The organism is Aquimarina aquimarini (assembly GCF_900299535.1).
Taxonomy (GTDB): domain Bacteria; phylum Bacteroidota; class Bacteroidia; order Flavobacteriales; family Flavobacteriaceae; genus Aquimarina; species Aquimarina aquimarini.
On the sequence record NZ_OMKE01000010.1, the window covers coordinates 57,672 to 115,342 of the forward strand.

A 57,671-nucleotide genomic window follows, 5' to 3' on the forward strand; every position below is an offset into this window, starting at 1 on the left:
TGAAGGTACTGTTGTAACTGGTGGAAAATCAAAATTTTATAAAAATGGAGAACGGTTGAGAGAAAATATACATATAGATCTTGTAGAGAAAGATAAAATGCAATCCTTTTCTAAAGGTTCTGATAAAATTGAAGGGATTTATAATATGGGTGGTTTTGAAATGGCAGGTTCCATTGTTTTTTTAGATACGCATCAGTTTTTCTATTCTTTGAGCGTTGGAAGCCTAGATTTAATTACTTATGGCGCATACCATTTAAAAAATGGGAAACTAAAATTTAAAGTCCCTGAAGAGCAAAAGCAGGCTTATGTAATTTATGGAAGAAAGGATTTAAACATAAAAGATTCTATACAAATTAGTTACTATAATTATAATGCTAGAAGTAAACCATTCATACAATTAAATAAGAAGTGGTATAGTATTGGAACTCTAGAAGAACAGCAAGGAAGGGTAAGACAACGTCATGGGGTTGACCTTTTTAAAATAGATATAGATAAACTATCATCTATGAAAATTGGAATTAAGAAAGCGTTTAATAAAGATTCTAATATTGTTTTACAAAGTGTAATGAAAATGGAGAATGTAAATGATTTTAATGATTTTATTATAGCCTATAATGTAACAAATAGAGAAATTTCTGAATTTGAGAAAAGCACTTTAACTATTAATGGGGAAAACATAATTAATGGTAATAAGAAAAAAACAATCACAGAGGAAGAAAAAGAAAATGTCTTAGATTATATTATAGAAAATAAATCTTTTCCATATTATATTAGGAGCAATACATTTCAAAAAATAAAGCTTCATTCAGAAGAAAGTAATCAAAAAATCCATACATATTTCCCGCTAACCAAGAAGTAAAGAATAAATTATACCAATTATATGAGTTGTGCTTTATAAGCATCGATATCTATAAGTTTAGAGATATATCGCAGCCTTGCTAATTCCAGAGTTACCTCCTGTGATTAATACTTTAGCATTTTTAATAGCCATGATACTGTGCAATTTTATTGCGGTAAATTCAAAGTGTAAATGGTATTACTTCGAAATTAATGGTTCGTTTTAAACAAATACTTATGCTTGTCCCGAGATAGTGTATCAAAAATACACTATCAATTCTAAAATTTTTGTTAAGCAGGTCGATATTTTTTAGGGTATAGGGAGGTATGAAAAATCTTTGACCTCTGTCATTACAAAAGAGCTCTGTACTTTAGAAATATTTTCTAATGAAGCCAATTTGTTGGATAAAAAATCCTGATACTGTTCCATATTTTCTGCATAGATCTTGATCAAATAATCAAACATACCTGCAACATGATAGCATTCTACAACTTCTGGAAATTGTTGAATGTCTTTTTCAAATTTTTTCAAATAATCTGTTTGATGTAAGTTTAATGTAACATTACAAAACACCATTAATTGTAAGCCTACTTTTTTGCGATCAAGGATGGCTTTATAAGATTTTATATACCCTTCTCGCTCTAGTTTTTTTACTCGTTCAAAAATCGGAGTAGTCGTAAGATTTAAACGTTCAGCAATCTCTTTGATGGTAATTTTGCCATCTTTTTGTAGTAAAACAATGATTGATCTATCAATTTTATCCAAAATATTTTTCTTTAATAAGGCATGTATGATATCAAATATAGAATAAAATTCTTTTTGATTGTTGTTGTGGTAATATAAATTCTGTATTTGAGTATATAAATGGTTTTTAATTCTTTATTGAGTAGCTTTATAAAAGATATAACTGATATCGCTATCAATGTGTTGATAAGGAGGTTGTTATTCTCAATTAGGTGATGTATTAATAAATAAAACTATAGATGAAAAAGCACGATTTGAATCCAGAGAGTTTAATGATGACGTATGGTTATAAACCAGAATTGTCTGAGGGAGCTATTAAATGTCCAATTTTTCAAACATCAACTTTTGTTTTTAAAACGGCAGAAGAGGGGAAAACTTTTTTTGAATTAGCATATGGTTTAAGAGAGAAATCACCAAAAGAAGAATTAGGGTTAATCTATAGTAGGATTAATAATCCTAATCTTGAGATTCTAGAAAACCGTCTTTGCTTATGGGATAAAGCAGAGGATTGCGCCGTTTTTGAGAGCGGTATGTCTGCAATAAGTACAGTGCTTTTAGAATTTCTCACTCCTGGAGATGTATTAGTGTACAGTAATCCATTATACGGAGGGACAGATCATTTTATTAAGCATTTTCTTACTAAAATAGGAGTACATACTGTTGGAGTAATGCCAGGGCAAAGTGTAGATGAGGTAATCAAAATGATTGAAGATTCTGGCAAAGCAGATCGATTGGCAATGATCTATCTAGAGACACCTGCAAATCCTACCAATACAATTGTAGATATAGAAAAATATAGTCTGATAGCAAAAAAGTACAGTACCGAGCAAAGAAAAACACTACTTGCTGTTGATAATACATATATGGGGCCATTATGGCAACACCCTTTACAATGTGGTGCTGATTTGGTATTGTATTCTGCTACAAAATATATAGGGGGGCATAGTGATTTGATTGCAGGAGCAGTTTTAGGAAATGCAGAGTTAATGGTACGAGTAAAAACATTACGTACCTTTTTAGGGAACATGATAAGTCCACATACTGCGTGGCTATTACTCAGAAGTTTAGAAACTCTAAAGGTGCGTATGGATCAACAAACGCAAAATGCTCAGGTAATTGTAGATTTCCTGAATAATCACCCAAAGATTAAAAAAGTATATTATCTAGGATTGTTAAAAGAAGGAACAGAAACTTATGAAACCTATAAAAAACAATGTTCTGCCCCTGGAGCAATGGTATCTTTTGATATTATAGGAGGAGAAAAAGAAGCTTTTATGTTTCTTAATAATTTACAATTAATAAAATTAGCGGTAAGCCTGGGGAGTACAGAGAGTCTGGCGGAGCATCCAAAAACAATGACACATGCAGGGGTAGAAGAGCAACAAAGGCAACAAATGAATATTACAGATCAATTGGTTAGGATATCAATAGGAGTAGAGCACTCTAAGGATTTGATACTGGATTTAGAACAGGCTTTAGAAAAAGTAAATATTGCTGTTACTATGGAGCGATAACTATTAGGAATCGATGCTTTGTTTTTTGTATGAGTTAAAATTTAATGGGTAACTCTAGTGGCTTTAAATGTTTTAAATAAAAAACTTTTATAGGCTCTGATGTAGCATATGTCTTTATCGTCGCTGTTAATCCATACTTTTACATCATAAATTTTACCACTATCTGCATTATAAATAGTTCCATCTGATAAAACACCGTCATTATATTGTAATTGGTCTAAAATAATCATACCCAATAAAGGTCTTTTTTGGAGTTCTTTGTTTGGGTTTTTATTATCTAAACCATTGAGATTACATAAAGGATTGTCTGCTCTTTTATCAATTTTACCAAAAAAAGTATCTCCTTCCTTGTAGATTTCGATAATGGAACCTCCTTCAATTTTCCATTTCCCAATGTAAGTCTCAGGACTTACAGTAGAAGAAGATATAATAAAACAGGAAATTAATAAGATTGTAATAAATTTCATTGTTGTAAACATACTGATTAAATTGGATTAATTCCTAAGATTATGAGTAAATGATTTATCTTTTTGATAGTAAGTTTCAGATGTTCAGGAATTTAGTTTGTGTTAATTTTTTAATAAAATAATTTTTGTGTTGAATATATAAAAAAATGATAGTTACAGACATAAAGAAGAGAGCTATATACAATGGTTCTTTATTCGTTTTTTAGAATATTGTAAAATTGCAACACGTATTTATTAACTATTTTAAAACACAAATCCGATGAAAAAAATTAAACAAATAACTGTATGTGTTGCAATTATTTTTTTTACAACATTTACTGTAAAAGGGCAATCTAATCCATTACCCGAAGGGTTACCTGATTCAAGAATTTCTTTAACAATAAATAATCAACAGGTGTATATTCCGTATTGGAGAAATCTTAAGCTGGGAACCAGAAGAACTAATATTACAAATGCAATTATAGCTTTTCATGGTATCAATCAATATGGTAAATCAATGTATGACAATCTTAAATCTGCTGCAAAATCTGAAGGACAATTATCAAACACGATTATTATTGCCCCTATAATGATGGAGCTGGATCATATAAATTATCATAAGTTGGATAAGAGGACATATGCTTATTGGACATCTAGATGGAAATTTGGAGACCTTTCTCAAAACAGTAATAGGGTTAGTTCGTTTACAGTGATAGATGAGATTATTAAGATTTTGGTAAGAAGTAATCCTAATTTGAAAACACTTACAGTAACTGGGTTTTCTGCTGGTGGACAAATGATTAATAGATATGCAGGAGGAGGAAGAGCTCAGTATACAATATCTAGCGGAACAAAAGTGCAATATGTTTCTTATGCACCTTCAATATACTTATACCCGGGACGTTATCGTAGGGTTTCAGGATCAGAAACTCAATTTGCTTTACCAAATACAAATTGCAGTAACTACAATGATTATGAATTTGGAGTTGCAGGAAACTTAAATTCATATATGAGAGCCACTGGAGCTTCAAGTATTAAATCAAATATGAGAAACAGAACAGTATATCAAATGGTTGGTTCTAAGGATACAGGAACAAGATTTTTGGATGTGCGTTGTGGAGCTAATTTGCAAGGAAAGAATAGATACCATAGAGCAAGAATTTATACAAACTATGTTAGAAAGTACTATATGGAAAATGATAATAAAAAGCTATTAGTTGCAAGAGGGTATGGCCATAGTGCAAGTGCTTATAAAGCAGGCAATGTAAGAAAAGTGTTTTTTCCAAGCCGAAACAAGCAGCTTAATAGTGATATTATAGTAAGTAATCAATTTGAAGATCTCAAACTATTTCCAAATCCTGTAGAAAACTTTTTACATATTAAATCATTTAAAGAAGATTCTGATTTAAAATATTCTATTATGAATACAACTGGAGAGTTAGTGAAAGAAGGAAAATATTCTTCTGAACCTATACCATTACATGATTTAAAATCGGGAATGTACTTTATGCAAGTACGTAATGATGATAAGCAGGTAAGAAAAGCTAAGTTTATCAAACAATAATATTCTTATACCAGTTATACTTTGAATTTACTGTAAAAAAGAAAATCAGCTATTTTTTGTTTATGTAAAGAAGAAAAAATCAGCATAGCCATAGCTACGATTAATTTTTATTCTGAAGCATAGGCGAAAAAGAGAATTTTATTGCGGTAAATTCAAAGTGTAAATGGTATTATTATTTCTATTTAATAGGATTATTTCAGGTATATGTAAAAAAACCGTTATTATATAATAACGGTTTTTTTGATACTAATTTATGGTTCTTTAGTTTGAGTAACTAAAGAAAGAAATATTTTTAAGACTATTTTAAAACCCCTACCATATCTTCTGGTTTTACCCATTCGTCAAATTCTTGTTCTGTAACATATCCTAATGCGACAGCTTCATGTTTGAGAGTAGTTCCGTTTTGATGTGCAGTATTGGCAATCTCTGCCGCTTTATAATACCCTATTTTTGTATTTAGAGCAGTAACCAGCATCAACGAGTTATTTAATAGTTCAGTAATTCTTTTTTGATTAGGCTCAATTCCCTGAGCGCAATGTTCATCAAAAGAAACACAAGCATCACCAATCAATTGTGCACTTTGAAGCAAATTAGAAGCCATTACAGGTTTGAATACATTTAATTCAAAATGTCCTTGCATACCCCCCACATTAATCGCTACATCATTACCTAGTATTTGTGCACATACCATAGTCAATGCTTCACATTGAGTAGGGTTTACTTTACCTGGCATGATTGAACTACCTGGTTCATTTGCAGGAATAATTAATTCACCAATTCCACTTCTTGGTCCAGAAGCCAGCATACGGATATCGTTTCCTATTTTGTTTAAGGCAACAGCTATTTGTTTTAAAGCACCGTGGCTTTCTACAAAAGCATCATGTGCAGCAAGTGCTTCAAATTTATTTTCTGCAGTAATAAAAGGTAAGCTAGTAAACTGAGCGATAAACTCTGATACACGCTTGGCATATCCTTTTGGAGTATTAAGCCCTGTTCCTACAGCAGTTCCTCCTAATGCTAGTTCTGCCATATGAGGTAACGTATTTTCTAAGGCTTTGAGCCCATGATCTAATTGAGATACATATCCTGATAATTCTTGACCAATAGTAAGAGGAGTAGCATCCATAAAATGAGTACGTCCTATTTTTACAACATTTTTAAACTCTTCAGATTTTTTCTTTAGAGTATCTCGTAGTTGAGTAATTCCTGGAATAGTAACTTCTACTATTTTTTTATAAGCTGCAATATGCATTCCTGTAGGGAATGTATCATTAGAAGATTGAGATTTATTGACATCATCATTTGGTTGTAATGTTTTATCGCCTTCTCCAATTGTCTTACCAGCTATTTGATGTGCTCTATTGGCAATCACCTCATTCACATTCATATTACTTTGTGTACCAGAACCTGTTTGCCATATTACCAAAGGAAATTGATCATCGTGTTTTCCTTCTAGTATTTCCTCACATACCTGTGCAATAAGGTCTCTTTTCTCAATAGGTAAAACACCTAATTCACAATTTGTATACGCAGCCGCTTTTTTTAGATAAGCAAAACCATATACGATTTCTAATGGCATAGATCCTGCTGCCCCAATTTTAAAATTATTTCTAGAACGCTCTGTTTGTGCTCCCCAAAGCTTATCAGCAGGTACTTTTACCTCGCCCATCGTATCCTTCTCTATTCTATATTCCATTTGGTAAGATGATTTGTTTTTTAAGAGTGCAAATTTAAAACATTTACCGCACTATTTCTGAATAAAGACGCGACTTTTTGTCTATATAAACCACCAGAGTAAGAGTTTTAAAAATAAATTATATTTCTGCTATGACATATACATAAGAGTTGTTATCTTTGTCGAAATTTGAAAATTAGAATATCGTTATGTTTGAATTCGATCAGTATCTTGGTTTTTTAGCATTCTTAACAATCCTTACCATTGGATTTTGGTTAATGATTTTTTTGTTAACTTTTGTAATTCCTTACTGGATTATAGGAGCTAATCTTGAAAACTTTAAATTAAGAAGAGAAGCAAAACGCAAAGAAAAAGAATTGGTATAACGCCTAGATATAAAACAAAAAAAAAGGAAGTCATTTGACTTCCTTTTTTTTTGTTTTATAATTTTCTTTTCTATCCTTCAAATTCATTATTCCCATTAAACTCTCTTTGAGAACGTTGCCTTTTCTTTTTCTGATTAAACCTATACGTAAATGACAGGTTAAAACTACGTTCTCTCCACTGAAATTCATTTTCTGAAATAAAAGTAGGAGTAGTAGAAGTGCTCATTCGTTTTCTAGAGTTAAATACATCACTGATATTAAATGTAAGTGATGCTTTTTCTTTGAAAAAATCCTTGCTAAAAGCCAGATTTGTGCTAAAAACAGCTTTGCTTTCATTTTGAGCAGTTTTATTAGGACCTACATACATCATATTGGTCTGCCAATTTATTTTGGCGGGTAGTGTTATCTTATTACTTAATCGGGCAAACCAACTGAAGTTTTCTGCATCGAGATTCTCTCCGTTATGTTCTCCTTGTACACTGTTGTGAAAAGCATTGAAATTACCATTGATTCTCCACTTTCTATTAGGATTATAGGTCAACGTAAATTCAAAACCATATCGATCAGAACTACTTAAATTGATAGGATTTCTTTTGATAACAGGGACTTCTGTTCCAGGATTGTTTTCATCTGCTCCTATGATTGCGGTTTCTCCTGTGTCCTCGGCAACAAAAGTGAATACTTGAGTAGCATGATTATAATAAATAGAAGTATTCAAAGTTACTTTTCCTATTTTATTAAGGTAACCTAAATCAAAGGCATTAGAATAGCTAGGGTCGAGATCAGAGTTTCCTTGAAACAAGTTGGTGACGCTAGATCTTGATGGAAAAGGGTTGATAAATCTAGATCTTGGTCTGCGTAATCTGCGATTATAACCAAAAGTGATACTTTGTTTTTGTGAAATCTCATATCCTAAATTAATTGTAGGAAATAGGTCGGTATAGTTTTTTTTATTCAGATCATTACTTGTTTTTTGATCGATTGTGATTTGGGTATTTTCCATTCTAAGCCCTAAGAGATATGAAAATTGCCCCCATTTACTTCCCCATTGGGAATACACAGCATTTATATGTTCTTTATAAGCTAGCGCATTTGACAAGTCAGTATTTGTAGTTATAGTATTGTTGTCTTCTAATTGAACGAGGTAATCAGTATCTATTTTATTAAAATTACCTCTATATCCTAGTTCAAATTGACTTTCTTTTCCGATAGGAAGTGTGTAATCTGCTTGTAAGAGAATACGATTTTGCTCTTCAAGTGTGTTAACAATTTCAATAGCAGTTATATTTTCTTGTGTAATTCTGGATCGCTCATCTTCATTGGTGTTTTCTATCTGAAAATCAAATGTTAGTTTTTGTCCACTATCATCAAAATCTTTTGTGTAGTTAAGTACGTATTGTTTGGTAATGTCATCCTCAATTTCAGGATCAAAACGAGCGTTCCTACTTAGAGTTTCCCCATTCATATCTAATTCTGTAATACTATTGCTAGTATTACTAGTATTATCGCCTGAATTGTATAGGAAAGATGTTGTGATAGAAGAAGTATCATTAATATACCATTCTACACCTATATTAGAGTTTATACTTTTTCTGATTCTATCAAATTCTCTTTCTTCGTCGATAAAAGTATCAGGATTATCTAGTCCGTTTGAGTCAATGTTTAGGTATCGTGTTTGAGATAATGAGTTCCCTGGCACTTCTCTATAATTATACCCAGAAGTAGTAAAGAAGTTGAAATCTCCTGTTCGATAATTAAGGTTACCAGAAACACCAGCTGTCCAAGGATAGCCACTATTTACAGTAATTGCCCCGTTCATACCTTGTAGTTTGCTTCGTCTTAAGATGATATTTAAGATACCAGCTGTTCCTTCTGCATCATATCGTGCAGAAGGAGAGGTGATCACTTCAACTCTTTCTATAGATTCTGCGGGTAGTTGTCTCAATGCATCAGTACTATTTAAACCAACCAAACCAGACGGTTTACCATTGATCAAGATTCTTACATTGTCATTACCTCTCAGCGCTACATTACCTTCTACATCTACAGAGACAGAAGGTACATTATCTAATGCATCGCTTACAGTACCACCACTTACAGTAAGGTCCTTTCCTACATTGTAAATCTTTTTGTCTAATTTGATTTCTACCGTTGTTTTTTCTGCAATAACAACAACATCATCTAGAGTTTCTGTATCTAATCCTAGTTTGATGGTTCCGAGATTTGTGTTTTTGAATAATTTTTGTTTATGAATAGTTTTCTTTTTGAAAGAAATAAATTCGATACTTACATCATAGACCCCTGCATTGATTTCTATAGTGAATTTTCCATTTTTATCAGTAATTCCTCCTGTAATAATTTTTTGTAATCTAGGACTGTAGAATGCTATGGTCGCATATTCTAAAGGCGTGTTTGTGTCCTGATCTAGTACCAAACCAGATACTTGTATAGGTTTGTTTGGAAAGCCTCTGTCTTGAGAAAAGACAATAAATGTAGAAGAAAGAAATAGGAGAAATAAAAGTTTATTCATGTTTTAGTCATTGAATTGGTGCTAAAAATATCGAAGCAGATACTAGAAAGCGGTTAATGATTTGTTAAATGTAACTAAGCTACAATAGTATAAATTCTATTGTAGCTTAGTTAGTACATATTTTACTAAGACAAGAAAAAACCAAAAAGGTTTAATGAGAAAAGAAATATTTTCTGGAAAAGAAGAAATTCTATAAAATATCCAGCACTTTTTCAGGAGGTCTTCCAATAACAGCTTTATTGCCTTTTACAACAATTGGTCGCTCAATAAGTTTTGGATTATTGCTAAGTATAGCAATCAACTCAGTATCCGTAAAGTCTTTGCCTTTATAGTTTTCTTTCCAGATAGCTTCATTTTTTCTTACCAATTCTATAGGAGATATTCCAAGGAGTTTGATAATCTCAGTCAATTCTTCTATAGAAGGAGGGGTTTGAAGATAATTAACAATGTTGATTTCTTCCTTTTGTTCCTGAACTATAGCAAGGCATCCTCTTGACTTACTACATCTTGAATTATGATAAATTGTAATCATCTTTATTATATGTTTTAATCGTCATTTTTTTGTCCCATCATCATAAGAAATGCTTTTAGGAACTGGTCTATATTTCCATCCATTACCGCATCTACATTTCCTGTTTCTTCTGCGGTTCTTACATCTTTTACTAATTTGTAAGGGTGCATTACATAGTTACGTATTTGTGAGCCCCATTCGATCTTCATTTTAGAAGCTTCAATTTCATCTCGTTGCGCACGTTGTTTTTGAAGTTCAATCTCGAATAATTGTGATTTAAGCATTTGTAATGCTTTTAACCTGTTTTCTTGTTGTGATCGAGTGTCTGAGCATGAAATCTGTATACCTGTAGGAAAGTGTGTAAGTTGCACTTTGGTCTCTACTTTATTTACATTTTGTCCTCCAGCTCCACTAGATCTAGAAGTGATAATTTCATAATCGGCAGGGTTGATATCTATCTCAATGCTATCATCTGCAAGTGGGTATACATATATAGAGGCAAATGAAGTATGTCGTTTGGCATTGCTATCAAATGGCGAAATACGAACTAGTCTATGTACTCCATTTTCTCCTTTTAGCCAACCAAAGGCATATTCTCCTTCTATTTCAAGAGTTACCGTTTTTATACCAGCAACATCACCACCTTGGTAGTTTAGTTCTCTTATTTTGTACCCTTGCTTTTCTGCCCACATTAGATACATACGCATGAGCATGCTTGCCCAATCACAGCTTTCTGTACCACCAGCACCTGCTGTAATTTGTAAAACAGCACTCATACTATCACCCTCATCACTAAGCATATTCTTAAATTCTAAATCCTCTATAGATGATTTGGTTTCTTGATAGCGTTCGGTAACTTCAACTTCTGTAGCATCTCCTTCTTTATAAAATTCATAAAGAACTTCAAGGTCATCTACTAGGGTAACTCCTTTTTCGTAATCAGAAACCCATTTTTTTTCAGCATTTAAGGTACGCATTAACTTTTCGGCTTCTTGAGCGTTATCCCAAAAATTCGGAGCGTATGTTTTTTCTTCCTGATTTGTTATCTCTATAAGCTTGGCATCAATGTCAAAGATACCTCCTTAACGCAACCAGGCGCTCTCTAAGATCTTGTAAAGTCTCAGTATTAATCATAATTTATTTAAATTTTGACAAAAATAAGATTTAACAATTCAGTAAGAAGTAATTTTTACATTATTTTATAGATTTAGGGATTTTATAAACTCTTCTGTATAAATCACTCACACTATGCGACTATATTTTTTATGCTTATTCTTTGCGATGGGCCATATTTCTTCTGCTCAATTTTTAGAAAAACAAAAAGAACTTACTTCTTTTGATGGTTATTTTAAATTTCATTACAATCAGGCTAAAGATGAAATCTATTTAGAAGTAGATAAGCTAGATACCGAGTTTTTGTATGTACATTCATTGGCTACAGGAGTAGGATCAAATGATATAGGCTTAGATCGAGGGCAGATAGGAAAAGGAGTTGTGGTAAAATTTGAAAAAGCGGGAAATAAACTATTATTGATTCAACTTAATCAACGATACCGAGCAGTAACCGATAATACATTAGAAAAAAGGAGTGTAGCACAAGCCTTTGCTAAATCCGTTTTATACGGGTTTCCGATCCTAGAGAATAAACAAGGTACCTATGTCATCAATTTTACTTCTTTTCTATTACAAGATACTCATGGCATAATTGATAAGTTAAAACAACAGAAAGAAGGAAATTATACCCTAGATAAAACAAAAAGTAGTTTGAGTTTAGAAAGAACAAAAGCGTTTCCAAAAAATGTAGAGTTTGAGTCTTTGATTACTTATAAAGGGGGTGTTACTGGCAAAAATATAGCATCAGTAGTACCCAATGCAAAGCTAATTAGTGTTATTCAGCATCATTCATTTGTAGAATTACCTGATGATGGGTATAAAAAGCGAGTTTTTGACCCTAGAAGTGGGGCATTATCTATTTCTTATTTAGATTATGCAACTCCCGTACAAGAAGCCATAAAGAAACGTTACATCATAAGGCATCGATTAGAAAAAAAGAATCCAGAGCAAGAAATTAGTGAAGCAAAAGAACCTATTATATATTATTTAGATCCAGGTACTCCCGAGCCGATTCGATCTGCATTATTAGATGGAGCAAAGTGGTGGAATCAAGCGTATGAAGCTATTGGGTTTAAAGATGCTTTTCAGGTCAAGATGTTGCCAGAAGATGCAGATCCTATGGATTTAAGGTATAATGTAATACAGTGGGTGCATCGCTCTACAAGAGGATGGAGTTATGGGGCGAGTGTTATAGATCCTAGAACGGGAGAAATTCTTAAAGGGCATGTAAGCTTAGGAAGTTTGAGAATACGACAGGATTTTTTGATAGCGCAAGCTTTGATGAATCAGCCCTATGCAATGAGTGATGAGAACTATCAGCCTATGTTGGATATGGCTTTGGCTCGTATTCGTCAATTATCTGCTCATGAGATAGGACATACAATTGGATTTGCACATAATTTTGCGGCAAGTACTCATGGTAGAGCTTCTGTAATGGATTACCCGCATCCTACAATAACACTTACAGATGGTAAGATAGATTTATCTAATGCGTATGATACTAAAATAGGTGTGTGGGATAAGGTAACGGTAGCATATAGTTACTCTGAATTTGCAAAAGAAGCCAATGAAAAAAAAGAACTTACTTCAATTCTTGATAAAGCATATCAATCAGGACTTCGTTTTATTTCTGATAGTGATGCACGACCTCTGGGAGGAGCGCATGAATTAGCACACCTATGGGATAATGGTAGAAGTGCTACAGAAGAATTAGAAGCTATGTTAAAGATAAGAAAGATCGCGATTCGTAATTTTTCTGTTGATAATATAAAAAGTAATGAACCTTATTCTGTTTTAGAAGATGTTTTTGTTCCATTGTATTTTTTTCATAGATATCAGACAGAAGCTACCTCAAAACTTATAGGAGGACTGAACTATAATTATGCAGTAAAAGGGGATCAGCAAACTGTTGTAGAGGTGGTGGATTCCAAAAAACAAAGAAAAGCACTAGAAAAGGTATTAGAAACATTGTCTCCTGAGATTTTAGCAATCCCAAAAGATAAATTAAAACTATTTCCTCCCAGAGCATATGGATATCAAAGAACAAGAGAATCTTTTAATGGGAAAACAGGAGTTGGTTTTGATGCTTTAAGTGCCGTTTCAACAGCAAGTGATATGAGCTTGAGACTATTACTACACCCAGAAAGAACATCTAGACTAGTACAACAAAAAAGTTTGGATAAAAATCAATTGGGGCTCTCAGAAATGTTAGATCAATTGATTACATCTGTTTTTGAGATTGATGTAGAAAACAGATATCATAGTGAGATTCAACATATGGTAAAAAGTAACTTACTAAAACATATGATGAACCTGTGTATTACCAAAAAGGCATATTCGCAAGTGAATGCTATTGCCTATGCCAAAATAAATAAGCTGATACCAATACTGAAAAGTAAAACATCAAACCCTATTGATGCTATGTATAATAAATATTATCTTGATCAGATTCATGGGTTTATAGAAAGACCAGAAAAGTTTGAAGTATTACCTTCTCCAAAAATTCCTGATGGCTCCCCCATAGGAAGTTTAAGCTGTGGGCTTTTTTAATAGATTAAATAAAAAATGTGTTAAATACTAACAGATATATTAAAGGTTGTAGCCAATAAATAAAAAAAAGTGAAGAAGATAAATGCATTAATATATTCATTTGAAATAAATAAAATTGATACTGTTTATTTGATTGGAAAAAATGATGATTATTACAAACTCTATTTAAAAGAGAATTTTAATTATTTTTTAAAAATAGATTTAAAAAGAGAGGTTCAAGATAATTTTATTGAATTAGAATTAGAAAATGTTCCAAACGGAAATTTAACCCAAAAAGTTTCTCCAAAACTGGCATTAGAACTGTTAAACAAATGTAAGTGGCCTACCAGTTATGAACCTTATGAAGAGACTCTTTTATTAACTAAACAATTACTGAATATTGTTAATTTTAAAATAATTAAGAAAAAAATAGATTTAAATCAGCCATTCTTTTTTTGGGTAAAAAAACAAGTAAATAGAGATGATTTAATAGGAGACCTTGCATATGACATATGTGGTGATAGAGATATTGGTTTGTTCAAAACTTACAAAGGCCTAGAGTCATATATTAAATTTAAGCAAGATGGTTTTTGGGAAATAGAATCATTTAAAGATTATAAAAAAGAAGGAAGTATAAGCCCTTTATTGTGTTTGAAGTTGGCAAAAATGGAATACGATGTTAATTTAAAAAAAGAAAAATTAAAAAAATTCAGAATACTTAATACAAAAGGATTTGTCTATTTCTTAAAACCAGAAAACAAATTAAAGCCGATAAAAATAGGAGGAACAAAAAATATTAAACAAAGAGTTAAACAACTTCAAACGTCTCTCCCTTATGATTTGGAAATAATAGGTTATATCGAAACGTCAGACTACATAGGTCTTGAAAGAAAAATACATATGAAGTATAATAAGAAAAGAATAAAAAGGGAATGGTTTGATCTTACAATAGTTGAGGTTCAAAAAATAATTTCTGATTATAATACATTAATAAAAAATAAAAGGATGTAATATTATATTTCAAATAAGGCAGTTGATGTTTAGCCGAAATGCAAAACTACCAAATCTTTTGATTTACAGCTATATTTTGATTTTACACTTTGAGTAGTTGTGATATTTTGGTAGATTTTAGAGTGAAAAAACGAACAAACAATAATACTTTTATGAACCCAATACTTAATTATGATGAATGTTATGCCTTAGATATTTCTTCCAAGGCTTCCCTGTTGGCTGCTTCAGGTAATGACAAAAAGCTTAAACTCATCAATACTAATTCTAATCAGGAACTTAAACAATTAAATATAGGTTCAAAAGGTCGAGTACTGAATTTTTCTCCTTGCGGAAAAATGATTATTTCAGGTTATATGACTTTAGTGTTATGGGATTTAAATTCTTTTAAGCGTTTATTTTCCCTAAAGGGGCATAAACATATGGTAAATGGAGTACAGTTTTCTCCAGACAGTAAAATGATAGCTTCTGTTTCGGGGGCTAGTTACACACCACATGATTATACACTTAGAGTTTGGAATTCAAATGATGGTAAGTTAATACACAAATTAAAGTTTGATAGACCTCTTACGGGTATTTTTTGGACAAAAGAAAAAAATATTTTGATATCCTCAGAAAACTCAGTAATAAAAGTAGATTTAACCAATTTAAAAACGGAGATTATTTATGAAGGACTTCCTTATTTTAATTTTGGTTTTTGTTATGAAAAAAATCAAATTCTAATCTCTGATCCACAAGGATTTAAATCAGGGGTAAAAGGGGTGAACGTGATTAGTCTTGAGGGAACTCTATTACATAGACTAACACCTGATATTAAGCAAGACGTTACAAAATCAGTTTTTAATGTATTAGTTAAAGGAATAGACGGTGGATATATAGCTGGATTTGGAATAGAAGACTATATACCATCACCTACTAATAAATATTTCATCGTTGTAAAATGGGACAGTAACGGAAAAGAGGTAAACAGAATAGAAGAGTTTAGTGACTCCTTATTACAAGCTTTTACTTTTAACCAAGAAACAGAAATTCTTTATACTTGTGATTCTAAAGGATTAATTAAGAAATGGGGTTTTGAATAGATTAATAAAACACACACAATTTGTATAAAACATATTTACCTTTTGTGATGCAAAGCTACTGTATTAGATAAGTAATGTTATGAATTATTGAGAAAAAGAGTAGTCTTATCAAAATTACAAAAGAAGAACAGAGCAAAAAAACATAAAGCCAGACATAATGTGATCTACAATTTAAGTTTATGACATTTACTATTATCGAATTATTAAGCATTCTTACAGTCTTTCTGTTCTCCTTTTTTGTGATGTATTTAGTTATTGCAGAAACGAGTAAAAAATTGAGTAATTTAATATTCGCCACCTATTTAATGATTATTATTTTAGATTTTTCTGCATATTTCTATCCTAAATTTATAACATTAACATATACGGTTGAAATGCTCCGTATGGAGGTATTAGCAGGTTTAAAAGCCCCTGTGCTCTATTTATATGTACTTTCGGTACTATATGATGATTTCAAGATAAAAATTAAATACCTACTTTTTTTTGTGCCTCTTTCTATTACTCTAGTAGTATTAATTCCTGATTTTTTCAATGTTAGTGCAAGAAAGCAAGCACTGTTTTTTCAAAATTTTTATGACCAACCAGAAGCTGTATTTATTACTTTTTTTGCCTATATAGTGGGGTATGTTTTTTTATTCGCAGGATTATATCAAATAAAACGCTATCAAAAAATTGTAAAACAAAATTATTCAAACCTAAATGCTCTTGTAAACTGTGTTTGGCTAAAACAATTTTTAATTATAATAATTATTGGAACAACAATAACATTAATAAAAAATATGTATCAATTAAGCTATGATGATATTGAGATTACTAATAATTTGCGCATTTTATTTTTACTTTTTGCGATCGTATTTGCCTCTTGGTTATTTAGTAAAGCATTATTAGCTCCAAAAACATTTCAAGGTATAAATGCTAGTTTACTTCCTATTAAAGGAAAAGCTAATAAAATTGAAGATGAAAATGTTAAACGTATAGAGTTATTTATGAAAGAAAAAGAATCATATCTAGATCCATCATTAACGCTTCGAAAACTAGGAGTTCAATTAAATATTCCACCAAGGGAATTATCCATTTTGATAAACCAACATATTGGCAAGCATTTTTTTGATTTTGTGAATGAATATCGAGTAAAAAAAGCAATGGAAACGTTAAGAAATACTTCATTGCAAAAGAAAACAATTCAAGAAATAATGTATGATGTAGGCTTTAATTCTAAAAATTCCTTTAATACAGCTTTTAAAAAGCATACAAACTTAACACCAACTCAGTATAAGAAAAATGCTGGTAGCCAGTTGTTTGAGTGAAATAGGACTTGTTTGTACTAAAGTAGTACCATATTTTTTTGGTTATAAAATACTTTTGGAATTCGAAATTCAACAAAATTAAGATTACATGAAAAAATATTTTATTATCGTATTAGTTTTTTCCGCGACATTATCATTTGGACAATCTGATAATGACATTGCAGAAAAAACATTAAATCAAAAACTAGATTATTTTTTGAAGCTGGCCGATTCCTTAAGAGTTATGACAAATACATCTGGTGTTGGAATAGCAATCGTTTATAAAGATAGTATCATTTACAAAGGAGGATTGGGTTACCGTGATGTTTCTTATAAAAAACCTGTAACAGACAATACTTTGTTTCCAATAGGTTCTAATACCAAACCAATAACAGGAGTTGTTGCTTCAAAACTGGTAGAAAAAGAGTTATTAGATTGGAATATGCCTGTAAAAAAGTATTACCCTGAATTTGAAGTAGCAGATGAATATGTAACTCAAAACGCTACTGTAAAAGATTTATTTACTCATATGACAGGAGTAGGAAGATATGATTTGCTGTATTATCATAATTCATCAATTACCAGAGATGAAATAGTATCAAAACTTCCTTTGTTTCAATCAAAGTTTCCATTAAGACAACAGCGGGCTTATAATAATTTTATGTACTTAGTTGCAGGAATGGTTGAAGAGAAAGTAAGCGGAAAAACTTGGGGTAATTTAGTTAATGAAGAAGTTTTTATACCATTAAAAATGAATAATTCATTCACTTCATTTCAACAATGTTTGGATTATAAAGAAAGATCAAAAGGGTATAAGTTAGATGGAAAAACAGAGGTGGATTATCAGAATATTGATGTTATTGCACCTGCTGGATCAATATCTTCAACGCCACATGATATGGCATTATGGGTTCAAATGTTAACAAACAGAGGTATGGCCGGTAACAAAACCTTTCTCACACAAAATCAATTGAATTACTTAACAGGACCTCAAGCTCCTTTTAATCCCAACCGTTCGGTAAGTACTGCTATTGGGTGGATTACATTGCCTTATAACGGAACGAAGTATTTTCAAAAAGAAGGGGCAATAGACGGTTTCAGATCAAAAGTGACTATTATTGAAAACAAATTTGGAATTGCAATAATGACAAACACTTGGTCTGATTATATTTCTTTGATTACAGATTATGCCACAAATATTTTTGTAGATGATAACTATGAAAGAGATTATGAATGGGAAAAATTATTAGCATATAAAAAACCAAAAAAAGACAATAATCAAGCTAGAAAAGCAATCCCATTATTACATAACTTAAATGAGTATATTGGTTCTTATGAAGATGAAATATATGGAATCATTGAAATTACTGAAAAAAATAAAGAGCTTTATTTTAAGTTTCATGATTTTAAAAGTAATATGGAACATACTGGGTTTGATAATTTTCAAGTCAAATTAGATTTGGGAGGTAAAGATGAGGTGTTTGATTTTCATATTCATACAGGTATAGGTGGTGAAATTGACCAAATTGAATTTAAAATAGAATCTGGACTGCCAACTTCAATTTTTGAGAAAAAGAAATGAAAACAAACTTTTATAATATCTGTTAAATTAAGAAAGATACAAGATCATAATTTATTATAATAGCATTGATTATAAGCGTCTCTACAAAGACTTTTTTCTTTATTAATAGATTATTATATTTATTTTTTAGTAAATATTAAAAGAAGCTATGAGTATATTTAAAAAAATATTTGGAAAATCAGAAAAAGAAAATATTAAAATTAATAAATCTGATTTTTTAGTAATTAAAAAAACTGATTTTAAAAACTTTACAGATTTAGTTAACCAAAATGCAGGGCTTTCTTTTGAGAAACAACAAAATTTTAATGATTTAACAGGGGAGCTAGCTTGGAATATCAACCTAAGTACTGCAACACTATCTTTTGGAAACCTAGATTTTCCTATCGAAGTAATCGGTTCTTTATCATTTAATGATTATTCATGGATGTGGGGATGGGCTAATTCTAAAAGTGGAATCCCAGAAAATCTTTTGCAAAGCTCATTAAAATTAAAACAAATAGGGAAAGAAAAACAAATCAAAGAATTTACAGAAGGGCATTTTAGTGTAGAAGAAGGATTTGAACATAAAATGGGAATAGTTGCTAGTGGGCTTCTAAACGCAGATGCATATTTTTGTGCAAACTATGGGCAAGGAACAATGATTTTAACTTTAAAAAGTGATAAAATACCAAAAATTGATACGAATAAATTAGAGAAAGTATTAACAACTTTCCCACAGCTAATAAGTAGCCTTGATTTAAACCATAAAGAAGCTTTTAAAAACTATTTGATTGATCGAAATTTTAAACTTAATGTATCATCCAAAAATAAGATTGAAGGCTTGAAAATTAATAAAGCTTTAGTTGCTGAATTTGACGAGCTTAACAGATTGAAATCACTTAATGGAACAATATAAACGTTTTACTATTATTTTAAGATTGTTTAGAATCTCTCTATAATTATAACATATGTTTTTATAATTAAAATACATTACTAATAATTCCTATAATGAATGACTTGATAGGTGTAATAGAATCAAAAATAGAGCTAAGCAGTTCAGATAAAAAATATATTTGTTCACTAGGAAAACCTATTTGTGTAAATAAAAAAAGTAATCTTTTAAGAGGAGGGCAGGTTTCAAATAAATTGTATTTTATACAAAAAGGGATTTTAAGAAGCTATCACATCTCTAAAAAAGGAGATGATTTGACATCCGAAATAGTTTCTTCATTAAATTTTTATACAAATTTCGAAAGTTTTGGGAATGGTACTCCCAGTGTAGAGTACATAGAGGCATTAACAGATTGTGAATTAATTGAAATATCTAAAGAAAGCTATTTAAGTCTTTTTAACAAGGTAAAAGGCTGGCCTCTGTTTTGTAATTCTTTGTATGAAAAGTATATTAAAAAAAGCGCTGCTAGAGTAAATTCCCTTAAAAATTTATCTGCCAAAGAGAGGTATAATGATTTTGTTTCTAAAAACCCAGAAATTGTTAAATCAATTCCAATAAAACATTTAGCCTCTTATCTGGGGATCAAACCACAATCATTAAGTAGGATTAGAAGTCATAAGATTTAGTAACATTTGTGATTTTATTTGAATGCCGTAAAAAATATTTTTGTCCAAAATTATACAATATGGACATATTAAATTATCAAGAAGTCAAAACTAGTATTCAAAAGTTAACTACTTCAACCCCGAGAAAGTTTGGAAAAATGACCCCGCAACATGTTATAGAACACTTGACTTTTGCTCTTATGTTTTCAAATGGAGAAATGCCTCAAAAATTAATAGTTTCTGTAGAGAGTGCAAGGAAAACCAAAGAGTATTTTGTAAAACAGAATAATGAATTTGAACCAGGTTTTAAAACACCACTTTTAGGAGATGAACCTCCTGAATATGTTTTTGAAAACTTAGAAGTAGCAAAAGAAAAACTTTTAAAAGCTATTATTGGGTTTAAAGAATATTTTAAGGTATACCCAAAAGAAAAACCAATCAATCCAATAATGGGGCATCTAGATAGAGAAGAATGGATCATTCTTCATAATAAACATTTTAAACACCATTTTTACCAATACGGGATCGAGATTTAAAACAATATCTATAAAAATGAGAAAAGGTATTAAGATAGCCAAATATAAAATTGTTTTATAAAAATCATAAAAACAAAATATTTATATTTGGCTTAGTACCAGCTTTGAAAAAAGAATAATCGATCTATTTCTCATACTGATAGTTAGAAAACATTAATTAACCCCAAATGAAACATTCTAAAAGAGATTTAAATAATTATAAAAGAATTACAGTAGAACCAGTTCAAAATTACAAAGCTGTAATAATAGGAATTGCACTTATTGGTCTTTTCTTTTTTATTAGAAACTCTTATATAAAATATAGTAATAGAGTATTTCAAGACCATGATTGGTTTTATGCACTTTTTTTAATAGGTATTCCCATTTTATCTAGATTTATATTTTTACGTTGGATAAGAAGCTTATCTGATAAAATAGGAAAAAATGTTAATCGATGGACTATTTATGGACTAATTAGCCCGAACATTTCATTAATTATGCTAGGATTGTCTGATTTGAAACTTCAAAGTGAAGAAGCAAATACTATTGTATTAGAAAAAAGAAAAGACTATGGTAGAAAAGTTTTTGGTTTAAAGGAAGATGTATTAGAGAAAAAAGAACTAAAAAGAAAGTTAGAAACACTAAAAAAAGATGTTAATGAAGAGCTTCAGGAAGCACTAAAAGATTACTATTCAAAATAATAAATAATAAGTTCTGGGTTAATTATAATAAGTGAAAAAATAAAAAGGGCTGTTTAACACAAAATCACACATGAATATTGAAACTCAATTAAGAAATAAATTACAAGAAATAAGTCAAATTCTGGAGATTAAAATAGATCAAAATAATGAAGTAGGAGTTTTATCTGGTATTTCTGGAGTTGCGTTATTTCAATTTTATTATTCAAGGTTTACAGAAGATGATACCCATGCAGATAAAGGAGCAGAAACCATAACAAAAACAATTGAGTTAATTAATAATGGGTTTACCTATCCTACTTTTTGTGCTGGTATCTCAGGAGCCTGTTGGGCGCTCGAAATTCTCAAAGAAGAAGAATTTATTGAGCTAGATGATGATTTTCTCTCTTCAGAATTAGATTCGTATTTAGTAGAAGCTATGCGGGCAGATATCAAAATAGCCTATTTTGATTTCTTGCATGGAGCTATAGGGTATGGGTATTATTTTTTGAAACGATACCAGAAAGCATCATCAGAGGCCTCTAGAAAAGTTTATAAAGCATATCTTGATGAACTGATAGCCGCGCTAAAAAAAACATCCAAAGAAAATGAACAAGGAGTTTGGTGGCAATCTGTTTTGAATAAAGAAAAAGGGATTGTTGGTTGTAATCTTGGATTATCACATGGTATATCAAGTACTGTAAATTTTTTAGCGAGGATAGCAGTATATGATGAGTTTTATGAGGATGTTATTGAGCTAGTGCAAAAGACAGCTTATTATATATTGAGTTATAAAAGTAAGGATACCATGTTGACAGCAATGTATCCCAATTGGATTGTTGAAGGTAATAAAACCGATGACTCTTCTAGGTTAGCATGGTGTTATGGAGATTTAGGGATAGGGATATCTTTATTAAAAGCAGCAGAAGTATTAAAAGATACCCAACTATATGACGAAGCAATTATCACATTAAAGCATTCTACAAAACGTAGAAATCTCGAAGAAGCTGGAGTCAAAGATGCAGGAATATGTCATGGTACTTATGGGATACTTCATATGTATACCTATTTGTATAAAAAAACCAAAGATCAAGTATTCAAAGAAGCTTCTGATTTTTGGATGCAACAAGCTTTAGATATAGGAGTACATGATGATGGATATGCTGGATATAAAGTATGGAGAGGGGTAGAGGAAGAAAAATGGATAAACGAGATAAATGTACTAGAAGGAGTAGCAGGGATAGGATTGACTATACTGTCCTATTTAACTCCTTTACAGACCAAGTGGGATGAATCCTTATTGATAGGCTAATTCATATAGAATAATAAACAATAAATATATATTTAATTAGGATACAATGAAAATAGATCTTAGAAGTGATACGGTTACCAAGCCCACTGCGGGTATGCTTGATGCTATGTTTAGTGCAGAAGTAGGAGATGATGTATATAAAGAAGACCCCTCAGTCAATATGCTAGAAGAAAAGATAGCACATATGTTTGGCAAGAAGCAAGCACTGTTCTTTCCGTCAGGTAGTATGGCTAATCAAGCCGCGATAAAACTACATACACAACCAGGAGATCAATTAATAGCTGATCATTATGCGCATGTATATAATTATGAAGGAGGAGGCGCTTCTTTTAATAGTGGTGTTTCTTGTAAGTTATTACAAGGAAATAGAGGTATGATTACTGCCGCACAGGTAGATTCTGCAGTCAACCCACCTGATTTTTATCATAGTCCTTTAACGAGTTTGGTAAGTATAGAAAATACAACCAACAAAGGAGGTGGAGCATGTTATGATTTTGAAGAGGTTAAAAAAATAAAAAAAGTATGTAACAAACATGGTTTAGGATATCATCTGGACGGTGCTAGATTATGGAATGCACTTGTAGCAAAAGGAGAGAAAGCAACACAATACGGAGCTATTTTTGATACAATTTCTGTTTGTTTAAGCAAAGGCCTTGGAGCTCCTGTAGGATCTATATTAATAGGAGATGATCATATAATGAAACAGGCTATTAGAATCCGTAAGATTCTGGGAGGAGCTATGCGACAGATAGGATACCTAGCTGCAGCAGGAGTGTATGCCATAGAACATCATATTGATAGGTTGGTAGAAGATCATAGAAAAGCAAAAGAAATTGGTAATGTACTAGAAAAACTAGCGTATATAAAAGAGGTAGAACCAATAGATACCAATATTGTTATATTTACAGTGCATGGTGATGAAGAAAAATTTATAGCAGAGATGGCTACAAAAAACATCCATTTTTATGGAATGGGAGAGGGAAAGTTACGATTGGTTACTCATTTAGATTATACTCAAGAGATGCATGAATATTTTTTAGAAGTACTTACTACTAATAGCTTCTAACAAATAAAGCTGTCGATCATTGATAGACAGCTTTATTTGTTAACATTTATAAAAAAAATTAAATTCCTTTCGTATTCGCTTCTGGAGCATTTTCTTTTACAGAATTGATACCATTTTCCATTCCTGATTCTGAAGAGTACATTTGACTACTACCAATGATTTGACCGTTACCCGCTTTTAGGTTAAAATAAAATTTTCCGTTTTTTGCTGTCTTACGCTCATATTTACCATCTTCAGAAGCATTTTTTTTGACAGAAGAAATACCATTCTCTGCGGCAGATTTGCTATTATAAACTTCGCTACTTAAAATCACTTGTCCATTTTTGGCTTTCAGAGTAAAATGATAGCTGGATCCCTCTTTATTTTTGAGTTCAAACATATTGTTAGTTTTTTAGTTAATTTTTTAGCTTTTGTTAAAAATATATAATAAAAAGGAAAAAGAAAAATGTATTGTCAAGGAACCTCTTTTTTAGTGTGATGTATTTTATCGAAAAAAGGGACAAGTCATCGGAAAAAATATGTTTTCATGTTATTAGCCCTCAGTATATCTGTGTTTTAACAATTAATTTTGTATTTTATATTTTATTTAAAACACACAAAAACCATTCAACTATGAGAAAAATAACTTTAGTAGTATTCTTTACTTTTTTAGGAGCTGCATTACATGCTCAACAAGACTTACCCGCAGACCCTAAACCAGGGAAATGTTATGTTAGATGTACCACTCCAGATGTTTATGAGAATAAAACGGTAAAAGTGGAAATAACACCTGCATATAAAAAGTTAAAAACATACCCTGCCGAGTATAAAACTGTTACAGAAAAAGTAGTCATCAAAGAAGCTTCAAAAAGACTTAAAGTTATCCAAGCAAAATATGAGACTAAAACGGTAACTTTTGTTAAAAAGCAAGGAGCTTCTTCTTTAAAGATCATCCCAGCAAAATTAGGTAATGGATCAGAAACTGTTGAGGTTAAGCCAGCTTTTGCACAATGGGAGTTAGGATCTCCAGCACCTGATTGTGCATCGGGAAATCCAGATGATTGCCGCTATTGGTGCTATAAGGGGTATCCTGCAGAGTATACAACCGTACCTGTTAAAACGTTAGAAACAGACGCTACGACTCAAAGTCAAAAGATAGAAGAGTTAGGAGGTACATTTACTCAAAGAGTGGTAGTTGAGCCAGCAAAAGTTATCGAAGAAGAGATTCCAGCAGAGTATGGTACTATAACCAAAACTGTTCTTGTCAAAGATGCATACTCAGAAGAAGTGATTGTTCCTGCAACTTATGAAGAAGTCTCTCAAGAAGTATTAGCCAAAAAAGGAGGTTTAACTACTTGGAAAGAAGTAGAATGTTCTTTGGTAGAATACTCTGCTTTACCAATTAATTGGAATTTAGGGAGTGCTACATTAACAGCACAAGCCAAAAATTTGATTGATACTAGATTGCTTCCTGTTTTAGCAAATAACGAAGGGGCTAAGATGGAAATAGCATCTCATACAGATGCCAGAGGGTCTAAAACTAATAATAAAGCACTTTCTGTAAGAAGAGCACAGTCTGTTGTAACTTACTTGATTTCTAAAGGAGTTAATGCAAGTAGACTTGTAGCAAATGGGTATGGAGAAACCAGACTCAAAAATAGATGTGCTGATGGTGTCTCATGTACAGAAAGAGAACACGCTGCAAACCGTAGAACAGAATTTAGATTAATTCAATAATAATTTTACAGAATTATAAAAAGAAACAGGAGGCAAATTGCCTCCTGTTTCTTTTTATTCTAATAATGTTTTTAAACATTATGTATATCACTTCATAGTCATCAGAAAAATAGTACTATGCTATTTAGAAAACTTATCTAGTAATTCAAAATGAAACTTAGTATCTCTAAGTGAGCTATATCCAGAAATTTTATCAAGAATCTTGCCTTTTGAAGATAGAACTAATACCAAAGGAAAAGATTTGTTATCGTTGTATTCATTTAACAAGGAATAATTCTGTTCTCTTAGTTTATCTGTAAGAAGATCATTATTTCTAGGAATATCTATAAGAAGGAATACAAAATCCTTTTTGTAGTTACTAAACTCTTTATGGTCAAAAAAATCCTTTTTTAGAAGCTTACAAGGTTTACACCAATCACTACCGCTAAAATACATTAGAATAGATTTTTTACTAGCTTTAGCTTCTTTTTTTGCAAGATCAAAATCTTGCAACCAAACAATATCTTTTGATTCTTGTTGAGAAAATCCAATAAAACCAAATAATACAAAAAATAAAAAAATGCGTCTCATTATATATAACTATGTGTTATCTAGTTTATAAAGTTAGCAAAAATTATTCCATAAATTTATCTAATCCAGGGATATTTGGCATTCCTTCCTTTGCTACAGCAGCTAGTTCTGCTTCATTAACCTGAGTAGCTTTTGTAATTGCTTTATTAAGTGTTAATACCAAATAATCTTCTAGTTGTTCCTTGTCTTTTAATAAATCGTCAGATACTGTTATGTTCTTCACTTCTCTATTAGCAGTAATAGTAATTTTAAGTAATCCATCAGCACTTTCTTCATCGATCAATACAGTGCTTAATCTTTTTTTTGTTTCTTCTACCTTTTGTTGAGCTTCTTTAAGTTTCCCCATCATGCCCATCATATCTCCAAACATATGTGTTTTTTTAAAATTAATAAATACAAAATTAGTATTTTGGGTGTTAATAAACTAACAAGATTATTGCAAAAACTCGAGATGTTATATTCTTAAGATCACTTATTTTTGCTACTTCATGTAAAAACAATACAATGACTACATTGAATACCAAAATTCAACCACCTATAGTAGATAAAAAACCAACAAACCTTAAAAAACATAAAGATACTCGTGTTGATGAATATTTTTGGTTAAATGAGCGAGAGAATCCAGAAGTGATTGATTATTTGGAACGTGAAAATGAATATACTGATAAAATGACTGCGCATACCAAAAAGTTTCAAGAAGATCTTTTTGAAGAAATGAAAGGGCGTATTAAAGAAGACGATTCTTCTGTTCCTTATAAATTAAATGGATATTGGTATTTAACGCGTTATGAAAAAGGAAAAGATTACCCTATATACTCCAGAAAGAAAGAAACGCTAGATGCAGATGAAGAAATTCTTTTTGATTGCAATGTAGAAGCAGAAGGGCATAACTATTTCAAATTATCAGGGCTTAATGTGAGTCCAGATAATAAATTAATTGCATTTGGAGTAGATACAGTAAGTAGACGTAAATATACAATACAGATAAAAAATCTGGAAACAGGAAAAGTTTATCCTGAGATTATAGAAACAACTACAGGAGGAAGTACATGGGCCGCTGATAGTAAAACATTATTTTATACCAAAAAAGATGATGAAACATTACGATCAAATAAAATTTATAGACATGTTTTAGGAACTTCTGTTTCAGAAGATGTTGAAGTTTTTAATGAAATAGATGATACCTTTAATACATTTATTTATAAGACCAAATCAAGAAAATATCTAGTTATAGGGTCAAGTAGTACGTTGACTTCAGAATATAGAATTTTAAAAGCAGATAACCCCACTGGAGAATTTAAAATTTTTCAACCAAGAATACGAGGGGTAGAATATGGGATAGCCCATTACGAAGACCATTTTTATGTGTTGACAAATGCAGATAAGGCAACTAATTTTAAGCTAATGAAGGTTGCTGAAGGGAATACAACAAAAGAAAACTGGACTCCCGTAATTGCTCACAGAGATCATGTTCTGCTAGAAGATGTAGAGATTTTTAAAGAATATTTGGTCATTAGTGAGCGAGATAATGGACTTAATAAGATTAATATTAAACGATGGGATGGTACTGTAGATTACTACCTGCCATTTGATAATGAAACGTATACGGCTTATTTAAGCGCGAATCCTGATTTTGATACTAAAATACTTAGGTATTCATACAATGCACTTACAACACCCAACTCTGTAATTGATTTTGATATGGAAACTAAGAAAAAAGAAATCAAAAAAGAACAAGAAGTACTCGGAGGTAAGTTTGATAAAGAAAACTATGTTTCAGAGAGAGTATGGGCAATTGCAGAGGATAATACTAAAATTCCTATGTCTTTGGTTTATAAGAAAGGAATTAAAAAAGATGGTAGTAACCCCTTATTGCAATATGGTTACGGGTCTTATGGTTCAACCATAGATCCTTATTTTTCCTCAGTACGATTAAGTTTACTTGATAGAGGGTTTATTTATGCAATTGCACATGTAAGAGGAAGTGAGTATTTAGGGAGATCGTGGTATGAAAACGGAAAATTACTAGCAAAGAAAAATACATTTACTGATTTTATAGACTGTTCCAAGTATTTGATAGCAGAAAAATACACCTCTGCAAATCATTTATATGCTATGGGAGGCTCAGCAGGAGGATTATTAATGGGAGCAATAGTTAATATAGCTCCTGACCTATATAATGGGATTGTAGCAGCGGTACCCTTTGTAGATGTTGTTACAACGATGCTAGATGAGAGTATCCCGCTTACCACAGGCGAATATGATGAATGGGGAAATCCTAATGAAAAAGAATACTATGAGTATATGAAATCATATTCACCATATGATAATATAAAAATCCAAAAATACCCAAATATGTTGATTACTACTGGTTTGCATGATTCTCAAGTGCAATATTGGGAACCTGCGAAATGGGTAGCTAGATTAAGAGAATTAAAAATAGATGATAATTTATTGTTACTGCATACTAATATGGAAGCTGGTCACGGAGGAGCCTCAGGAAGGTTTGAAGCACTAAAAGAAGTAGCAGAAGAGTATGCTTTTTTATTAGATTTAGAAAGTATAAAAGAGTAATTAAAAAAAATAATGTACCTTCGTACCGTTTTTGTAACAGTTAGTGGTTTCCTATTTAACCCCCACGAATCTGTGTAAAACACTACTATATGAAAGAAGATATTAGGGCTTATAATAATGTTTTAGAGCTTATCGGTGATACCCCACTTATAAAGTTAAACAAGATTATGAAAAGCTTTCCGGGAAATTTCTACGCTAAAGTAGAATCTTTTAACCCAGGGCATTCTACAAAAGACAGGATTGCACTTTATATAATAGAAGAAGCAGAAAGAAAAGGTATTCTTAAACCTGGCGATACCATTATAGAGACAACTAGTGGAAATACTGGTTTTAGCTTAGCAATGGTAAGTGTCATCAAAGGATATGACTGTATTCTAGCAGTAAGCTCCAAATCCTCAAAGGATAAGATAGCGATGCTAAAGAATATGGGAGCAAAAGTATATGTTTGCCCTGCTCATGTAAGTGCTGATGATCCAAGATCGTATTATCAAGTAGCAAAAAGGCTTCATGAAGAGATAAAAGGTTCTGTATATATTAATCAATATTTTAATGAATTAAATATTGATGCTCATTATAATTCTACAGGCCCAGAAATTTGGGATCAAACCAATGGTAAACTTACGCACTTTATAGCTTGTTGCGGAACAGGAGGAACCATTTCGGGAACAGCAAGGTTCTTAAAAGAAAAGAATAGTGATATTCGCGTTTTAGGGATTGATGCATATGGCTCAGTTTTAAAAAAATATCATGAAACCAAAGAATTTGATAAGGAAGAAATATATCCTTACAGAATAGAAGGCCTTGGTAAAAACTTGATTCCTACAGCTACAGATTTTGATGCCATTGATCAATTTGAAAAAGTAAGCGACGAAGATAGTGCTCATACAGCAAGAGAATTGGTGAAAAAAGAAGGTATGTTTTTAGGATATACTAGTGGTGCTGCAATACAGGGAGCTAAACAACTTGCAGAGCAAGGAGAATTTGATGAAAATAGTAATGTAATTATTATTTTACCAGATCATGGATCAAGATATATGAGTAAAGTGTTTAGTGATGAGTGGATGACTGAACAAGGATTTTTTGATAGTAAGAACGAAGTAGATGCTACAGAAGTTCAATTTATAAAATAGAATCTGAAAAAAAATATAATTTTAAAAACATCCCTTTTAAAGGGATGTTTTTTTTTGAAAAGATGTCAATACTATTTAATTGATATAAATGTGTTATTTATTTTGAAGATTTGGCTGTTAAAATATATTTTCTATTGCATAATTTTGATTAAATTACCTTAAAACCTTAGAATTCCAACTGTGTAATAGTTGAATGATTTTGTGTTTTATAAAAATGAGAGTTTATAAAAGTGAAATAGAATATAATTATGTCATCAAATCAATTTTCCGTATTTTCGCACACTTATAAGAAACAATTTTTTGATAAATGAGAGATTTATTTGATAAGATATATAAAGACAAGGGTCCATTAGGGAAATGGGCAGATCAAGCAGAAGGATATTTTGTTTTTCCTAAACTAGAAGGCCCTATATCAAATAGAATGAGGTTTCAAGGGAGAGAAGTAATTACCTGGAGTATCAATGACTATTTGGGACTAGCAAATAAAGAGGAAATACGCAAGGTAGATGCAGAAGCTGCAGCAAAATATGGCTCAGCTTATCCTATGGGAGCAAGAATGATGAGTGGTCATACTGATTTGCATGAGCAATTACAGGATGAATTGGCAGAATTTGTTGATAAAGAAGCTGCATATCTATTAAATTTTGGATACCAAGGAATGGTGTCAACTATAGATGCACTTGTAAGCAAGGATGACATTATTGTATATGATGTAGATGCACATGCTTGTATTATTGATGGGGTACGTTTACATCAAGGAAAAAGATACACATATCGACATAATGATATAGAAAGTATTGATAAAAACTTGATGAGAGCTACCAAAATGGCTGAAAAGACTGGTGGAGGGATTTTATTGATTTCTGAAGGTGTTTTTGGAATGCGTGGAGAACAAGGAAGATTAAAAGAAATTGTCGCACTAAAAGAGAAATATAATTTCAGATTATTTGTTGATGATGCACATGGTTTTGGTACACTTGGAAAAACAGGAGCAGGAACAGGAGAGGAACAAGGTGTTCAGGATCAAATAGATGTATACTTTGCTACTTTTGCTAAATCTATGGCGAGTACAGGAGCATTTATTGCAGCAGATCAAGAAATAATTGATTATTTGAAGTATAATTTACGTTCGCAAATGTTTGCAAAATCGCTTCAGATGCAATTGGTTGTAGGAGCACTTAAACGTTTGGATATGCTAAGAACAATGCCTGAACTTAAGGCTAAGTTATGGCAAAATGTAAATGCATTGCAAAATGGGCTTAGAGATAGAGGTTTTGACTTAGGAACGACACAAAGTTGTGTTACACCTGTATATCTAAAAGGAAGTATTCCTGAGGCTATGGCTTTAGTAAAAGACTTAAGAGAGAATTATGGAATTTTCTGTTCTATAGTGGTGTATCCTGTAATTCCTAAAGGATTGATATTACTAAGGCTTATTCCTACAGCATCTCATACAGGAGAAGATATAGAAGAAACATTGAATGCCTTCTCTGCAATACGTGAACGCTTAGAAAATGGAACTTATAAACGTATATCTGCTGAGGTAGCAGCTGCAATGGGTGAGTAGTAAGTAATCCAGAAAAAAATAAATACTAAAAAAACCGCTAGAAAAATAGCGGTTTTTTTATACAGAAAACTTTGACTGCTGTCAAATTGATATTTTCTTTTTTACTGTATTTGTTAATGAGATGAAAAACTAAACTCCTTTTTTTAATACAAAAGAATAATCACAGATATGTTTTTGGTTATTGTTTTATTTTTAATAAGTAAATAAAACACTCTATTTTGTATATAAAAAGGAGTTTAGAATACTAATATTTGATGCTTATATTTTTAAGTTTAGATTAGCATCTTATAGTGCCCTGCTAATTAAGAGGTATACTCCCATTAGCCAAAGGATATTCATAATTATAAATAGGGTAATCGTATCTAATAGTTAATCCAGGGATATCAAATAACCCAGCTTTGGCATATAGACCCAAATTAGCTCTTATACCTCCAAACCAATCTATTGTGGCAGCACTATTGGTGTTGGCATTGATGCTTCCTTCGGCATATAGTCCAGCACCTCCTTGGATTCCAACTCCTACAGAACCATAAAAAGCAGATTCAAAACCTGAGTTGAGTACTAATGACGCATTAAAACCTGCTGTTGCAGTAATGGGTTTAAAGGTGATTTTTGAAATATCTACATCATGAATTATATCCCAGTTGTTGTTCTTATAGTGCATTCCTTTGCGAACTGTCATAGAACCTCTAATACCTCCAGTTATTCGCGCACTGACGCTTCCTGATGCATCTAGAGTAACCTTTATAGTATGTGTAACAACTATAGGAATCCATCCAGCCCAAATAGTGGTAGGAGGAAGGTTTAAATTTGCTATAGGAATGGATTGACTAAATATACTATGACTAGCAGACCAAGTTAAATCTAAATCCGCTCGATTCTTAAAAGTCACTACACTTTTAAACTCTTCTAGAGAGCCAAAGAAAATACCTAATTTAAGATCTAGTGAAGGTTGTATGTTTACAGATCCTTTGGCTTTTATTTGATCATGTGTAGTAGAGTGATTGCCATCTGCATCAAAGATGACTCTATTAAGACTAATATTAAATGATCCTAACGAGATATCCTTTTTTGCTTTATCAGCTACCAACTTGTATTCTATGATATCTCCATTAGCAGTTTTACTTATGAAATCTTGATTGTAATTATCATAGTTATATATATGTTGATATTCAGTATGAGGGGTTAATTCATTTATTTCTACCGATTCTGTGGCTACAATAACTTTATTATTACTATATGTAACGTTGGTTATTTTTCTTAAGAACCCTTCTGGAGCTTTACTTATTTGACCAGAAACGATATATTCTAATGTACTAAAATCAATACCTGAATTCTTGCTAAATTCAATAGTATTTTCATCAATATTTGTTATTGAATTAGAAAGAGGGTCATTGTCTTTAAAGATTAAAGATACTGCTTTTTTATCCTGTTGTTCTTTTGGTGACAATGTATTGCTACTTTCTTCTATATTGTCTGTTGTACATGATAGTATTGCTATACTTATCAGTAGTACGTAAATGAAATTTTTTTTCATAATTTTTAGAGGGGTATTTTTTAAACAAAATCTGTGATTATTAATTCTGATATCAATAAAAATGAATACTAAATAAAATGCTAGATTTTTTCACATTATAATTATTACAAAGAATTCATTTTATATAGTTCAAATATTAAAATTATATTCTTTATTGATAGGTGACATTTTAAGCTATTAGGAGTATTATTTATGAATTTAATAAGAGATTGATTAGTAAGGAGATAAAAACATTACAGAAGAGAGGGTTTGACCGTACATATTTTGTTCATTATTGAAAAAATAAAAAAAATAAAACCTGTTTGGTTTGTTATAAATTTATGGGTGAAAGGCAAAAACGAATTGATTGCCTAATAAAAAATAAGAGGAAAGATAAGTTAGTAAATTTAAAGTGTCGCTTAATTATGGCCAAGGGCTTTTATAAGAAACAAAAAAGAAAGAGCTAGTTGTTATCTGAGATGCTGAAAACAACTAGCTCTTTCTTTTTGAAAGCTAAAAATTTTATGTCAAATTATTAACGACCTGATACCGTTTAGAGAAATATATAATTGCTTTTTTTGAATAAAACTAATTATAAAATACTTTTTCTGAATGTTCTTCGCATTTTATGCTGTTCATGTTCATAACCATTCCATAATGCTTGAATAGCTTTGTTTTCTTCAAGTTCAGGATTGGTTTCAACAACTTCGATACCATTGCGTAGAAAAGCTTCATTCATTTCTTTAAAAATTAGTGCAGTAACTCCCTTGTTTTGATATTCAGGATCCACACCAATAAGATAAAAAGCGGCAGTATCATTTCTACGTTGTGCTTTTAAGATGTGTAAAAATCGAAGCGGATATACTTTACCATTCATCTTCTTTAATGCTTTTGAAAAAGAAGGCATCACAATTGAAAATGCGATTAGTTTTCCAGTATTATCAGCAATACAAGTAATATATTCAGGGTTGAGATATGGCAGGTATTTTTTCTTATACATATCAATCTGATACTGTTGTATAGGAACAAATGTTTGCAGACTGCTATATGTTTTATTAAGCAGGTCAAACATATCATCTGCATAGGCAAGTATCTCTTTGCTCTTTTTGAATTTAAGAAGTTGAAGTTGGTAACGTTCTTTGATTACTCTAGCAAATTTTATTACTTTTTCTTTTGTTTCTTTAGGAACTTTTATTTTGTATTCTACCCAAGTAGCGGCTGGTTCAAAACCAAGTTGCTCCATGTGTTTTGAGTAATATGAGTAGTTATACCATGTAATCATGGTGTTGAGTTCTTCGAACCCTTTGATAAGAATCCCTGCTTTATCCATATTAGAGAACCCTACAGGGCCTTCCATATATTCTAAAGAGTATTGAGTGCCATACTCAATAACTTTTTGCAAAAGAGCTTTGGTTACTTCAATATCATCAATAACATCAAACCATCCAAAGCGTACTTTTGGCTTTTTTTGCTCTTTTACTTCAATCCAGTTTATAATTGCGGCAATTCTACCTACAATCTTATTATTTTTATAGGCAAGAAAGTACTTGGCATCAGCGTTTTTAAAAACTGGATTCTTTTTTGGGTTTATTACATCTACTTCCTCTTTGATGATAGAAGGTACATAATAAGGGGAATCTTTATATAACTCAAAAGGAAATTTAACAAACGTAGCCAAATCTCCTTTTGAAGTAATTTCTTTAATCGTAATCATATATCATCTCTAATTCATCACAAATATATAATCCTTTTGCTAAATATTATGATTGCATGCGGATCATTTTAATAATAATATGATAGATTTTTTATATCAGATGTTTAGAGATAGAAGATTTTATAGATATTCCTAGGAATTATTGATCCATTTTTTCTAATTCTTTATCTAAATCTGTATCGTTGTTATTGGTGTTTTCTTCTTTGTTTTTGCGTTTTTCTTCTTCTTTCTTACGTTTCTTTTCTTCTTTTTTACGCCTTTTCTCTTCTTTCTTTCTACGCTTTTCTTCTTCCTTTTTAGTTTTCTCTTGCTCTTTCTGGTATTCTTCGTATTCGGCATCTACATCTTCCTCTTCTTGCTTTTCTTCCTTTACTTCAGTTTTTTCTTTAGCTTTTTTCTCTTTCTCATCACTTTCTTGTTCAAGCTCTTTTTCCATTTTATCAAGTTCCTGAAGTTCCTTGTCAATATCTTGAAGTTCTTGATCTACGCCTTGTTTTTCTTCCATTTTATCAAGTTCAGCATCAATTTCATCGATCATTTTTTGCTTTTCTTTTTCAGCTTGTATTTCTGCTTTCCTTGCTTTTCTTGCTTCTTTAGCTTCACGTTTTAAACGTCTGGCTTCTTCTTTTTTAAACTTTTTGCCTTCTTTTTTGGCAATCTTTTCGTTTTCTATTCGCTCACGTTCCAGTCGTTCTTCTGTTCGTCTCTCATCAAGATCATTTTCTAGTTCTTGTCTAAAACCATCATCTTCAAAGTCATTGATAAAAGGGGTTTTTTCTAATTTCAAGCTGTCATTTTCTATACCTTCTCCTTCTTCAAATTCATCTAGATTTTCATTGTTTTCACCATCACCTTCTTCGCCTTCTTCTTTTTCTAGGTTTTCTTCTTCTTTAACTCCTCCTTCTAATCCTGGTTGTTCTATGATTTCATCTTTTTTGTGCCAGTCAAAACGATATGATGCTCCAAGACTTAGAGTAAAAATAGAAGGGGTATCTTTAAAATTAAAGGCTATGTTTGCATCAAATTGTAAATCCTGATCAAACAAATAAGCGCCTCCAAATCTCATTATATTATCACTGTAAAAGTCACTTTTTTGCCCTTGATATTCACCAAAAGCGGCCCATTTATCATTAATAGTATGGGTAGAAGTAATGATCCATCCTATAATCGGATCGTCTGTAGTTACTTTGTCTATAATAAGATTGGTTACCAATACCCAGTTTCCGTTCATACTGGTGCTCCAATTATTTTGAGTCATTAGCACAATTTTTGGACTAAAAGAATCATCATTTGGAGAAGTAAAGGGGTTGTTTTGAGAAATGAAATTAGCTCCTACATATGCAGAGACTGCAGGAATAAGGCTTTTCCATTTAAATTTATAGCGTTCTTTCCAGCTTTTTAATTCATCATAATTTATAGAATCCTTTTTGGGTTTTTTATAAGGATCATATATTAGGTATTTCGCACCTATGGTATTTACTTCAAAATCACTTCTTTTTATCTTTTCTTCGTTACCTCCAACAGTTCGTCTTATACCATCAGCTCTAAATCTACCGTTTAATCTAAGTTCTAACTGTTCTATTAATAAACCGTATCGTATTGAGTAATCAATATTAAAAACGTTGGTTTTGGTATCTAGAATTTTATGCTTTTGTTTACCGAAGCCCAATCCACCTTCTAATTGTAATACATTATTACCAACCGAGAAAGCACCTTGAGATGTTCCAGGTCTATTGGTATTGATCTTTTCGGTATATTGTGCAGAAACTGTAATACCATATAAAAATATGGTAGCTAATAACAGAATAGATTTAGGGTTCATATTCAATAGATTTGGTTCAAATATAGCAGATTTTATCATTTTTTTAAGGTAGACTAGCTGTAATTGTATATAGAGTTCATTATTTTTGAAAAAAAATGATATGCAAGAAGCATCGTTGCAAGGGGTGTTAAAGACAATTCTCATTATAATTTTGGTATACTATGTGCTAAAGGTATTAACGCGTTTATTTGGCCCTCTATTGCTTAAATATGTAACAAAGAAAGCTGGAGAAAAGTTTCAACAACAATTTAATCAGCATCAAAATTCTCGTAAATCTACAGAAGGAGAGGTTACTATTGAAACAAAATCAAAACAAAATTCTTCTAATAAAGATGTAGGAGAATATATCGATTATGAGGAAATTGATTAATTTGGCTCTTTATTAGAAAACTCACACACATCATGTCTTTAATCAAAAGATTTATACCTCACTTTTTTGTCATTCTCGGATTTATTGTTGCTTCACTGGCTTACTTTAGCCCTGTGTTGAATGGAAAAATGCTTTATCAAAATGATATAAAGCATTATGAGAGTATGGTTAAACAGCAAAATGAATACAGAGCAGAAACAGGTGAAGAAACTTATTGGAATAACGCCGCATATGGTGGAATGCCTACTTATCAACTAGGAGCAAAGTTTCCGCATGATTATATGGATAAGCTAGATCGTTTGATTCGATTTTTGCCAAGACCTGCGGATTACCTTTTTCTTTATTTGGTCAGTTTTTATATTTTGATGTTGGTTATGCGTATTCCTTGGAAAATCGCTATTCTAGGAGCATTGGCTTTTGGGTTCTCTGCATACCTTATCATTATTATCGGTGTGGGCCATAATTCTAAAGCACATGCAATCGCTTATTTTCCTCTGGTGCTTTCTGGAATTTTATTGGTTTTTCAGAAAAGATATATTTGGGGATTTTTGCTCACAGCACTTGCTATGGGATTAGAAATACAGGCAAATCATTACCAGATGACCTATTATCTAGGGTTATTGACATTGGTTATGGGAGTTACTTTTTTTATTGATGCTATTAAGAAAAAAGAAATTCCTCACTTTTTTAAATCTGTAGGTGTTTTGGTAGTTGCTGTTTTATTGGGATTAGCAACAAATGCAACAACACTATTATCTACATCAGAATATGTAGATACGAGTATTAGAGGTAAAAACTTATTGGCAGAATCAACTGCAAGTACATCAGAAAAGAATGGACTTGATTATGAATATATAACAGAATATAGTTACGGGAAATTAGAATCATTAAATCTTTTTGTTCCAAAACTAATGGGATTAGGTAGAGCTTCTGATTTGGGATCGGATTCTGCTTTTTATCAAAAATTAATTGAACTGGGAGAGCCAAGGGATAAAGCAAATTATTATGCCAAGGTTACTGGTTTGTACTGGGGAGAGCAACCTTTTGTAGAAGCTCCTCCTTATCTAGGAATAACAGTCGTTTTTTTAGCACTTTTAGGACTATTGCTTATAAACGGAAGACTACGTTGGTGGCTTTTGGCAGGAATTCTTTTATCATTAACATTGAGTTGGGGTAAAAATCTTGAGTTTTTGACACGCTTTTTTATTGATTATGTGCCTTTTTATAATAAGTTTAGAGCGGTGTCAAGTATTCAGGTACTATTAGAACTTTTGGTACCGATTGCAGCAGTTTTTGGAGTGTATAACATTTTTAATGATAAAATACCATTTGCAGAAAGACAAAAGAAATTTTTGATCTCATTAGGTACTTTTGGAGGACTGTGTTTACTCTTTTGGTTGTTTGGAGGAAGTTTATTTAGCTTTAAATCATCATCAGAAATTCAATTAGGGATTGAACAACCTATGATTTTTGATGCTATCAAAGCAGATAGAATCACAATAATGAAAAGTGATAGCCTGCGATCATTATTATTTGTACTACTTGTTGGTGGAGTGATTTGGGTAATGTTAAAGAAAAAACTATCAGAAAATATGGCCCTTGTTGCTTTAGGGTTACTTATTATTGTTGATTTGGTAGGAGTGGATAGACGAAATGTGAATAATGAAGGGTTTATCTCTAAAAGAGAATATAAAAATTATTTTCAGGCAACGCCTATAGATAAAGAAATTCAAAAAGACACTTCTTATTTTAGAGTATTGGATCAAGCAAGAGGGTTTAATAACTCCCATATGAATTACTTTTTTAATTCAGTAGGAGGGTACTCTGCTGTACGACCAAGAAAAATGGATGATTTATATTTTAAGCATATTGCAAAAGGTAATATGCAGGTTATAAACATGCTTAATGTAAAGTATGTGGTTCAACGAAATGAAAAAAACCAATTAGGTGTTCAACAAAACCCATCAATAAATGGCCCAGCATGGTTTGTGTATCAATTAAAACCTGTAGCTAATCATAAAGAGGAGTTTGAGGCTTTAAAAACTATAAATACAAAAAAAGAAGCTGTTCTTAATGCGCGTTTTACAAGGTTATCAAAGATGAATACTTCTTATGTGTCTCAAACAAATTTTAAAGTTGATAGTCTGGCGAATATTTCTCTTATACAGCACAAACCAAATAAACTGATATATAAATCTAATAGTAAAGAAAAAGGATTTGCTGTTTTTTCTGAGGTGTATTATAAAAATGGTTGGAATGCATATATAGATGGAAATTCAAGTCCTATTATTCCCGTGAATTATACGCTTAGAGGATTACAGATTCCTAAGGGAAAACATACTATAGAATTCAAATTTGAGCCTCAGGTTGTAAAAAAAGGAAGTACCATTACGCTTGCTAGCTCAATACTTTTTGTACTGTTGCTTATCGGTGGACTATTTTATCAGTATAAGAAAACAGGAAATGTATTACCTCTTTCAAAGGATGATAAATAGCTTGTGTATTGAAAGTCCTGATCGTTACATATTATTGGCCACCTGCAGGAGGCCCTGGAGTACAAAGATGGCTTAAGTTTGTCAAGTATTTTAGAGAGTTTGATATTGAGCCAATAGTATATGTACCTGAGAATCCAACATACCCGATGGAGGATGATTCATTATCTTCTGAAATTCCTGAAGGAGTAACGGTATTGAAACAACCTATTTTTGAACCCTATCGTTTTGCTCAGGTATTTTCTAAAAAAGAAACCAAGACAATAAGCAAAGGTATTATTGCGGGTAAAGAAAGACAGTCTTTTATACAAAGGTTGCTATTGTTTATACGGGGTAATTTTTTTATACCTGATGCGCGTAAGTTTTGGGTGAATCCTTCTGTTAAATATTTAAAAGATTATTTATTAGATAACAAAATAGAGACTATAATCACTACGGGTCCTCCTCATAGTGTGCATTTGATAGGAAAAGAATTGAAAAATCAAGTAGGAGTGAGGTGGTTTGCAGATTTTAGAGATCCATGGACTACCATTGGTTATCATAATAAGCTGAAGCTTACGAAACGATCTAAACGAAAACATAAAGTACTTGAAAGAGAGGTGTTATCAGAAGCAGATCATATTATAGTAACAAGTTTTACAACTCAAAAAGAGTTTGATGCTATTGCTAATACTCCAGTTTCTGTAATTACAAATGGATATGATACAGAATCGGTGATTGAAAAACAATTGGATACTACATTTACGGTTTCTCATATTGGCTCTTTGTTATCTGGTAGAAACCCATCCTATCTTTGGAAGGCGATGTATGAGTTAACTCAGGAAAATGAATCATTTTCCAAATTTTTTCGGTTACAATTAGTTGGGGCGGTAAGTGATGATGTATTATCTTCGATAAAAGAAGCAGGACTATCTGAGTTTTTGGTGCTAGAAGGATATGTTCCTCATGCTGATGCTATAAAAATACAACGAAGTTCTCAACTATTATTATTGATAGAAATTGATAGTAAAGATACTCGTTGTATTATTCCTGGGAAATTGTTTGAATATATGATATCCAAAAGACCTATTTTGGCTATAGGACCAGCAGAAGCAGATATATCCAAATTAATTTCAGAGACTAATTCAGGGTATTTTTTTGAATATAAAGAGTATGATAAAATAAAAAAACAATTATGGGATTGTTTTACTCAATTTGAGAAAGGAACATTGATATCTAAAGTAGAAGGAATAAATAAGTATAGTAGAAGCGCATTAACGGAAACATTTGCAAAACTACTAAAACAATAATCTAATATTTTGAATTGGTAATGGGCGTAGTAGTAAACCAAACAATACGAAATATAATCATTACCTGCCTAGGGTTTGGTATAGGAGCAATTAATACATTGTTCTTGTTTACCAATTTTATGAATGAAGAACATTATGGCCTGATTTCATATCTGATGACTACTTCTAATTTAATATGGCCACTTATAGCGTTTGGAGTGCATAATACGCTGATCAAGTTTTTCTCGTCGTATTCTGATCAAAAACAACAAGATAAGTTTCTTACCATCATGTTGATTTTACCTTTTTTTATAGCAATAATTCTAGGTGTAATAGGAATCATATTTTATAATTCTATTCTGCAACTCTTTAGTGATAAAAATACAATCATACAGCCTTATGTATGGACTATTTTTGTTCTGGCATTTGCTATGTCCTATTTTGAAGTATATTTTGCTTGGTCTAAAGTAAAATTAAAAAGTGTTTTTGGTAATATAATAAAAGAACTATTCCTTAGAGTTTGTATAAGCATACTACTGATATTATTATATTATGAAATCATAGATATAAAGCAATTTATTTATATACTAATGGCAGTGTATTTATTGCGAACTCTGGTTATGAAGATATATGCTTTAGGACTTCATCGATTTAAAGTTCGTTTATCGCTACCCGATAACTATAAATCTGTATTCAAATATTCTGGATTGATATTGATTGCTGGTTCTGTAGCAAGTTTATTGATAGAGTTAGATAAAACGATGATAGAACGTTATCTTTTGATAGAGAATGTCGCCAAATATGGAATCTGTGCTTACATCGCAAGTGTAATTATTATTCCCTCTCGGGCTATGCATCAAATCACATACCCTTTAACTGCTAAATTAATTAATGCACAAGAAAAGAATCAATTACAAGATTTGTATAAAAAGAGCTCCCTAAACTTATTGGTGACAGGAGGGTTACTTTTTATTTTGATTGTTTGCAATGTTACTCAGCTTTTTGAAATTATACCTAAAGAGTATGAACTATTTATTTGGGTAGTTGTTTTGATAGGTAGTGCTAAATTGTTTGACAACCTTTTGGGAAATAATAATTCAATTTTATACTGTTCTGATTATTATAGGTTAATATTATATATTGGAGTAGGGATGGTTGTTCTTACAGTGGTATTAAATATGTTTTGGATTCCTGTATACGGAGTTACAGGGGCTGCTATTGCTACTTGTATTGCAGTATTTTGCTATAATAGTACCAAGTTATGGATTGTTTATGCTAAATTTAAAATGCATCCTTTTTCTACAAAAACATTTTTAGCTTTATCCTTGATCATTATTTTTACTTTTGGTTGTTACTTTTGGGAATTACCTTTTCATCCAATTCTTAATATTATTGGTAAGAGTATTATAATCAGTTTAGGCTATGTTATTGTTGTGTATGTATTAAAAGTATCTAAAGATATCAACGGTTTAATAAAGAAAATCCCCAGAGGTGAATAAAAATTCAACTCAAAGGGATTTTCCAACTAACCAACCAAAAAGATAAATATCTTCAATTATTTTTTAGCTTCTACTTCTGCTGGTACGAGAACGTGTATTTGCTGATCTCGATCCTCTGTTTGAAGGAGTACTTCTTTGTCTATTTACAGATGTTGCTCTAGAAGCGCTTTTTGCTCTACCTCTATTATAATGACTGTTGTTAGAACGTTTTGTTACATTTTTTGAGTAACTTCTATTTGTACTTCTAGGTCTTTGAACATTGTTTGTTTTGGCAACAGACCTATGTGTTCTTTCATTTCTTTTATAATTAGGTCTATTCGTATTTTTATAAGACCTATTTGCTACTGTATTTCTACTTCTTCCATTAGATTGTACTCTCTGTTTTGATGGAGTACTCTTATTGTTTGATCGTACTCTTTGCTTAGAATATGCATTTCTATTTGTTGTACGTGCAAGCTTATTTGGTGCTACTGTACGGCTTCTACTAGTACTTCTAGTTGTTGCAATATTTGATCTATTTCTTGTATTGCTTTTTGAACCATAATTAGATCTGCTTCGAGTTGTATTTCTATTGTTATAGTTAGATGTTCTACTACGGCTTATTTTGCTATAGTTACGATCATTTCTTTTGTACATTGCTGTTCTACTACTTCTTGTTCTGTAGTTTGTAGCTCTTGCATTAGAACCTCTATATCCTCTGTTATAGCTAGATACTCTACTATATGGTCTATAATAACTACGACTTCTATACGGTCTGTGGTAATACCCATCATAATAGTTATTTCTATAAATAGTATATGAACATCTATATGGAGTATAATATCTTCTGTATGGTCTATCATATACAATACATCTACTTACTACTGGTACTGTGAAATAGTCATGAAAAGGTCTATATACATAATATCTATTATAACGATTGATATACCCAGTACAGTTCAAGAAGTTCCCATATCTGTTATAATTTACATATAATCCACCAACTCTTGAGATACGACCATAATTATTATAGTTAATATAAATATCTCCAGCTTGAATGATTCTACCATTATAGTCATAAAAAATAGGCACATCTTCTATTTGTACTACAGCTCCGTAGTCATCATATTGTACGTAAGCATCATAATCATATCCAGAGTTAAAACTTATGTTTACTCCAGGAGTATTGATGCCAACACTTACTCCATTTCTTGCCCCATTGAGATAGAAATCAAATTGGCCATCTGCATATACTGAAAAATCAATACCTCCTTCAGAAAATATAAATGATTTACCATAATTATAATATGGAGCAGATGCTTCAACACTTGTTTTTGATGCACTAGCAGTAAAAGAAGCTAATAATAAACCTGTGAAAAGTAAAACAAAATTTCTCATAATTTGTGATTTTAAAAAAGAGAACAGAAATTAATTTTTCGATCTCACTTTTATAGTATCAAGCAGCGTGCCAAAAAAATAAAATCAATACTCATATTATTATTGTGTTTTATTTGTAGTTGTGTAAGCGTTTGAAATAGAGGGTTTAATGTTTGTTTTTGAAATAATTTTGTGAAAATAGGGTAACACTATTCTTTTTGTATTGATATAAGGGTGTAAAACTTTAAAACATAAAATTATGAATACTTTAAAATGTATGTTAGGAATACTATTGATAACTGTTTTTATAATAACAGGCTGTTCTAGAGATGATGAGAACTCTACACCCATACTACCACAAGAGATACTTGCATATGATGACCTTGCTGGGTTTTATAGTACTCATGGCGTACAAAAACAAAATTTTACTATTGATGCTACAGTAGGAGGTAGTATTACAGGAGAGAACGGAACAATAATAACTATTCCTGCAAATTCTCTTGTAGATGTAGATGGAAATTTGGTTAGTGGTATGGTTGATATCGGGATAAAAGAAATTTTTACTCCAAGTGAGATGATTTTATCAAATAGACCAACAAATGCGATTAATTTTTCTGGAGAAAACACTTTTCTTCTTTCTGAAGGAGAAACTGAGGTTGTTTTTACACAAAATGAAGATTCACTGCAGATGGCTATGGGCACATTTTACCAAATACAGGTTCCTTCTGCTGGTGGTTTTGATGCTGGAATGCTACCTTTTAGAGGAACAATTACTGATGATGGGAGTATAGAATGGAATGCAACTAGAGATATAGGAGCTGGTAATGGTTCTAGTGGTATGGTATATAATGCGGCACCTTCCTCGTATTTGTATGATGTGTTTAATACAGGGTGGTCAAATTGTGATAAATTCTATGCATATCCAGGAGCAAAAACCACGAATTATATAAACTTATCTACTAGTCCTAATGCAGTAGAGACAGCGATTTATTTAGTTTTTGAAGAAAATAATCTTCCTGCTGTTGTCAAAATTTTTAATTCAGGAGAACCAATCATTCAAAGTTATACAAATTCCTTACCCGTTGGATTAGAAGTTACTTATGTAGCGATTACCATAGTAGATAATCAACAATATCTAGCTGTAAAAAGTGTTGTGATATCCGAAGAAGAAGAACTTTCTTTTGATTTTGAACCTAAAACTACACAAGAAATATTAGATGCTCTTACATTATTAGATGATTAAAAACCTACTTATTGAATTTATGTTATTATGAAAAATGACCTAGTGTCTTGATTCAACTCAAGACACTAGGTCATTTTTGTGAAAATATGTAACAATGTATTTATTCAAAATTTGTTAGTACTCATAGTAGTATACATATTATAAAAACAAAATTCCTTTTTTTTAAAGGTTTAGGAGTTATTTTGTAGACTTTTGAATTGATTAGGTGTTTGTTTTGTGAATTTCTTGAATGCTGTATAAAAGTTTGATTTTGATTTAAATCCACATTCTAATCCAATAGATTCTATAGTATAATTATTATATCCACTGTCTAATAGTTTTTTTTTGGACTCTTCGACTCTTAATTCATTAATGAAATCATTAAATTTTTTTTGAGAATAAGTATTGATAAGTTGAGATATATATCCATTACTTATTTTAAAATCTAGAGATAAACTACTAAGTGAAATGTCTTGTAATAGATATTTTTTTTCTGTTATAATGTATTCTTTAATTTTGGTATACGTATCATAGCCTGTTCTTTTAGAGGTTTTAGAAGAATTAATTCTTTTTGCTGGCCTTTTATATATTGACTTGGTTAATGATGATGGGGTAGTGTTGGCAAAAAATAGAGACGATGTTAATAATGACGTTGTAGCATATCCCTGTTTTATATTCATGACATTTTCTATAATTACCAGAATTATTCCAATAGAGAAAAATAAACTAGAACTTATATTGATTTTAGAGTAATTATTGACTTTTTGTGCTTCATTACTCAATACTAGAAAAGGGGATTTGATTTTTTTCATACCTATTTTGACAATTAGTTATTTATAAATTACACCAATGTTTAGTATTTGTATATAGAGATATAATAATACTAATTATGGTTGTTTGTAATAATGATGCACTACTAGGTAAGACATAACAAAATTTTTATAAACCCATCATTTTTTAATACTATAAATAGAAATAAGTAAAGAAAAGACCTTCGTTTTATAGAGAAAATACTTATACCAGTTACACTTTGAATTTATTGTAAAAAAAAATCAAAGTGTAACTGGTATTAGCTCTCGATATGATAAAAAAGTATTGATTTTAATAGAAAAGTATAGAGCTTAAGTCTGTGTTTATTTAATTAATGTTTTTTTGTTATAAAAACAAAAAACACACTCTTAAAAGTAGTAAGCTTACTATTATGTGTAAAAATCAAGAGATATTAATTCAAGATAATGACATTATATCAATAATGAAGTATTTTGATTTAGCTCTTTCTAATGAGGAGTTATTTGTGTTTGAAGAAAGAATGCACCAAGATATAGAGTTTTGTAAAAAGGTTAGGCTATATGAAAAGAGTAATGCCGTTGTAGTTCAAAAAACTCAGACTCAAAAAGAGTACAACCGTTTAGAAGAATGGAATTTTTTGGTGATAAATTACCAACGACAAAAAAGCAAAGAAATACGATGGAAATGGATTGGAGGTATTGCAGCTATGTTTGTATTGCTTATCTTTAGTTGGAAGGTTTCTAAGATGTCAACCTTAGAAAAATTGGCCTTAGATAAAGCATGGAGTAAGAAAATAGGGTTGGATTATACAATGATAAGAGGAAATAGGAATGATCATCTAGACATGATTATTTATACAGCTTATAAAGAGTATGAAAACAAACAATATGAATTAGCAATTGATGCTATAGATAGTTTTGATAGCTCTATGCGATATTATGAAGATGCTTTATTAATAAAAGGATTAGCATATTATAGATTGGGGCAACCAAACAAAGCTTTACGAATTATGGAGTTACTCTCAGGATATACTACTCAAAAAAAAGCAAAAGTAGCATTGTGGTACCGAGGTCTTATATATCTGGATCAAGGAAAGATAAAAAAAGCAAAAGAATTTTTAGAATTATCCAATACATTTGATTCAGAAATAAGATTAAAAAAATAGGGGATAAAAGCGATCATGATGATAAAAAGGGTATTAGTACTGATTATAGGGATATATTTTATACTTCCTTCTGTGTTTGCACAAACACCAAACGATACCTTAATTGCGTATCAGTATTATAAAACAGGAGACTCTCTTCGAGAAGATGATAAAAGAGTATTATCTAATCAAAGTTATAAAAAAGCCTTAACGATATATAAAAAAGCAAAAGCTTGGAGACGTGTACTAGCTTGTTATAATATGATAGCAGAAAATCAATTGTATCTCTATAAATTTGAAGAGTCCCTAAAAAATTCTCATAAAGCTACTAATATTAGTGATATTTATTTTACTAATGATATTCCAGAAAAAGCAGTTACCTATGATAATTTTGGATTGTATTATGAAGAAAACTCAAATTTTTCTCAGGCTTTAATCTATTATCAAAAAGCACTTGATATTCGGCAAAAAATACTTGGTGATAAAGATCTTTCTGTGGCAAAGAGTTATAGTAATGTTGCTGTAGTTTATTATAAAATAGGTGAGTATGAGAAAAGCGTTTCCCTTCAAGAAAAAGCATTAGAGATAAAGATTAATGAACTAGGAGAAAAACATCATAAGTTAGGAGTGCAATACAATAACCTAGGGATAATTTATGCAGATATGGGGATGTATAGTAAAGCTATTGAGTATTACAAAAAAGATATAGAAATAAGTATTAATGCATATGGAGAAGATCATTTTTTTATAGCCTTCAGTTATGCAAATATCGCTAATATCTATTTAGATCTATTACAAGAAAATAAAGCAATTGATTACTATGAAAAGGCATTACGGATTTTTATTAAGCATAAGAAACCAAAATATGAGTCATATGTATATATAAATTTAGGAAATTTATATACTAGTATCAATAAAAATAAAAAAGCACTGGTGTATTTAAAAAAAGCACTTCCTATGCTTACAAAACTATATAGTAAAGAGCATGAAAGTGTGTTAAAGACAATAAGAAATATTGGAGCTGCTTATAGTAGTTTAGGAGAGTATGACACTTCATTTTACTACCATCAGAAAGCACTGAGTATTACCCTTGATTTTTATGGAGAAGATCACCCTGATGTTGCACACTCTTATTTTGATTTTGGAAGAGATTATGTGAAAAAAAAAGAATATAAAACTGCGTTAGAATATTATAACAAAGGGTTGACAATTTTAAAAAAGTATGGAACTGCATATAATAATTTTATCATTGAAACATATAATAATATTGGTAAAATTCACTTCTTTGAGAAAGACTATATAAACAGTATACGTAATTATGAAGAGGCCATTTTTGCGAATACTATATCAGATACCAAGAATACATCTACTATTAGTACAAGTATTGATTATGATAAATATATCAATTTGATTACTCTATTAAATACTCTAATAGGTAAAGCAGAAGCATATCAGCAATTATATGTGCAAAACGGAAATCTTACTGATCTTAAAAAAAGCGAAAATAAATACGAAGACTCCGATGCTTTGATAGGTTTTTTAAGAAAAAAAATAAGCAACTATAAAGATAAAGTCTTTTTTTCTATAAAAGGAAAAGATGTGTATTCAGGAGCAATTCAAACTCAAATTTTACTTAATGAAACAAAAATACCCACAGGTCATTTTGTAGAGAAAGCTTTTTATTACGCTGAAAAAAGTAAAGCAAATACACTGAAAGAGGTCTTAAATGATTTTGATGCAAAAGCTTTTGCAAAATTACCACCAGAAATAATAGAATTAGAAAAGAGATTAAAATCAATTAGATCTTTTTATCAATCACAAATTCTGGCTATACAATCAAAAAACAAGATTGATACCGCAAAAATTGCGAAATATGAAAATATAATTTTTGATCAAGAAAGAAGGCAAGATTCATTAAAAGAAGTATTACAAAAAGAGTTCCCAAAATATTACCAACTCAAACATAAAAATGATATAGTTTCAATCTCTACAATTCAACAACAATTAGATACAGAAACAACAATCTTAGAGTTTTTTACTTCAGATAGTATTACCCATGTTTTTAGTATTTCTAAAGACACTATTGTTGTTGAAAAACTAGGAACTCCACAACTAAAAGAAAATATTATTCAATTTCGAAAAGCAATTGTTTCAGAAAATATCCCAAAGTATAAGAAATTAGCAGGTTTGTTATATCGTCAACTAATCGTTCCTATAAAAGAAAATTTAAAAAACGAAAGATTAATTGTTATTCCAGATGGACCGATTTGGTTTCTTAATTTTGATTTGTTACTTACTCATGAAAAAGAAGTTAATAGTATTAGAGAGTTACCGTATTTACTAAAAAAACACGCAATATCGTATGCAAATTCAGCAAATGTCTTATTTGATTCTTATAAGAACATAAATATTGATTCTAATGTACGAAAAGAGTGCTTAGCATTTTCATTTTCAGATAGTATTAGAGTAGGTGCTACCAATGGTAGAAAAGTAAGTTTAGCAGCTCTAAGAGATTCAGAAGATGATTTACCAGGTACCAGAAAAGAAATCAAAGCTATCTCAGAAATTGTAGATGGAGAGTATTATTATGGAGTAGATGCTATAGAAGCCAATTTTAAACAAAATGCAGATCAATTTAGTATACTTCATTTGGCTGTACATGGAGAGGTAGATCATGATAACCCACAAAATTCAAAATTATATTTTACAAAAAGTAAAGATACGCTAGAAGATAACGTATTATATAGTCATGAGCTTTTTGCATTAAATATTCCCGCTGATCTTACTGTCTTGAGTGCTTGTAATACTGGAGTAGGGCAAGTTGCCAATGGAGAAGGAATTATGAGTTTAGGTACCGCTTTTCAATATGCAGGAACCAAAAGTTTATTGTTAAGTAGTTGGGAGGTGTCAGATAGAACAACACCTATATTAATGAAATATTTTTATGCAAACCTGAATAAAGGGATGCATAAAGATAAAGCTTTACAACAAGCAAAGCTAAAGTTTATTAATACAGCAGATACATTTTATACCAATCCATTTTATTGGGGAAGCTTTTATTTGTTAGGCGATTCAGCTCCTCTTATAATAGACACCCCTACAGATGTAAAAAGCATATATTGGATACTACTTGTGTTTGTTTTAGTATGTTTTTTCTTGATATTTTTTTATTTTAAAAAGAAAAGTAATTAAACTACTCAGCACCCTCTTGATTTTATATATCAAATACTATAGCGTTATGCTCTTATTCAAGGATAAATTGACAAATGATAAGAGTGGTAAGAAACATTATGTATGCGTATTATAAAAAAATGTTTTAAAACATAAAAAAAACATTCTCTTTTTTTACTTTTGGGTAGTGAATGATATTGAAATAAAAAATAAGATTAAGTCTGCACAAAAAGGAGATGAACGACCATTTAACATTTTCTTTGAGTATGCTTTTCAAAAGTTAAGGGGAAAACTACTTTCACTCACAAAATCTGAGGAAGATACAAGAGAAGTATTTATTACTTCTATGCAAAAATTTTGGGAACGTTTTGTTATTAATCAGGAAGAATTGCCTCATAATAGTATAGGGTATATTTATATTATGTGTAAAAATGCTTGGTTGATGAAAAAAAGAAATATTAAAGGTCTGGTTACAGTAAGTGATCAACCTTATGAATATCATGATGATACTGAAGCCCCTGTTTCTTATGAAGATCAAACTGAAATAGAGAATGATAGAGTGTTAAAGCATAAAGCCTTGGCCATTGCTTTAGAAAAACTATCTCCAAAATGCAAAACCCTTTTAGAGAATGATATGGATCATCAGGTACAATTGAAAGATTTACAACAAGAATTAGGATATACAAATTATCAAGCGCTGGTGCAGGCAAAATATAATTGTAAAAAAAGATTGATTCAAAAAGTATATGAAGCTTTAGAAAAATTGAAGAAACATAACTAAACTTTTTACAGATGGCAAATGAAGAAAAAGATATAGAACTTATTGCACGCTATTTTGATTTAGCTCTGTCAGGGTCAGAATTATCTGTATTTGAAAAAAGAATGAGTGAAGATTCTCAATTTTTGAATAAAGTTGAATTATATGGAGAAAGCAATGCTTTTATAAATAAAAAATATCAAACAGAAGAAGAAATTTCTCGCGCAAAAAAATGGGATGATTTGATGTATTCAGATCAGAAAACAAAAGGCAAAGTGATACCCTGGAGATGGATTGGTGGTATTGCAGCGGTTTTTGCAGTATTATTTTTTGGGTGGCAATACACAATATCAGAACCAGATTATGAATATGCTTCTAAAGAGGCTTGGAATAAAAAGATAGGATTAGACTATACTCAAATGAGAGGGGAGTCTGATGATTCGTTAAAAACAAATATTCATAAAGCGTATTATAAGTATACAAAACAAGAGTATCAAGAAGCAATTGATATACTGGATCATTTTGATTCATCGGTATTGTATTATGAAGATGCTTTATTATTGCAAGGATTATCATATTATAAATCCAGAGATACTATAAAGGCTTTAAAAAAACTCAAAACCCTTTCTGATTACCCTACTCAAAAAAAGGCAAAAGTTGCACGATGGTATATGGGGCTTATTTATTTGGATAAGAAAAACATTAAAAAAGCAAAACAATTTTTGAAATTACCAACCAATAAAGATTCAGTGATAAGACTCAAAGAATAATTATATATTGTACAATGTATTTAGAATCTATTTGCAATATGATAAAAAAAATATTTTTTTGGGGTATAGGGCTTTTATTTATAAGTACTCCTAGTTTCGGACAGATTGAAAACGATACCATAAAGGCATCTTATTTTTTTAAAAAGGCAGACTCTCTTATACAAGATAGGAACCACGAAGCCTCAATCAAATTTTTTAATAAAGCCTTACCATTATATAAAAAAGCCAATGTTTGGGAAAAAGTAGCGGCATGCTATAATAAACTATCGGAAAATCAATGGCGTATTCGTGACTTAGAAAACACATTACTAAATTCAAAAAAAGCTTTAGAAGTAAGTAATAAATACCTTGTGAAAAATAATCAACAAGAAGCCTATTCTTATGATAATATTGGTAATTATTATGAAAATATACCTGATTATAAAAATGCACTAGTTTATTATCAGAAAGCATTAGAAGTTCAAAAAAAAATATTTCCAGAAAAAAACCCTGATATAGCAAGGTCATATCATAATATGGCTATAATTTATTATTACACCTTAGATTATAAAAATGCATTGCAAAATTATAGAAAAGCCTTAGCAATAAATATTGATATTCTAGGAAAAGATCACCCAAAAGTAGGAAATACCTATAATAATATGGGGATCATATATAATGATCAAGGTAAATTTAATTTGGCTATAGAATATTATAAAAAGGCTATACAAATAAAAATAAAAAACTCTGAAAACCAACATGTTGATATAGGTTCTTTTTACCTTAATATTGGTATTGTATACAGTAATTTAAAAGATGAACGCGCCTTAGATTATTATAAAAAAGCCTTAAAGATTTATAGCAAAGAAAATTACTTGAAAGGATTAAGCGCTATATATCAGAATTTTGGAGTTTTTTATAGTGATGTAAAAGGTGAATATGACAAGGCACTAGAGTATTATAAAAAAGGTTTAGATGTAGCTATTAGATACTATGATGGAGATAATTATGAAGTTATAGGTGATATTTACCATAACATAGCCACTATGTTTTCTATCAAAAAAGACTATAAAAAAACACTTTATTATTTTAATAATGCATTACAAAATTATAAAACTACATTAGGAGAAAACCATGAAAATATAGCAATGGTATATGAGAGTATGGGAAACATGTATGTCATTAAAAAAGAAGAAGACAAGGCATTGTTGTATTATGAAAAATGTTTAAAAATACGTAATATTATTTTTGATATGGATCACCCAAGCATTGTAGCAATATACAATAATATCGGAGAGTTATATCAAAATAAAAAAAACTACAAAAAAGCTTTAGAGTATTATCAAAAAGGGTTAGAACTAACACAAAATAGATACGGAAAAGAACATCTCTTAACGGGAGCTTGTTATACCCATATTGCAACTATATATCAAGAGCAACAAGAATATCAAAAAGCAATATCTTATTTTGATAAAGCTCTTATTGCTAATACTAAAAATAAAAACAGTAATACTATTGACCTTGTTTTTGACAGTAGTGAATATTATGATTCAAAATTATTATTAGAAACCCTTAGCGGAAAAGCAAAAACATTACAATTACAGTTCAAGCAAAATAATAATATCAAAGATATACAACACAGTATTGTTCTCTATGAGTATGTTGATCAGGTTATTAACTCTATTAGGCAATCATATCAAAATTATAAGGATAAAGTTGCTATAGGTAATAAAGCCAAAGAAGTATATACAGATGCTATAAATACTTTATTATTAGAATATGAGAATAAGCAAGAACAAATATCATTAGATAAAGTGTTTTACTACATTGAGAAAAGTAAAAGTAATGTGTTAAAAGAATTACTTAACGATTCTTATGCCAAAAATGTAATAGACATAGAATTGCCTATAGAGCATGTTTCATTAGAAAAAGAAGTAAAAACAAATCAAGCTTTTTATAGATCTCAGATTATAGAGGAGAAATCTAATTCATTAAGTGATACCTTAAAAATTAGAGAGTATGAAAATAAATTATTTAGCTTGAATAGGAGGCAGGATTCATTGACCAAAATAATAGAAGAAAATTATCCAAATTATTATCAACTTAGACGTAAAAATGAAATAATATCTATTACAGAAATTCAAGAGCAAATCGATAGAAACACAACGGTATTAGAATATTTTTCAACAGATAGTGTTACATATGCATTTAGTATTTCTAAATACGATGTTTCGGTAAAAAAACTGAATACCCCTTATTTAAAAAATAATATAAAAGAATTTCAAGAATCAATAACAACGCAGTATATAAAGAGTTATAAAAAAATAGCTAATATTTTATATACCCAACTTATTTTACCAATAAAAAATGACTTGGTTGGTAACAGACTCATAATTATCCCTGATGGACCCTTATGGCATCTTAATTTTGAATTATTGCATACTAAAGAAATAGAAAGCGATAAAGCGCTGGATTTTCCTTATGTGCTAAGAGAGTATGCTATATCTTATGCTAATTCTACCAATGTATTATTTAATTCTTTTAAAAGAAATGATGCAATAACTTCTACTATTAAAAAAGAATGCCTTGCCTTTTCTTTTTCTGATACATTGGATGTGTCTACAGGTAAAATGATGAGCCTGTCAGCATTAAGAGATGCAGGAGATGATCTTCCTGGTACAAGAAAAGAAATTAAAGCTATCTCAGAGATTATTGATGGTCAATATTATTATGGAATCGATGCAATAGAAACTAACTTTAAAGAAAACGCTGGGCAATATAGCATACTTCATTTAGCTTTACATGGTGAAGTAGATCATAATAAACCCGAAAATTCAAAATTATATTTTACAAAAAGTAACGATACTCTCGAAGATAATTTGTTGTATAGTCATGAACTTTTTGCGTTAGATATTCCTGCTGATCTTACGGTGTTAAGTGCTTGTAATACAGGAACAGGACAGGTTGCTAATGGAGAAGGGATTATGAGCCTAGGTACAGCTTTTCAGTATGCTGGCACAAAAAGTTTACTATTGAGTAGTTGGGAGGTGTCAGACAGAGTAGCGCCAGAATTGATGAAGTATTTCTATTCTAATTTAGAAAAAGGAATGAGTAAAGATCAAGCACTACAACAAGCAAAATTAAAATATATCAATACTGCAGATATATTTTATACCAATCCTTTTTATTGGGGTAGTTTTTATTTATTAGGTAATTCTGATCCTATTGTAATAGATACTCCTTTTGTTATGAATCGCTTGTATTGGATACTTTTGATAAGTGTTATTTTATGTCTTTTGTTGGTAGTATTTTATTATATAAAAAAGAATAGGGTGTAAAGTAATTTAAAAACTACTTAGCAGAATATACATAATAGTAAGGGTTTTCTATAAAAACTAATCAAGAGGTAGTCACTTTCTATTTTTGTTATTTATATACTAAAATATAAAATTCCAAAAATGTATGAGTATATAAAGGTTACAAAGCAAAACCCTGCTACCGATATAATCTGGTAACAGGGTTTCAAACAACTAACCAACTAACTAATTTATATTTTAATCATCATCATCGTCGTCATCGTCATCGTCGTCATGATATCTTTTTTTTCTTTTTCTATTTTTATAATAATGATCGTCATCATCGTCATCATCGTCATCATCGTCATCATCGTCATCATCATGATCATAATGCTTTGGTTTCCAATTTTGATTATAGTATGATTCATGAGAGATCGAACATCCACTTGTTCCACAATATCCACAACCTCGGTAATAAATATCACCTTCTACAAATTTGATCCTACCGTATTTTTTATAGTATACACGTAGTCCTCCAATTTGATATACCAATCCACGTCTGTTATATCGTATATAGATACGACCTATTTTTCGTACTCTATTATATCTATCATAACTAATATAATTTGGACCAATTTTTTTTACTCTTCTGTAATAATCGTATTGTACATAATTACGATGTGATCTCGCGTTGTGATATGGCCCTGGAGTATTGTAAATCACATTATCGTTCCAATGTGGGGGTCTTCTTCTTAGAATTCTGTAGTCTATTCCTCCATCTGTGTAGACGAAAAATTTTACGCCACCTTGTACAAAGGTAATGGTTTGTGCATGATGATAGCGTTTTGTAACCCTATTCTCCTGATTCAGGTCCTTGTGATCGGTTGCTTGTGCAGTAGTTCCTACAAGTAACAGAGCCGAAATAAAAAATATTACTTTTCTCATAACCTTAATTGTTTTTGGGTTGATGCCTACTCATTAGCTTTTCGGCTTCCGCTATTTGATAGTTTTCTTTTCAAATGGCGTGCCAAAAATTGTAAGGTTATGAGAAGTAATTGGTAATTATCTGTTTTTTAATATGTTAATTAATTCTTCTGGATCGGCTCTTTGTTTATAATCTTCTTTTATATGATCATAGAGTATAGTTCCATCCTGATTAATAATATAAGTTGCAGAAATAGGAAGTTGTTGTTCTGTATTCCCATTACTTTTTTCTAGGTCAATATTAAAACCTTTATAAATTTCTACTAAATCTTGTGGTAAAGTAAAGGTCAAGTTAAACTTTTCTGCAATTTTGTTATTCACATCAGAGAGTACTTCAAAACTCAGGTTGTTTTTTTCTGAAGTAGTTAATGAATTATCAGGAGTTTCTGGACTTATTGCAACCAAGGTAGCTCCATTTTCTTCAAAATCAGGTAATGCTTGTTGCAATGCTTTTAATTCTAAGTTGCAATACGGGCACCATCCACCTCGATAAAAAGACAGTATTACCTTTTTATCTAGTAATAGTTCCTGAATAGAAATATTTTTATTGGCTGCATTTGGGAGTGTGATTTCTGGTATCGCATTACCAGTTTTTAGTGCTTGCGAAACTATATCAGCATCTTTCAATACCTGAATCCCGTTTTTCATTATTTGTTGAACGTTTTCAGGATGTTTTTTTGCTGAATTTTGTGCTAAGCTTTTTAAGTCGTTTGTAAGTGACATTAATTTGTGGTTTTGAGTTTATATTAAAACTTTAGCCGAAAATAAAGTCATCACATTACAGTGAGAACTATTATAATAATGTTAATTGTATTATAATAGTTCTTTAAATATTTTACAGTTTTTCTTTTAGGTATTGTGCAGTATAAGATGTATCTGTTTTTATAATTTCTTCAGGAGTACCTTCTGCAATAATATTACCCCCATTTTTACCACCATTTAATCCGAGATCAATAATGTGATCAGCACATTTTACCAAATCAAGATTGTGTTCTATTACCAAAATAGAGTGTCCTTTGGCAATCAATTCATTAAAAGAAGTGAGTAATTTTTTGATATCATGAAAGTGAAGTCCAGTGGTAGGTTCATCAAAAATAAATAATGCTTTGTCTTTTGTATTACCTTTTACAAGAAACGAAGCTAGCTTAATTCGTTGGGCTTCTCCACCAGATAGGGTAGAAGAGCTCTGTCCTAATTGCACATATCCCAATCCGACATCTTGTAGAGGTTGTAATTTTCTTTGAATTTTGGTTTGGTTATGAGCAGAAAAGAAATCAATTGCAGTGTCAATAGTCATAGAAAGAATATCATGAATATTTTTATCATGAAAAGTTACTTCTAGAACATCTTTTTTAAAACGCTTTCCATTACAAGTTTCACACTCAAGATGCACATCGGCCATGAATTGCATTTCTATAGTAACTTCGCCTTCACCCTTACAAGTTTCACAACGCCCACCATCTACATTAAACGAAAAGTGTTTTGCCTTATAATTGCGAATACTTGATAATTTTTGTGAAGCAAATAGATTACGGATATCATCATATGCTTTGATATAGGTAACAGGGTTGGATCGAGAAGATCTTCCGATAGGATTCTGATCTACAAACTCTACATGTTTGATATTGCTATAATTTCCTTTTAGTTCTGTAAACTGTCCTGCCTTTTCTCCATAGCCTCCTAGTTCTTTTAAGATAGCAGGGTAGACTATTTTTTTGACTAGTGTACTTTTTCCACTACCAGATACTCCAGTAATAGCTGTAAAGACGCCAAGAGGTACTTTTACAGTAATATTTTTAAGATTATTCTCACGAGCTCCGATGATTTCTAAATAATATTTTGAAGACCTTCGGGTTTGAGGAATTTCAATTTGTAGAGTTTCATTAAGATATTTTGCAGTAAGAGAATCAGCTTTTAGAATTTCACTAAAATTTCCTGTAGCAACAACATGACCTCCATGTGTTCCCGCTTCTGGACCAATATCTATAATCTCATCAGCAGCTTTCATAATATCTTCATCATGCTCAACGACAATTACCGTATTGCCCAGA

The 57,671-nt window shown here is 30.9% G+C and carries 46 protein-coding genes (2 of these 46 cut by a window edge); 29 read left to right on the plus strand and 17 right to left on the minus strand.

Annotated features, from left to right (window positions below):
• On the plus strand, positions 1-859 hold the 3' portion of the coding sequence (locus DG508_RS05505; protein ID WP_159090692.1) for a toxin-antitoxin system YwqK family antitoxin. The gene continues 1,184 nt to the left of window position 1, outside the view; the window shows 859 of its 2,043 coding nt (coding positions 1,185-2,043); the start codon falls outside the window, past its left edge; it ends in the stop codon at positions 857-859.
• Between the two features lie 288 nt (positions 860-1,147).
• Here the strand turns inward: DG508_RS05505 and DG508_RS05510 are convergent, their stop codons facing one another.
• Positions 1,148-1,603 carry an Lrp/AsnC family transcriptional regulator gene (locus DG508_RS05510; RefSeq protein WP_234418179.1) on the minus strand — a complete coding sequence of 152 codons (456 nt, stop codon included), beginning with the start codon at positions 1,601-1,603 and terminating at the stop codon, positions 1,148-1,150.
• 218 nt (positions 1,604-1,821) lie between these two features.
• Here DG508_RS05510 and DG508_RS05515 point away from each other — a divergent pair, with 218 nt between their 5' ends.
• Positions 1,822-3,096 (plus strand): cystathionine gamma-synthase family protein, encoded by a 1,275-nt coding sequence (locus tag DG508_RS05515; RefSeq protein ID WP_108867175.1) that lies wholly within the window; start codon positions 1,822-1,824, stop codon positions 3,094-3,096.
• Between the two features lie 41 nt (positions 3,097-3,137).
• On the opposite strand, the gene DG508_RS05520 is transcribed toward DG508_RS05515, so the two are convergent.
• A complete protein-coding gene (locus DG508_RS05520) occupies positions 3,138-3,563 on the minus strand; it encodes a DUF2147 domain-containing protein (protein WP_159090694.1) in 426 nt (141 codons plus the stop codon).
• A gap of 259 nt (positions 3,564-3,822) precedes the next feature.
• Between DG508_RS05520 and DG508_RS05525 the strand changes: the two genes are divergently transcribed.
• On the plus strand, positions 3,823-5,106 hold the full coding sequence (locus DG508_RS05525; protein WP_108867177.1) for a T9SS type A sorting domain-containing protein: 1,284 nt from the start codon (positions 3,823-3,825) through the stop codon (positions 5,104-5,106).
• Positions 5,107-5,404: 298 nt separating this feature from the next.
• On the opposite strand, the gene fumC is transcribed toward DG508_RS05525, so the two are convergent.
• Positions 5,405-6,802 carry a class II fumarate hydratase gene (gene fumC, locus DG508_RS05530; protein WP_108867178.1) on the minus strand — a complete coding sequence of 466 codons (1,398 nt, stop codon included), beginning with the start codon at positions 6,800-6,802 and terminating at the stop codon, positions 5,405-5,407.
• Positions 6,803-6,990: 188 nt separating this feature from the next.
• Here fumC and DG508_RS21160 point away from each other — a divergent pair, with 188 nt between their 5' ends.
• Positions 6,991-7,167 (plus strand): hypothetical protein, encoded by a 177-nt coding sequence (locus DG508_RS21160; protein ID WP_199912760.1) that lies wholly within the window; start codon positions 6,991-6,993, stop codon positions 7,165-7,167.
• Positions 7,168-7,237: 70 nt separating this feature from the next.
• Here the strand turns inward: DG508_RS21160 and DG508_RS05535 are convergent, their stop codons facing one another.
• The 3 genes from DG508_RS05535 to prfB all read right to left on the minus strand — a co-directional run bounded on the left by DG508_RS05535 (position 7,238) and on the right by prfB (position 11,342).
• Positions 7,238-9,697 (minus strand): TonB-dependent receptor, encoded by a 2,460-nt coding sequence (locus DG508_RS05535; RefSeq protein ID WP_108867179.1) that lies wholly within the window; start codon positions 9,695-9,697, stop codon positions 7,238-7,240.
• A 190-nt stretch (positions 9,698-9,887) separates the two neighbouring features.
• A complete protein-coding gene (arsC, locus tag DG508_RS05540; RefSeq protein WP_108867180.1) occupies positions 9,888-10,229 on the minus strand; it encodes an arsenate reductase (glutaredoxin) in 342 nt (113 codons plus the stop codon).
• A gap of 14 nt (positions 10,230-10,243) precedes the next feature.
• Positions 10,244-11,342, minus strand: a protein-coding gene (prfB, locus tag DG508_RS05545) for a peptide chain release factor 2 (protein WP_108867181.1) whose coding sequence is annotated in 2 segments (ribosomal slippage) — positions 10,244-11,278 and positions 11,280-11,342 — 1,098 coding nt in all. Because the reading frame shifts where the segments join, the coding sequence is not laid out codon by codon here.
• Positions 11,343-11,456: 114 nt separating this feature from the next.
• Between prfB and DG508_RS05550 the strand changes: the two genes are divergently transcribed.
• The 11 genes from DG508_RS05550 (at position 11,457) to DG508_RS05600 (ending at position 23,914) form a co-directional block, all read left to right on the plus strand.
• On the plus strand, positions 11,457-13,871 hold the full coding sequence (locus DG508_RS05550; protein WP_108867182.1) for a zinc-dependent metalloprotease: 2,415 nt from the start codon (positions 11,457-11,459) through the stop codon (positions 13,869-13,871).
• A gap of 69 nt (positions 13,872-13,940) precedes the next feature.
• The gene (locus DG508_RS05555) at positions 13,941-14,861 is read left to right on the plus strand and encodes a GIY-YIG nuclease family protein (protein WP_108867183.1); all 921 of its coding nucleotides are present in this window, start codon (positions 13,941-13,943) and stop codon (positions 14,859-14,861) included.
• A 152-nt stretch (positions 14,862-15,013) separates the two neighbouring features.
• Positions 15,014-15,940 carry a WD40 repeat domain-containing protein gene (locus tag DG508_RS05560; RefSeq protein ID WP_159090696.1) on the plus strand — a complete coding sequence of 309 codons (927 nt, stop codon included), beginning with the start codon at positions 15,014-15,016 and terminating at the stop codon, positions 15,938-15,940.
• A gap of 179 nt (positions 15,941-16,119) precedes the next feature.
• Positions 16,120-17,247 (plus strand): helix-turn-helix domain-containing protein, encoded by a 1,128-nt coding sequence (locus tag DG508_RS05565; RefSeq protein ID WP_108867185.1) that lies wholly within the window; start codon positions 16,120-16,122, stop codon positions 17,245-17,247.
• A gap of 88 nt (positions 17,248-17,335) precedes the next feature.
• Positions 17,336-18,808: a serine hydrolase gene (locus DG508_RS05570; RefSeq protein ID WP_108867186.1), complete on the plus strand. Its 1,473-nt coding sequence runs from the start codon at positions 17,336-17,338 to the stop codon at positions 18,806-18,808.
• Between the two features lie 148 nt (positions 18,809-18,956).
• Positions 18,957-19,703 (plus strand): DUF6882 domain-containing protein, encoded by a 747-nt coding sequence (locus DG508_RS05575; RefSeq protein ID WP_234418180.1) that lies wholly within the window; start codon positions 18,957-18,959, stop codon positions 19,701-19,703.
• 92 nt (positions 19,704-19,795) lie between these two features.
• Positions 19,796-20,365, plus strand: coding sequence for a Crp/Fnr family transcriptional regulator (locus DG508_RS05580; protein ID WP_108867187.1), 570 nt, complete (start codon positions 19,796-19,798; stop codon positions 20,363-20,365).
• A 59-nt stretch (positions 20,366-20,424) separates the two neighbouring features.
• Positions 20,425-20,880: a DUF1569 domain-containing protein gene (locus tag DG508_RS05585; protein ID WP_108867188.1), complete on the plus strand. Its 456-nt coding sequence runs from the start codon at positions 20,425-20,427 to the stop codon at positions 20,878-20,880.
• Between the two features lie 167 nt (positions 20,881-21,047).
• The gene (locus tag DG508_RS05590; protein ID WP_108867189.1) at positions 21,048-21,560 is read left to right on the plus strand and encodes a hypothetical protein; all 513 of its coding nucleotides are present in this window, start codon (positions 21,048-21,050) and stop codon (positions 21,558-21,560) included.
• A gap of 70 nt (positions 21,561-21,630) precedes the next feature.
• The gene (locus tag DG508_RS05595; RefSeq protein WP_108867190.1) at positions 21,631-22,848 is read left to right on the plus strand and encodes a lanthionine synthetase C family protein; all 1,218 of its coding nucleotides are present in this window, start codon (positions 21,631-21,633) and stop codon (positions 22,846-22,848) included.
• Between the two features lie 46 nt (positions 22,849-22,894).
• Complete coding sequence (locus DG508_RS05600; protein ID WP_108867191.1) at positions 22,895-23,914, plus strand: threonine aldolase family protein; 1,020 nt, start codon at positions 22,895-22,897, stop codon at positions 23,912-23,914.
• A 58-nt stretch (positions 23,915-23,972) separates the two neighbouring features.
• Here the strand turns inward: DG508_RS05600 and DG508_RS05605 are convergent, their stop codons facing one another.
• Positions 23,973-24,293, minus strand: a complete 321-nt coding sequence (locus DG508_RS05605; protein ID WP_108867192.1) for a YegP family protein — start codon at positions 24,291-24,293, stop codon at positions 23,973-23,975.
• A gap of 233 nt (positions 24,294-24,526) precedes the next feature.
• Between DG508_RS05605 and DG508_RS05610 the strand changes: the two genes are divergently transcribed.
• The gene (locus DG508_RS05610) at positions 24,527-25,630 is read left to right on the plus strand and encodes an OmpA family protein (RefSeq protein ID WP_108867193.1); all 1,104 of its coding nucleotides are present in this window, start codon (positions 24,527-24,529) and stop codon (positions 25,628-25,630) included.
• A gap of 120 nt (positions 25,631-25,750) precedes the next feature.
• Here DG508_RS05610 and DG508_RS05615 read toward each other — a convergent pair whose 3' ends face one another.
• Positions 25,751-26,200: a thioredoxin family protein gene (locus DG508_RS05615; protein WP_108867194.1), complete on the minus strand. Its 450-nt coding sequence runs from the start codon at positions 26,198-26,200 to the stop codon at positions 25,751-25,753.
• Positions 26,201-26,243: 43 nt separating this feature from the next.
• The gene (locus DG508_RS05620) at positions 26,244-26,570 is read right to left on the minus strand and encodes a YbaB/EbfC family nucleoid-associated protein (RefSeq protein WP_108867195.1); all 327 of its coding nucleotides are present in this window, start codon (positions 26,568-26,570) and stop codon (positions 26,244-26,246) included.
• 134 nt (positions 26,571-26,704) lie between these two features.
• Between DG508_RS05620 and DG508_RS05625 the strand changes: the two genes are divergently transcribed.
• The 3 genes from DG508_RS05625 (at position 26,705) to DG508_RS05635 (ending at position 31,471) form a co-directional block, all read left to right on the plus strand.
• Entirely contained in the window at positions 26,705-28,774 is a 2,070-nt protein-coding gene (locus DG508_RS05625) for a S9 family peptidase (RefSeq protein ID WP_108867196.1), read from the plus strand.
• 89 nt (positions 28,775-28,863) lie between these two features.
• The gene (locus tag DG508_RS05630; protein WP_108867197.1) at positions 28,864-29,904 is read left to right on the plus strand and encodes a PLP-dependent cysteine synthase family protein; all 1,041 of its coding nucleotides are present in this window, start codon (positions 28,864-28,866) and stop codon (positions 29,902-29,904) included.
• A gap of 307 nt (positions 29,905-30,211) precedes the next feature.
• On the plus strand, positions 30,212-31,471 hold the full coding sequence (locus DG508_RS05635) for an aminotransferase class I/II-fold pyridoxal phosphate-dependent enzyme (protein ID WP_108867198.1): 1,260 nt from the start codon (positions 30,212-30,214) through the stop codon (positions 31,469-31,471).
• 298 nt (positions 31,472-31,769) lie between these two features.
• On the opposite strand, the gene DG508_RS05640 is transcribed toward DG508_RS05635, so the two are convergent.
• The 3 genes from DG508_RS05640 to DG508_RS05650 all read right to left on the minus strand — a co-directional run bounded on the left by DG508_RS05640 (position 31,770) and on the right by DG508_RS05650 (position 36,523).
• On the minus strand, positions 31,770-33,008 hold the full coding sequence (locus DG508_RS05640; RefSeq protein WP_108867199.1) for a hypothetical protein: 1,239 nt from the start codon (positions 33,006-33,008) through the stop codon (positions 31,770-31,772).
• Positions 33,009-33,579: 571 nt separating this feature from the next.
• Positions 33,580-34,701, minus strand: a complete 1,122-nt coding sequence (locus DG508_RS05645; RefSeq protein ID WP_108867200.1) for a GNAT family N-acetyltransferase — start codon at positions 34,699-34,701, stop codon at positions 33,580-33,582.
• A 139-nt stretch (positions 34,702-34,840) separates the two neighbouring features.
• Positions 34,841-36,523, minus strand: coding sequence for a transporter (locus tag DG508_RS05650; RefSeq protein ID WP_159090698.1), 1,683 nt, complete (start codon positions 36,521-36,523; stop codon positions 34,841-34,843).
• Between the two features lie 100 nt (positions 36,524-36,623).
• Here DG508_RS05650 and DG508_RS05655 point away from each other — a divergent pair, with 100 nt between their 5' ends.
• Genes DG508_RS05655 through DG508_RS05670 form a run of 4 tightly spaced genes read left to right on the plus strand, consistent with a single transcriptional unit; the run spans position 36,624 to position 42,152 of the window.
• Positions 36,624-36,893: a DUF4834 family protein gene (locus DG508_RS05655; protein ID WP_108867365.1), complete on the plus strand. Its 270-nt coding sequence runs from the start codon at positions 36,624-36,626 to the stop codon at positions 36,891-36,893.
• A 32-nt stretch (positions 36,894-36,925) separates the two neighbouring features.
• Positions 36,926-39,388 (plus strand): YfhO family protein, encoded by a 2,463-nt coding sequence (locus DG508_RS05660; RefSeq protein WP_108867202.1) that lies wholly within the window; start codon positions 36,926-36,928, stop codon positions 39,386-39,388.
• Positions 39,389-39,396: 8 nt separating this feature from the next.
• Complete coding sequence (locus DG508_RS05665) at positions 39,397-40,674, plus strand: glycosyltransferase family 4 protein (protein WP_234418181.1); 1,278 nt, start codon at positions 39,397-39,399, stop codon at positions 40,672-40,674.
• Positions 40,675-40,694: 20 nt separating this feature from the next.
• Positions 40,695-42,152, plus strand: coding sequence for a lipopolysaccharide biosynthesis protein (locus tag DG508_RS05670; protein ID WP_108867204.1), 1,458 nt, complete (start codon positions 40,695-40,697; stop codon positions 42,150-42,152).
• 63 nt (positions 42,153-42,215) lie between these two features.
• Here DG508_RS05670 and DG508_RS05675 read toward each other — a convergent pair whose 3' ends face one another.
• Positions 42,216-43,529, minus strand: a complete 1,314-nt coding sequence (locus tag DG508_RS05675) for a hypothetical protein (RefSeq protein WP_199912761.1) — start codon at positions 43,527-43,529, stop codon at positions 42,216-42,218.
• A 238-nt stretch (positions 43,530-43,767) separates the two neighbouring features.
• Between DG508_RS05675 and DG508_RS05680 the strand changes: the two genes are divergently transcribed.
• Positions 43,768-44,751: a hypothetical protein gene (locus DG508_RS05680; protein ID WP_159090699.1), complete on the plus strand. Its 984-nt coding sequence runs from the start codon at positions 43,768-43,770 to the stop codon at positions 44,749-44,751.
• A 170-nt stretch (positions 44,752-44,921) separates the two neighbouring features.
• Here the strand turns inward: DG508_RS05680 and DG508_RS05685 are convergent, their stop codons facing one another.
• On the minus strand, positions 44,922-45,542 hold the full coding sequence (locus DG508_RS05685) for a helix-turn-helix domain-containing protein (protein ID WP_108867206.1): 621 nt from the start codon (positions 45,540-45,542) through the stop codon (positions 44,922-44,924).
• 389 nt (positions 45,543-45,931) lie between these two features.
• On the opposite strand from DG508_RS05685, the gene DG508_RS05690 reads away from it, so the two are divergent.
• The 5 genes from DG508_RS05690 to DG508_RS05710 all read left to right on the plus strand — a co-directional run bounded on the left by DG508_RS05690 (position 45,932) and on the right by DG508_RS05710 (position 54,678).
• Positions 45,932-46,684 (plus strand): tetratricopeptide repeat protein, encoded by a 753-nt coding sequence (locus DG508_RS05690; RefSeq protein WP_159090701.1) that lies wholly within the window; start codon positions 45,932-45,934, stop codon positions 46,682-46,684.
• Positions 46,685-46,699: 15 nt separating this feature from the next.
• Positions 46,700-49,855 (plus strand): CHAT domain-containing protein, encoded by a 3,156-nt coding sequence (locus DG508_RS05695; RefSeq protein ID WP_108867208.1) that lies wholly within the window; start codon positions 46,700-46,702, stop codon positions 49,853-49,855.
• A gap of 166 nt (positions 49,856-50,021) precedes the next feature.
• Positions 50,022-50,615: an RNA polymerase sigma factor gene (locus tag DG508_RS05700; protein ID WP_108867209.1), complete on the plus strand. Its 594-nt coding sequence runs from the start codon at positions 50,022-50,024 to the stop codon at positions 50,613-50,615.
• 11 nt (positions 50,616-50,626) lie between these two features.
• Entirely contained in the window at positions 50,627-51,361 is a 735-nt protein-coding gene (locus DG508_RS05705; protein ID WP_108867210.1) for a tetratricopeptide repeat protein, read from the plus strand.
• A gap of 38 nt (positions 51,362-51,399) precedes the next feature.
• Positions 51,400-54,678, plus strand: a complete 3,279-nt coding sequence (locus tag DG508_RS05710; protein WP_159090703.1) for a CHAT domain-containing protein — start codon at positions 51,400-51,402, stop codon at positions 54,676-54,678.
• A gap of 216 nt (positions 54,679-54,894) precedes the next feature.
• On the opposite strand, the gene DG508_RS05715 is transcribed toward DG508_RS05710, so the two are convergent.
• From DG508_RS05715 to uvrA, 3 genes are all read right to left on the minus strand, one after another.
• Entirely contained in the window at positions 54,895-55,581 is a 687-nt protein-coding gene (locus DG508_RS05715) for a hypothetical protein (RefSeq protein WP_108867212.1), read from the minus strand.
• A 117-nt stretch (positions 55,582-55,698) separates the two neighbouring features.
• A complete protein-coding gene (locus tag DG508_RS05720) occupies positions 55,699-56,343 on the minus strand; it encodes a peroxiredoxin-like family protein (protein ID WP_108867213.1) in 645 nt (214 codons plus the stop codon).
• Positions 56,344-56,455: 112 nt separating this feature from the next.
• Positions 56,456-57,671, minus strand: partial view of an excinuclease ABC subunit UvrA gene (gene uvrA / locus DG508_RS05725; protein ID WP_108867214.1) — the end only. The gene runs 1,565 nt beyond the window's last position; 1,216 of the gene's 2,781 nt are visible here — the last part of the coding sequence; its start codon lies off the right edge, out of view — the gene reads right to left on this strand; its stop codon occupies positions 56,456-56,458.

Excerpts from the sequence above, each read along its gene's own strand:
- DG508_RS05515 (WP_108867175.1), top strand. The coding sequence starts at position 1,822 with ATGAAAAAGCACGATTTGAATCCAGAGAGTTTAATGATGACGTATGGT.
- DG508_RS05520 (WP_159090694.1), bottom strand. The coding sequence starts at position 3,563 with ATGAAATTTATTACAATCTTATTAATTTCCTGTTTTATTATATCTTCT.
- DG508_RS05525 (WP_108867177.1), top strand. The coding sequence starts at position 3,823 with ATGAAAAAAATTAAACAAATAACTGTATGTGTTGCAATTATTTTTTTT.
- fumC (WP_108867178.1), bottom strand. The coding sequence starts at position 6,802 with ATGGAATATAGAATAGAGAAGGATACGATGGGCGAGGTAAAAGTACCT.
- DG508_RS21160 (WP_199912760.1), top strand. The coding sequence starts at position 6,991 with ATGTTTGAATTCGATCAGTATCTTGGTTTTTTAGCATTCTTAACAATC.
- DG508_RS05535 (WP_108867179.1), bottom strand. The coding sequence starts at position 9,697 with ATGAATAAACTTTTATTTCTCCTATTTCTTTCTTCTACATTTATTGTC.
- arsC (WP_108867180.1), bottom strand. The coding sequence starts at position 10,229 with ATGATTACAATTTATCATAATTCAAGATGTAGTAAGTCAAGAGGATGC.
- DG508_RS05550 (WP_108867182.1), top strand. The coding sequence starts at position 11,457 with ATGCGACTATATTTTTTATGCTTATTCTTTGCGATGGGCCATATTTCT.
- DG508_RS05560 (WP_159090696.1), top strand. The coding sequence starts at position 15,014 with ATGAACCCAATACTTAATTATGATGAATGTTATGCCTTAGATATTTCT.
- DG508_RS05565 (WP_108867185.1), top strand. The coding sequence starts at position 16,120 with ATGACATTTACTATTATCGAATTATTAAGCATTCTTACAGTCTTTCTG.
- DG508_RS05570 (WP_108867186.1), top strand. The coding sequence starts at position 17,336 with ATGAAAAAATATTTTATTATCGTATTAGTTTTTTCCGCGACATTATCA.
- DG508_RS05575 (WP_234418180.1), top strand. The coding sequence starts at position 18,957 with ATGAGTATATTTAAAAAAATATTTGGAAAATCAGAAAAAGAAAATATT.
- DG508_RS05580 (WP_108867187.1), top strand. The coding sequence starts at position 19,796 with ATGAATGACTTGATAGGTGTAATAGAATCAAAAATAGAGCTAAGCAGT.
- DG508_RS05585 (WP_108867188.1), top strand. The coding sequence starts at position 20,425 with ATGGACATATTAAATTATCAAGAAGTCAAAACTAGTATTCAAAAGTTA.
- DG508_RS05590 (WP_108867189.1), top strand. The coding sequence starts at position 21,048 with ATGAAACATTCTAAAAGAGATTTAAATAATTATAAAAGAATTACAGTA.
- DG508_RS05595 (WP_108867190.1), top strand. The coding sequence starts at position 21,631 with ATGAATATTGAAACTCAATTAAGAAATAAATTACAAGAAATAAGTCAA.
- DG508_RS05600 (WP_108867191.1), top strand. The coding sequence starts at position 22,895 with ATGAAAATAGATCTTAGAAGTGATACGGTTACCAAGCCCACTGCGGGT.
- DG508_RS05605 (WP_108867192.1), bottom strand. The coding sequence starts at position 24,293 with ATGTTTGAACTCAAAAATAAAGAGGGATCCAGCTATCATTTTACTCTG.
- DG508_RS05610 (WP_108867193.1), top strand. The coding sequence starts at position 24,527 with ATGAGAAAAATAACTTTAGTAGTATTCTTTACTTTTTTAGGAGCTGCA.
- DG508_RS05615 (WP_108867194.1), bottom strand. The coding sequence starts at position 26,200 with ATGAGACGCATTTTTTTATTTTTTGTATTATTTGGTTTTATTGGATTT.
- DG508_RS05620 (WP_108867195.1), bottom strand. The coding sequence starts at position 26,570 with ATGTTTGGAGATATGATGGGCATGATGGGGAAACTTAAAGAAGCTCAA.
- DG508_RS05625 (WP_108867196.1), top strand. The coding sequence starts at position 26,705 with ATGACTACATTGAATACCAAAATTCAACCACCTATAGTAGATAAAAAA.
- DG508_RS05630 (WP_108867197.1), top strand. The coding sequence starts at position 28,864 with ATGAAAGAAGATATTAGGGCTTATAATAATGTTTTAGAGCTTATCGGT.
- DG508_RS05635 (WP_108867198.1), top strand. The coding sequence starts at position 30,212 with ATGAGAGATTTATTTGATAAGATATATAAAGACAAGGGTCCATTAGGG.
- DG508_RS05640 (WP_108867199.1), bottom strand. The coding sequence starts at position 33,008 with ATGAAAAAAAATTTCATTTACGTACTACTGATAAGTATAGCAATACTA.
- DG508_RS05645 (WP_108867200.1), bottom strand. The coding sequence starts at position 34,701 with ATGATTACGATTAAAGAAATTACTTCAAAAGGAGATTTGGCTACGTTT.
- DG508_RS05650 (WP_159090698.1), bottom strand. The coding sequence starts at position 36,523 with ATGAACCCTAAATCTATTCTGTTATTAGCTACCATATTTTTATATGGT.
- DG508_RS05655 (WP_108867365.1), top strand. The coding sequence starts at position 36,624 with ATGCAAGAAGCATCGTTGCAAGGGGTGTTAAAGACAATTCTCATTATA.
- DG508_RS05660 (WP_108867202.1), top strand. The coding sequence starts at position 36,926 with ATGTCTTTAATCAAAAGATTTATACCTCACTTTTTTGTCATTCTCGGA.
- DG508_RS05670 (WP_108867204.1), top strand. The coding sequence starts at position 40,695 with ATGGGCGTAGTAGTAAACCAAACAATACGAAATATAATCATTACCTGC.
- DG508_RS05675 (WP_199912761.1), bottom strand. The coding sequence starts at position 43,529 with ATGAGAAATTTTGTTTTACTTTTCACAGGTTTATTATTAGCTTCTTTT.
- DG508_RS05680 (WP_159090699.1), top strand. The coding sequence starts at position 43,768 with ATGAATACTTTAAAATGTATGTTAGGAATACTATTGATAACTGTTTTT.
- DG508_RS05685 (WP_108867206.1), bottom strand. The coding sequence starts at position 45,542 with ATGAAAAAAATCAAATCCCCTTTTCTAGTATTGAGTAATGAAGCACAA.
- DG508_RS05690 (WP_159090701.1), top strand. The coding sequence starts at position 45,932 with ATGTGTAAAAATCAAGAGATATTAATTCAAGATAATGACATTATATCA.
- DG508_RS05695 (WP_108867208.1), top strand. The coding sequence starts at position 46,700 with ATGATGATAAAAAGGGTATTAGTACTGATTATAGGGATATATTTTATA.
- DG508_RS05705 (WP_108867210.1), top strand. The coding sequence starts at position 50,627 with ATGGCAAATGAAGAAAAAGATATAGAACTTATTGCACGCTATTTTGAT.
- DG508_RS05710 (WP_159090703.1), top strand. The coding sequence starts at position 51,400 with ATGATAAAAAAAATATTTTTTTGGGGTATAGGGCTTTTATTTATAAGT.
- DG508_RS05715 (WP_108867212.1), bottom strand. The coding sequence starts at position 55,581 with ATGAGAAAAGTAATATTTTTTATTTCGGCTCTGTTACTTGTAGGAACT.
- DG508_RS05720 (WP_108867213.1), bottom strand. The coding sequence starts at position 56,343 with ATGTCACTTACAAACGACTTAAAAAGCTTAGCACAAAATTCAGCAAAA.